This is a genomic window from Aliivibrio fischeri ATCC 7744 = JCM 18803 = DSM 507, assembly GCF_023983475.1.
Taxonomy (GTDB): Bacteria; Pseudomonadota; Gammaproteobacteria; order Enterobacterales; family Vibrionaceae; genus Aliivibrio; species Aliivibrio fischeri.
In genome coordinates this window covers 1,439,893-1,497,563 of record NZ_CP092713.1, presented here as the reverse complement: position 1 = coordinate 1,497,563, position 57,671 = coordinate 1,439,893, and the positions used below count along the sequence as shown (strand labels likewise).

Sequence of the window (57,671 nt, the reverse complement as noted above, 5' to 3'; positions counted from 1 at the left end):
GGGTAAAACAGTTCTTTGATGACAGTTTAGAAGACGAGTCTCCTCGCAATATTCGCTTAGTAAAAGGCTCGCATATTGTGGTACCTAAAATTCACAATGAAGAACAAGCGTATATTTTACAAAATAAAGATAATCGCATTGTGTTTGTTATTCCTTATATGGAAGATTTTTCAATTATTGGTACTACCGATGTTGAATATAAAGGTGACCCAAGAAAAGTAGAAATTTCTGAAGAAGAAGTTAATTATCTTATTGATGTTGTTAACCAGCACTTTGTTGATCAAATAAAACGTGATGATGTTGTTTGGACTTATAGTGGTGTACGACCACTGTGTGATGATGAATCCGATTCACCTCAAGCGATTACCCGAGATTATACGTTAGAATTAGAGCAAGAGTTAGATCAAGCTCCATTACTCTCCATTTTTGGTGGAAAATTAACGACCTATCGTAAGTTAGGTGAAACGGCGATGAAAATGTTGAACCCATATTTTACTAAAATGGGGACGCCATGGACCAGAAATGTTGCATTACCTGGTGGTGATTTTGATTATCCTCGACATCAACTGCTCGATAATATCTGTAGTAAACACCAATGGTTAGCTAAAGAAACAGTGACACGTTATGTTAATCAATTTGGAACATTAACCTGGACTTTATTAGAGGGCATTGAGTGTCAATCTGATATGGGAGAGTTGTTTGCTCAAGGTGTTTATCAAGCTGAAATTGACTATTTAATTAAACATGAATTTGCTAAGAACGCAGAAGATGTTCTATGGAGAAGAACTAAACTTGGCCTATATTTGACAGAAGAAGAAGAGAAACAAATAGCGTTATATATCGAAAGTTATTTAAGCCATAGACATAAAGTAAAACTTCAGAATGTGATATAAACGAAAGCAGCCATGATTGGCTGCTTTTTTTATGTATGCGTATAAGCAATGTATGAAATGTTCATCTCATCATTAAAATAATAATTTATGTTTTTAGATATAGGGTATGAATAACTATAAGATTGTTTTTCTCTAGGGCCTGATAGCAGATTGTATGCATAAGTCATTTTGCTATTCTTTACCATACCAAATTGAAATCGTAGTGAAAGCAGATTATCGTCATCAATTTTTTTTATTAAATATTTATGATGATTTTTATTCTTTATTGGGGTTATTTTATTGACTGAGGCATAGCCAAACCCTCCAGAATAGCCAGACTCTTTGATATAAGTTGTCTTTTTTGAAAAATAATCATTGTTGTTTGTTTTTTCTAAGTCAAAGTTTATAAATAACTCTCCATTATATTTTTTGTTATTTAACGATCTTAATTGTATTTCTGCTGATAACGAAGTTAATTTATCTTTTCTCATTAATAATAAATCCATATCATCATCAAATTTAACATTAGATATTAAATCTGCCATCTTAATTGGTGTTGATTCTTTTTTAAAATAAATGGCATTATAAACGTTAGTACATATATTTTTTTTAATCTTACATGCTGAAATTGAGATGAAATTATTTTGATTATTTATAAAATATTTAACATTATCTTCTAATTTCAACTTGCTAGTATCGAATTTATTTGATGCAGATGTAGTTACTATATTATTGTTTATTTTTTTGAATTTAAATGATGTCAGTTTCTCATTTCCTAAGTTAGAAACTGGGTATTCTAATATTAATATAGATATTATGCTTAAAAATAAAACCAAAGCAGAATACATTCCCATACTTTGATCTTGAACAAGATGCGCCGCTTTGTACCCTTTACCTTTTACGGTTTCAATTGGTTCTAAGTCATGCATACTTAACTTCTTGCGTAGTAAGGAGATAGCTTGCGGAACGACTGATGAATGACATTTAATTTCTTTACACCATGAGTGGTTATGAATCTCCTCTTTAGTAAAGATAACGGTAGGATTTTGTATCAGTAAAGATAGAATATTTCGTTCTACTGAGTTTAATTTTATTTCCTTATTATTTTTTGTGATGATCTTTTTTTCATTTATCAGTAATGTGAAATTATGAAATTTAATTTTATTAGACATTGTAATCCCTATATTCTAAATGACCTATGATTCTCAAATATGATATTTAAAATGTCTATGATTATTGGTGATTATTTTTAGATTAATTTGATTATATAGGATTCTATTTAAGTAATTTATTTGTTTTTATTTTTTTTGCTTTTTTTATTTCTAACGATGTCGCAGTTATGAGAGGATTGAATTCTATTTCTTATTTAATCGATATATATTATAAGGATATTTATATGGAAAGAATCACTCTTATATGTAACTCAATGCAATCATTTATGGATCTTTGTGAAAATAATTTAGTTACCTCATGTTTTGTTCACTGTACCTTTATCGTCGAGTTAAGTGATTTTAAATGGATGGAAAAACGGTTAAAAGATAAAAGTGGTAATGGTTTGTCCGTGACCAAATTAGTCAAAGATGGTTACTTCTAAGATAAATTTACACACTAACTAATAAATACTTGGAAACTGATTTGATAGGAGTAATATCAAGCAACCATTAACAGTGAGATCTCAAAATGAAAATAAAAATTCTCTCTATGCTTGTTGCTTCTTGTGTTGCCTATTCAGCCAGTGCTTGTACTGGTATCTCTCTTTCAACAACTGAGCATGATTATATTCAAGCGAGGACGATTGAGTGGGGACAAAATGATCTTAATAGTAAGCTTATTATCTCTCCGCGTAACCATGCTTACGTCTCAACGATGCCAGATCAAAAAAAAGGATTAAACTGGAATTCTAAATATGGATTTGTCGGTATTTCAGTAAGTGATGACCGATTTATTGCAGATGGTGTTAACGAAGAAGGGTTAACAGCTGGACTGTTTTATTTTAAGAATTATGGTTCGCTAGAGAAGTATGACCCAAGTGATACGACAAGAACCATTACAGATATGGATTTTAACCGTTGGATGTTATCGCAATTTAAAACGGTAGTTGAAGTAGAGCAAGCGATTAATAAAATTAAAATTGTTCCAGTGTATATTGACGCGAAAGGTATTCCATCACCGACGGCACACTGGCGAGTTGCTGATAAACAAGGGAATAATATCGTTATTGAAATAATGAACAATGGTGAAGTGAATGTTCATAAGAATACGGCGAAGGTATTAACTAATGCACCTGACTACCAATGGCAAGTGACTAATCTTAATAATTATATTCATTTATCTCCAGGCTCAAGCCAAGGGCAGAAAATCAATGAGGTAAATGCCTTTTCATTTGGTGTCGGTTCAAGTTTCTTAGGTCTTCCTGGGGATATTACGCCTCCATCTCGATTTGTGCGAGCTGCATTTTATGTGAATTCAGCACCTGTTATGAAAACAGAAGGGCAAGCGGTATCACAAGCATTCCATATTTTGAATAACTTTGATATTCCAATTGGTAGTGAGTTTAGTGCTAAAGAACATATTCCTGATTTACCTAGCGCAACTCAGTGGACCTCGGTAATTGATCAAACTAATGGCGCATTTTTTTATAAAACAATGCGAGATAGTACGATTAAGAAAGTAGATTTAACTAAAATAGACTTTAATCAAAAAGAAGAGGTGAAACGCCCACTCGATTCAGGGCGTTTTCATGTGATTGATGTGACTGGTGGATTGTAATTTATTAAATAAAAATAAGCTTCATGCTGGGTGAAGCTTATTTTTCTTCGACTTCTTGCGTTTCCGCTTGTTAATGTACATCGCTTTATCAGCTTGCTCTAACGCACTTTTTACGTCGTGTTCTATTGAAGAGACACCAAAAGAGAAGGATAAATCTAAACCTTTTTGTTGAAAATGTTCTTCAAAACTCGTTCGTATAGCGGCTAATTTTTTACTTATGTTTGTTGTGGAGGTTGAATCAAAGCATAAAATAAACTCATCTCCACCAAAACGAATTAATAAATCTTCTTTTCTTAAGTATTTATTAATTAAGCGCGCACCTTCTTTGAGTTGTAGATCACCACATTGATGTCCGAGCTCGTCATTAATACTTTTAAAACCGTCCAAATCAATAAACGCCATGGTGTTATACAAATTTGTATCTATGTGATTTAACTTTATCTTTGTAAAACAGCCTGTTAATGGGTCTATCGTAGCATTTCCTTCTTGAACATCTTCGTAGACGAAGGTCATAATGAAAGTTTTATCAAAGTATTTAATTTTCTGTCTATAAGTATGAAAGTATTGCGTACAACTTCCGACTTCTACCGTCTCATTGGAAATCAGAATATCTGAGCTTTTGTTTAATAATTGTTGATCAAGTTGCAAGCAGGTCTGATAGTCAGGATATCTGGCCAACACTTCGTCAACTGGCATCCCAACCAAACTACATCCCAGATAGTCGATATGTTTTTGATTATTATAGATTACAACGCCGTGTTCATCCCGCAAAATGAAAAGGCAATTACAGTGCTTCATTAAATTTGTAGTAAAAAGAATTGATGGGCTTTTAATACCATCAAGTAGTTCTTGATACTTTAAATTTAATGCACTTAAATTAAAATTATTATAATCAATACCAAGTAAATTAAATGGATCTTGACGTTTTAGGTTGCTAAGGGCGACAGTGAGTTCAGTTTACATTATAAATAAAACGATCAATGGGTTCATTGTATTTATTATCATTGTCTAATGAAGGATTACTTTTTTCTTTATGTCGTGAATTTAATTCATTTAGTTCTAACGGATACGATAAATGATAACCTTGTGATATGACAGAGCCAAAGGAATTAATTAAGTTTAACTGATTTATATTTTCAATTCCTTTTATCGCGACTTTATAACCGAGGAATTTATGCAATTTATGATATAAAGAGCGTAAAAAGCAAAATGATAAATAGTCATCACTAATCGTACTAATAAGAGAACGGTCAATTTTTATATAATCAAAATTGAGTTCTAGTAATGGATCAGAGTGCTTACACTCAGTTCCATAATCATCAAGAGTAAAAAGTATACCTAATGCCCTTAATCGTTTCATATTATGATTTATTTTATCTAAATCATAATTTTGATTTTTGAAGTTAAGTTCTAGAGTAAATCCTTGGTGTTGAGCAAATGTTTTTTCGCAGTGCTCAATAAATTCATTTGATTCTAGACTTTTCGCGAATACGTTTATTGACATGTGAATGCTTTCGTTGTTTTTTAAAGTTAATTTGTCTGCAACAACATGTGAAATAACTTCTTTATCAAAAGACATTTTATCTTTAAGTGATTCAATGAACTCGTGTGGAAGTACGGTATAGCCTTTAAATCTAATTAATGCTTCGTAAGAAACAACAGAACCTTCAAAAAAGTTAGGCTGATAAATGAAGTATTTATTCTTAATCATCGTTATTATTTTACTAGAAAGATTGTCGCTAATGTATCACGCTTTATTTATATTGACTTTGAGTATTTATAGTATAAATCAAGATCTTGATCACATTTACAAATTGATTATTTATGTATTTGAGAATCCATATTTTAATTACCCATCTAAGATGGTGGTTATGAATATAACGTTATGAGTAAATTAATCTAAAATATTTTAAATTAAAGAGCATTAAGTAATTGATATGTAGCTATTTACCTCTTTTTTTATGTTGCGGCCTACTCCTTACTAACAATTTAGTCATGTAGACTTAACTTTTAAAAATATAAATGGAAATGGTAGTTAACAAAAATATGTATGAACAAAACGTCATAGTCAAAAAACAAACTTTAAAAGGCAAAGAACAAGTTGAATGTGATGTATCAATGCGTTCTGTTTTGAGCTCTGAAGAGATTTTTTTTATTGAAACTTTGCTGGACGTAAAAATTATTTTTGTTCACTCATTTCCAAGTCAAATGGACAATCGTCGTTAACAAAGGATAAACCGTGGAATATTTTCAACGCATTTTTATGAATCTTAAAGTTAGGTACCAAGTACTGTTACCTGTAACAATAACAATCACTATCATGTTGATATCGTCAGCTATTGTTTTAAATAGTTACAAAGATTTATCTGAGAATTCATTGGCGATGGATTATAACTCATTAGATAGTTCTAATTTATCAAAAGCTCAAGAAGAATTTCTTCATTTAAGAATCGCAACTAGCCGATCTATTGGGATTCCAAGTGAATTAAATTTAGCTGTAAAAAATTTTCAATCGACAAATTCAGATGTTATTAAGCTCTTTAATGAGATAAAACAGTCAAATAGTCAAATCACATCTTCACAAGAGTTTCAAAAAAGTTTGGATGAAGTTACTAAATTATTGGCAGAATATGGAATTTTTTTAAATAATAATTCTGAGTCTTATGAATTCATGAGTAAATCTTGGTCTTCTCTTCCATGGATATCTGATTATATTAATAATGCGAATGATATTATTCTTGAGTCGAATTTAAGTCCGGAAAATAATCAAGAATGGAGACAGATTAGGAAAAATTTATATTCTTCGGCTAGTATTATTGTGGTTAGAATGTCATCTGTATACTCACTAGATTTATCAGATAAGATACAAAGTGATTTAGTTAAACAATTTAAATTTATATTTGCAGAAGTAAATAAAATTGAGAATAAGAAAGCGAAAGAAATTCTCCTTGCTGGTTTTTCTGATTATAAAGAAGTCAATGAACTTTTATGGTCAAAGGCTAGAATAATAAATGAAAATAATAATAATATCGTTTTGTATGGTTCTAAGACTGATAGCATAATTAGTGAGTTATTAGAAATAATAATAGCTCGAACTCATGAGTTAAGCTTGGATAGTACCGTGTTAATTGAAGACAGCGAAAGTGTCATCATTGGATCTTTAATCGGAGGATTACTTTTATCTATGATTATTGGATGGGTTACTGCTCAAGTAATTGCGTCACCTATTCTTGAAATACAAGGGCAAATGAAGCTTGTAGCATCAGGGGATTTGACTTATTTAACTAAATTAGAAGGAGCTAACGAAATAGGTCAATTGTGTATCAATACAGACGATACGGTTACTCACTTAAAAAGTTTGATTAATGATTTAAGGAACGTTGGAGATGAGGTGTCATCCGCTTCAACAGAATTAGCGGCAGTAATGGTGCAGAGTGAAGCTAATGCAAGTGATCAAAAATCACAGGTAGAGCTCATTGCGGCAGCAGTAACTGAATTATCCGCGTCTTCTGCGCAAGTTGATGCTTCGGCTTCGCAAGCAGATGAACGAGCACGACATGTTTTATCGTTGACGGTAGAAGGGTCCAAAAGTGCGAATGAAAGTGCTAACTTGAGTAGTTCTCTTGTGCAGCAAATGGATCTGACCTCAGAAGAAGTGACTAATTTAAAAGTTCAAACCGATAAAATCAGTGAAGTGATTACTGTTATTGAATCTATTTCGGAGCAAACGAATTTATTAGCGCTAAATGCAGCAATTGAAGCTGCTAGAGCAGGGGAAAGTGGTCGAGGGTTTGCTGTAGTTGCAGACGAAGTTCGAGTCTTAGCAGCAAAAACTCAACAATCAACACAAAATATTCAAGAAATTATTGATAATTTACAGCAAAAATCTGTTGATGTAGTCCAGTCTGTTGATGAGTCAATTCAGATCATTCATGAAACAACACGAATGAGTGAAGAGACTAATCAGAAGCTAGGTGATATCTCTGATGCAATAGAAGAAATAACATTAACGAATTCGGAAATGGCTGCAGCTGCGAATGAGCAGAACAGAGCTATTTCTTCGATAAGCGAAAATGTAAATGTGATTAGTGAGAGCATAAATCAAAATGTGGAAGGAATAAAAGAAAGCTCTCAGGCCAGCAATCATTTATCAGAGCTGTCTGAAGGTCAAAAATCCAAGTTAGCTTTTTTTAATGTGTAATGAATAAACTCAATAGGCTGTATCAATTTGATACAGCCTATTGTTATTTATAGAAAAAGGTTAAGTAGCCGATGTTTGCACTTTCCATATAAATATACTTCACTCCATTCCCCATTGGGTAAATATGATTAAAGTAAGTGGAATGAGTTCCATTTTTCATAAGAGGAAAAGCATACAGTTGACTTTGATCTTTTATGGTTCCAAATTGTTGTCGACCTGACTTAATGCCACTGTATTTCATATCTCTACTTATTTTAGAAATATAATGTTTATTTGATTGATTTGTGATTTCTTTTGTTTCTGCATTAAGGTTAACAGAGTATCCAAAGCTACCAATATAACCAGATTCTTTTACATAGGCAGATAATTCTGCTTTGTAATGAGTTTTATCTATTTGACTTACATCATAATTAACAAATACATGTCCTATATAAGATTCATTATTTAAAGCTCTTAAGTTTATGCTACTTGAAACTTTGTAGTTACTGTGTTTATTTGAATGATAAAAAACAGGTTCTCCCTTTGGTTTATCGAATTTAAAAGACACGTCACTGATCAGTTTATTCATATCGATTTTGCTATTTTCATCATCAATGAAGAGTATTTTGTTATATATACTTGTGCATTTTTGATTGGTTATTTTACAAGCAGATAAACTTATCGCTTTTCTTTGTACATGTATAAAGTACTTAATATTTTCATTAAGTATTTCAGGGTTTACTATGATAGGGGCTGAGTTTGCAGTTTGATAAATATTATCATCGACTTTAAGCAGTGATTGAGCAATCTTTGGTTGTTCATCTGGCTTTTGAATATAAAAACCATATGTGGTTATGCTACACGTAAGTATTGCGATTGTAATACAACATTTTTTCTTTCGTTTAGATAAGCAACGTTTTCTGCTTGGTGTTGCTTTATATCCTTTTCCTTTCACTGTTTCTATAGCATCAATACCATAACGGTATAATTTTTTTCGTAACACAGAGATAGCTTGTGGAACAACACTAATATAGTTATTTAATTCTTGATCCCAAGCGTAGCGTAAAATTTCTTCTTTACTGAATACTTGTTTTGGCGCTAAGAGAAGTAACGTGAGAATTTTACATTCTGTTTCGGTTAATTTAATTATTTTATTTTTTTTGGAAATCGAGTTATCCGCGATGTTCAATATGAAATCGCGGTGCTCAATTTTGATTCGTTTAAGCATAGAGTGAATAGACTGTATTTTATATATTCGATGTATTAATTGTTATTATATATAAGATTGTCAATACAGATGTCAAGTTTGTATCAAAAACGAACACTATATTTCTAAGTATTTGATTTTGATCACTTATTGTTACTCTTTGTATTTTAAGGGTAAATATTTTTTCTTGCTATTATGGGCTTTGGTAATGTTTTGGTATTTTTCTGGTGAATTTATATCTTGGGTGTGATTGCTTGAAGTGATACTTGTGGGCGTTATACCCACAAATATACAAAGGTTAGATTAGAGCTTCACAAAGCAGTGAAATCGGATGGATGGTTGTAGTGTTAGTGTTTTCTTCGATTTGCCATTTACAAGTTTCACAATCAGTAATTGCGTAATCAGGTTTGGCAGCTTTAATTTTGTCGAATATATTCTTACCTATAGCAACTGATGTTTCGTAGTTTTCAGTTTTAAATCCATAAGTGCCCGCTAAACCACAGCATTCACTATCTAATACCTGCACCTCTAAGCCAGGAATAGATCGGAGTAACTCAATAGTATAAATATTGCCGCCACTGCGTTCTAAATGACAAGGAGTGTGATAAACAATTTTCTTATTTAGAGGCTTCATTTTAGGTCCTCGACCATTCATGATTTCTTTTAATAAGAAACGAGTAACGTATTCAATCTTTTTGGCTACTTTGGTGTTATCTACATCTAAAACATGAGGATACTCTTGTTGCAAAGTAAATGAACATGTTGAAGAGGTGGATAGAATCGGAACATCTTGACGTTCAATCGCAGCTTCTAAGTTAGCCACATTAAATTCTGCATTCTTCTGTGCTTTTTTATGAAAACCATTAGCAATAAGAGGGACACCACAACATTTTTCTTTATCTAACAATTGAACCCCGATGTTCATATTGTTCATTACTTTAATGAAGTCTTTACCTAGTTGTGGGTGGTTGTAGTTGACAAAACAGCCATGAAAATAATGCACTTGTCGCTCAAATACACTCTGATCATTCACTTCTTTTTTATACCACTTTCTAAATGTCCCATGAGAGTATTTAGGAAGCGATTTATGGTCATGTACACCAATGGTTTTATGCATTACTTTTTTTACTAAGGGAACGCTGGTTACTGCGTTTACAACGGGTGCTACAGGAGTGGCAATTGAACCAAATAGATCGGTATGACTTAATACAAAATCACGAAGACCTTTCATGTTGTATGCTGGCTTGCCGTATTTTCCACGAGCAACGGCAATCATGTCACCAATTTTTACTCCAGATGGGCAAGCGGTTTCACAACGTTTGCAGTTTGTGCAGAGTTTAAGGGTTTCATCATAATATTCAGGACTTTTAAAGCGTAGGCGTTCGCCATCTGGACCGCATTGTTTTGGCCCCGGATAATCAGGGTTTTCTTTTGCTACAGGGCAATAAACGGTACAAACGGTGCATTTTAAACATTGATCAAAACTGGTATTCGCCGGCGCTCTAAAAATAAGATTGTCTTTTAATACGCTGTCTTTCAGAAATGACGATTTAAATAATGGGCTGCTCATAATGCGACCTCTGCTTTGATGTTATTATTTGTAGAAGAATAGCTAGGGTTCAATTGATCTATAATGGACTCTGCAGCATGAAATCCTGAACTAATTGCAACACCGCTGCCGCTGCCTTCTAATATAGGATTATAACCAGATAGAATTGCGCCAGCGCAGTATAAGTTATCTATCACATGTCCTGATTTTATCGCTTGAAATTTAGCTGTAGTTTCTATGCCCATATTTAGAAAAGGGTGAGATTGAGCGCTAAAAAAATCGTGATTATACCAATCTGTTCTTTTATCACTTTGTGCTATATCTAAACCAAAAATAGGTTCAATCATTGAATCAACAGTGGCTTTTAATCCTTGGCTAAAGAAGCTGCCTGTGGCTAAGACGAAATGTTTCGCCTGAAGAGGGAAATCACCATGGTTTTTAGTGAAAATGCGGTTTAAACGATAATGAGAGTGCTCAGGATCGCTTTTATCAACATAAGAGAATTCACCTTGAACGACATGATCACCATTTAGCATAGTGCCGCCTAACTCAATAAATGCATGCTTCATGCTTTCTTCTAAACGTATACCTAATAAAGATGGCGGCATGGTAGGAACTTCACATAGAGTTAATTTGGTTAGCTGCTCAATTTCTCTGAGGTAGGTTAATCCAGTACCATTACCAAAAATAGAAGGTATTACTACTAAATCACCGGGTTGAGCATGTTGTTGTAAAGCGTAAGCGAGTTCTTGTCTGTGTGCTCGCTTGGATAATAATCTGGATAAGTCAATTGAGCGCAATTCACAATGGTTACGCTTAATCTCGTTAAATGCAGAAAGAGATATGTTTGCAGTTGTTATTTCAAGAGCAGATAATTGAGTGAGTTTCTTTAAATTATCTTGAGCTAATTTAGGTTGGAAATCACGAAACCCATCAATGGTAACCAACACCATTTTTTGTGTTTTGTTTTTATCTAAATCCATAGGGAATTGATGTACAAAAGGTTGTGATAGCCAGGTCGATTTCATTGTTCCTAATGGTGTTAATCGATAATGATTTAGTCCATTTGTTTGTGATGTTAATGGGACACCAATAGCTGATAATGTGTTTCTATACCAATCGATAGCGCGTTCAACTGTTTCTTTACCTAAGGTCGCGTAAGGATGGCTAGGATACTCTTTTGCAAAGGTTTCAATACAAGTCATTGGGTTAGAAACAGGTTCACCTGAAGGTGTTTTGGCAAGAACATCAATCGAACCTGATGAGAAATGCAGAGCGCTTTGACCTGAGGCAATAACCGCGGTTTTTAATCCGGCTTCTAAGCAACGTAAAGCACAGCTTAAACCAGCCATGCCACCGCCGATGATAATGGTGTCGAAATTCATAATATTGCCTCTTTTGATTCTTGTTCAGAGTGTTGTTTTGGAATGTCACTTGCTCCGAACAGACCTTCATAAATCCAATAGCTAAATTCTGCTTCTCGTAGTGCATCTCCCCAGAATACAGGTTTGATGCCTTTCCAGCGTTCTTCTAAAAAGTGAGTTAATAGTTGGCTTGATTGGTTACCACTAATTTGTCCACACTCTTCAAATAGTCCAGCGGCACGATAGGTACATAGTTCTCCTTGGCAGGGGCCCATACCTAAGCGAGTGCGGCGACGAAGATCAACCAGGTTGTGAACATCTAATTGGTTAATGGCGTAGTTAATTTCACCTTGGGTTACCATTTCGCATTCACAGATCACGGCTTGATCTTTAGCTTCATCGGTTAAAAACTGTTGAGCACGTTCACCGTGTCGATAAATGGCACTTTGGTAAACGGGTTTTGCAAGACTTGCGGTTTTTTTTGCGGTAATTGATGCGCCATTTGAGCCCGGTAGCGGACGAATATGAGTGGTGCATTCTTGGTTATTTCCGATCTTTTTAGCCACCAGATCTGTTGTCATTTCTGCCATTAAACGAGAGGTCATTAGTTTACCTCCAGTAATGGTTGTAAATCCGTCTAAACCATCTTTTTCACCGTGGTCGAGTAACACTATGCCTCGACTGATGTTTCGGCCTGTACCGTCGTCGTCAACCGCAACCAATGGGCGGACACCTGCATAGGCGCGTAAAACACGGGTGTTTACCATGATTGGTGCGAGTTTTGCACCTTCACGCATGAGAATATCAACTTCTTTAGCACTTACATGCAAATCATCAATCTTGTCATAATCAATGTGTTCTGATGTGGTTCCGATAAGTGAAATCGTATCCCCTGGCACTAAAATATCGGCATCAGATGGTTTACGACAACGGTTAATCACTAAGTTATTAATACGATAATCTAAGATCAGTAATGAACCTTTTGCTGGAAACATTTTGATGCTTAAATCGGCGTATTCACAAATGTTTTGGCCCCAAATACCTGCGGCATTAATGACTTGTTGCGCAAAGATTTCAATTTTCTGATTGGTTTTTATATCAATACAGTTCACTCCGAGCACCGTATCTTGGTGTCGGATAAGAGAAGTTACATGGGTATGTGTGAGCAAACGCGCACCATGTTCTTTCGCATCAAGGACATTCGCTGCACATAAACGAAAAGGATCGAGCGTTCCATCTGGGACTTGAACGGCTCCAATTAAGTTAGGATTTACATTTGGTTCAAGTAATAAGGCTTCTTTTGGTGTGAGTTGTTTTGCCTCAATACCCGCCAATTCACATGAATCAATAAACTGTTTTTGAAACTCTAAATCATCATCGGGAAGAGAGATAAATAAGCCTTGAGTATCTTCAACACAATGTTTAGCAATGTTTTTTAAGATCTTGTTTTCATGGATACATTCTTTCGCTGATTCGTTATCTGTCACGGCGTAGCGGGCACCAGAGTGAAGTAAACCATGATTTCGACCTGTGGTACCAGAAGCTAAATCGTCTTTCTCAATTAAAATACAATCGATACCTCGCAAAGCACAATCACGCATAATTCCGGTGCCTGTTGCTCCGCCACCAATAATGATAACGGAAGTTTCTAATCGAGAAGTTTTGTCCATAATTTAGTCTCTTTTTTTACCACTTTTGATGTATGAAATCATCATGATATTAATGTTCGACACATTCTTTGATCTAACGCAAGAATGTTCGTTCGCGCATTCGTCTCGTTTTCGTTTTGGTGGATATGTCACATGGAAATAAATGAACGAACAGAAAAAAGTTGAGAATTGAGAGGGGTAATGAGAATAAATGTCGTTTGTTTGGTTGGGATTTTGTAAAGATACGATCTGGTTCAAAACCAGACTAAAAGTGGTGATATAATCGAGAAAATTAATAGTCAATCTTAGGTATTGAATGATGAAAATAACTATAGATAAACAAACATTCACTATCGATGAAGAGATAACACTTTTAGCAGCTGCAAAGGAATGCAATGTCGAAATCCCTTCACTATGCGGAAACAATATCAATGGTGAGAAAGTACCATGTGATTTATGCGTAGTTGAAATTGAAGGTCAAGGAATTCAACGTGCTTGTGAAACTCAAGCGGTTGATGGTATGCAAGTGATCACTTCGTCTGAAGCGTTAGCAAAACGTCGTCAAAGTGCATTAAACAAAATTCTTTCAGATCATTACGCTGATTGTGAAGCGCCGTGCCAAACTGCGTGCCCAGCTGGCGTAGATATACAGTCATATCTGTACCACATTTCACAAGATGACCATCAAAAAGCCATTGAAGTCATTAAACGAACATTGCCAATGCCATTATCTATTGGTCGTGTTTGTCCTGCGTTCTGTGAAGCGGAATGTCGTCGTGGTTTGGTTGATGAGCCATTAGCTATTCGTCAATTAAAACGTCACGCGGCTGACGTGGATTTGCATGCTCAAGAATCTTATGTGCCACCAAAGAAAGCAGACAAAGGAAAATCCATTGCTGTGATTGGTAGTGGTCCGGGTGGATTAACCTGTGGTTATTATCTGACTAATGAGGGTTACAGTGTAACGGTGTTTGAGTCGATGCCTAAAGCAGGCGGTTGGCTACGTTATGGTATTCCTGAATATCGTTTACCAAAATCGATTTTAGATAAAGAAATCGAATTGATGTGTCGTAACGGTATGGAAGTTCAAACTTCTGTGAAATTAGGTGAGGATTTCTCATTAACACAGTTAAGTGATGAGTATGATGCTGTCTGTTTGGCAGTCGGTGCTTCAAAAGCCGTTGAAATGCATTATCAAGGCAGTGAGCTTGGTGGTTGCTACTTAGGTGTTGATTATTTAAAAGATTACGTAACAGAATCTAAATTAACGACAGGCAAAAAAGTAGCGGTTATTGGTGGTGGTAACACGGCGATTGACTGTGCTCGTACAGCGGTGCGTGATGGCGCTGATACTACACTTATTTATCGTCGTACTCGTGAAGAGATGCCCGCTGAAGATTACGAAGTAGTTGAGGCTGAGCATGAAGGCGTTAAATTCCATTTCTTAACCAACCCTGTTGAAAATATTGCCGATGAAAATGGGCGAGTAACTCAAGTTCGCTTGGAGAAAATGGCATTGGGTGAGCCAGATGCATCTGGTCGTCGTAGTCCTCAGGCAACCGGTGAATTTTTTATTGAAGAGTTTGATACTGTAATTTCTGCGGTATCACAAAAACCGGATTTAAGCTTTTTAGAGAACGATACGATTGATTTGCCACTGACTCGTTGGAATACCGCTGATGCAAACAGTTTGACAATGCACAGTGGTGTGAAAAATATTTTTAGCATCGGTGATTTTCGTCGTGGTCCTGCAACGGCAATTGAAGCGGTTGCTGATGGTCGTATTGCTGCAGAAGCGATTGATCGTTTCTTTAACGGTAACATGGAGAAAATTCCAACTAAACCGTTTAATTCTCAAAAAGAGAAGAAGACTAAGCAAGTTGATCCTAAGCATTTTGAACATATTCAAAAAGCAATGCGCGTCATCATGCCTGAGTTAACCGCTGAGCAGCGTGAGCAAAGCTTTGATGAAGTTGAAACGGGTTTTGATAATTTAGATGCGATTCGTGAAGCGGAGCGTTGCTTAGAGTGTGCATGTCAAGCTAACACCAATTGTGGGCTGCGTGATTATGCAACGGAATATAAGGCGGATGAAACGGATTTAAGCAACGAAAGTAAACAGAAGTTTGCTATCGATACCACTTCTGAATTCATCGTGTTTGATGCCAACCGTTGTATTAGTTGTGGTCAATGTGTTGAAGCGTGTAACGAAAAAGGCGTGCATGGCGTCTTAAGCTTCATGAAAAATGAAGACGGAACCAATGCCTCTCGTCCTGAATGTCGTGCAGGGTTTGAGCACGGTTATCAAATGGGTAACTCAAACTGTGTGCAATGTGGTGCGTGTGTTCAAGCGTGTCCTGTTGGCGCATTGGTTGATTCTCGTGATAAATCTCAAGGTCGAATCGAAGTTTTAAAACCGGTTGATACGATTTGTACCTATTGTGGTGTAGGTTGTAAGTTAACCATGATGGTTGATGAATCAACAAACAAAATTAAATACGTTCAAGGCGCTAAATCGTCTCCAGTGAACGAAGGCATGCTGTGTGTTAAAGGTCGCTTTGGTTTTGATTTTGTCAGCAGCGATGAGCGCTTAAAAACACCGTTAATTCGTAAAAATGGTAAGTTAGTTCCTGCAAGTTGGGAAGAGGCGATCACATTAGTAGCTGATAAGTTCAGCGCCATTAAATCTCAACATGGCGGTAATGCGCTAGCTGGATTCTCGTCGGCAAAAACCACCAATGAAGATAACTACGCATTCCAAAAATTGGTACGTCGTGAGTTTGAAACCAATAACCTTGATCACTGTGCACGTTTATGTCACTCAACGACAGTAACGGGCTTAGAAGCGTCTATTGGTAGTGGGGCAATGACCAATGATATTCCAAGTATCAAACATTCTGATCTGATCTTTATTATTGGTTCAGATACGACATCTGCTCACCCGATCATTGCTTCTCACATTAAACAAGCCATCCGTCATCACGGTGCTCGTTTGATTGTTGCGGATCCAAAGCAAGTAGATATCTCTGATCATGCAGAGCTGTATGTAGCACAACGTCCGGGTACGGATGTGATGTTACTTAACGGTATTATGCAGCAGATCATCAAAAATAACTGGCACGATCAGGCATACATCGCTGAACGTGTTGAAGGTTTTGATGAACTAAAAGCAGAAGTGATGTCAGAGGCGTACTCACCTGAGAAAATTGAGTTAATCACAGGCGTAAAAGCACAAGATGTGATTGAAATGGCACGTTACATTGGTACAGCCAAGCGTACTGCTATTTATTACTCAATGGGTATTACGCAGCATACGACGGGTCATGATAACGTTCGATCTATTGCTAACTTACAAATGCTGTGTGGCAACATTGGTATTGAAGGTGGTGGTATTAATCCACTTCGTGGTCAATCAAACGTACAAGGTGCGTGTGATATGGGAGCCTTGCCAACGGATTTCCCTGGTTACCAAAAAGTGGAGAATCCTGCAGTTTACGAGAAATTTGTAAAAGCGTGGAATAAACCAACATTGCCAAGTAAGAAAGGCTTAACATTAACAGAAATCATTGATGCCGCCTGCCATGAACAAGTAAAAGGTTTATTTGTTATGGGTGAGAACCCAGTGTTGAGTGACCCTGACCAAGCACACGTTATTCACGGTTTAGAGAAATTAGATTTCCTAGTTGTACAAGATATCTTTATGACAGAAACTGCAGCGTATGCTGATGTGATTTTACCATCGTGTTCGTTTGCAGAAAAAGCGGGTCATTTTACCAATACTGAGCGCCGTGTTCAGCGTATCTCACCTGCAGTAAATCCTCCGGGCGAAGCGAAAGAAGATTGGTGGATCATTCAAGAAATTGCCAATGCAATGGGTGGAGAGTGGAATTACCAATCTGTTGAAGACATTACTGAAGAGATCACTCAAGTGACGCCTCAATACCAAGGTATGCATTGGGATGCCATTGGTAAAAATGGACTTCAATGGCCATGTAATGATGCGAACCCACAAGGCACTCGCATTATGCATAATCAACAGTTCTTACGTGGTAAAGGTCAAATGGCAGCGGTTCCATTTAGATATGCGGCTGAACTGCCTGATGAAGAGTATCCATTAGTGCTCACAACGGGACGTTTATTAGAGCAGTACCACACAGGTACCATGACACGTAAAACCAAAGGGTTGAACAACCTTGCTGGTCCGCGCGCTATGATGAGTGTGGCAGATGCTGAGCGTTTAGGCATTTCAAACAGTGAGATGGTTCGAGTATCAACACGCCGTGGCACGATTGAAGCACCAGCGTTTGTGACTAAGCGTATGCAAGAAGGGGTGATATTTGTACCGTTCCATTTTGTGGAAGCGGCAGCGAATAAACTGACCACAACAGCACTCGATCCTCATGCGAAGATCCCCGAGTTTAAAGTCGCAGCTGTGAAGGTAGAAAAGGTATTACAACCAGAACCTGAAATGTGCTAAATAACGGTTAAGGTAAATAAAATGCCCGATGATTTGAGTAATCATCGGGCATTTTTTATATGGGTAAAAACGTAATTATTTATTGTTGATAGCGTTCAACTCTGCAATTTTCACAATCACATCAACCGCTTGTTTCATGCCATTAATCGTAATGAATTCATGAATACCGTGGAAGTTGTAACCACCCGTAAAGATATTAGGGCAAGGTAAACCCATAAAAGATAAACGAGCACCATCAGTCCCGCCTCGAATAGGCTTGATATCAGGTTGAATGTCGCATGCCGTCATTGCTTCTTTAGCCAGTTCAATCACGTGTGGGTAAGGTTCTACCATTTCACGCATATTAAAGTAGCTATCGGTTAAGATTAATTCAACACGACCTTTATCTAATTTTGCATTTAACTCATTCACTTTTTGTTGCATGAAGGTTTTACGTTTAGCCATGCCTTCACGGGTAAAGTCACGGACGATATAACCAAGCTCAGTTTTGGCTACACCTGCGTTCATTGATTTTAAATGATAGAAGCCTTCATAACCTTCAGTACCTTCTGGTGTTTCATTTACTGGCATCATCATTTGAAATTGAGCCGCGATATTCATGGAGTTAACCATCTTACCTTTAGCAGTACCCGGGTGGACGTTCACACCATGACAAATCACATCTGCACTAGTGGCATTAAAGTTTTCATATTCCAATTCACCAACTGGGCCGCCGTCGATAGTGTAGGCCCATTTCGCATTGAACTTCTCAACATCAAATAGGTTTGCACCACGACCAATCTCTTCATCAGGGGTGAAACCAACGCAAATATCACCGTGTTGGATCTCTGGATTTGCTTTTAATACAGCAATGGCTGTTAGGATTTCGGCAATGCCTGCTTTGTTATCTGCACCAAGTAAAGTCGTACCATCTGTGGTGATCAAATCATGGCCGATTAAGTTGAGTAAGTCAGGGAACTGGCTTGGTGTTAACTCTTCACCGCTAGTGCCAAGGGTTATTGTGTCGCCTTGATAATTATTGATGATTTGTGGTTTTACATTTTCACCAGACGCATCAGGGGCTGTGTCCATATGTGCAATGAAACCAATCGCTGGCACATCGTAGTCGACGTTTGAAGGTAACCGCCCCATGACATAACCATTTTCATCAATAGAGACATCAGAAAGTTCTAGTTCATTTAATTCAGAAACTAATTGGTTAGCTAAATTGAATTGTTTTTCAGTGCTTGGGCACTGCGGTGCAGAAGGGTTGGATTGAGTATCAATACTCACATAAGAAAGAAAGCGTTCTACAAGGTCTTTCATGATATTCACTCTATGTAACTGAAAACAAAATTGAGTGAAAGTATTGATCAAAAAGGTATTTTAAAGTTTGCGATGGGTCATAAAAAACAAAGTGGTTAGCGCATATTTAGATTATATGCGCTAAGTAAAAATAGTTATTTCTTATCTTTAGCTTTTAAGATGAAACCAAATTGTTCAATTAAATTGCTAATAGATTTAAACAACATAGTACGTTCTGATTTCGAGTATTTTGATAGTTCCTGATGAAATTCAATAACGTCAGACATTGTGACCCCTAGCCAGTCGGGAATATTATCACTACCTGAAATGATCCAACCAATCTCTTTTCTCAGAATAAAGCTTAAAGGAATTAATTTGGATATATGAGGGCTAGAAAGTCCGCTAGTCCAGTTAATTACCGTTCTTGTAGAGACGTCACATGCTGTAGCAATTTGAGAATTAGACAATCCTAGCTCTGTTTTTCTTGCCTCGATCCGTCGAGAAATGCTTTCCATAGAGGTGCTTTCATCTAACACAGTTATATACCTCGGAAATGTTAATTTTTAAAAACGGTTTCATTATTGAAAGAAATAATATTTCAAATTTTTATAGTTACATAAGAAATAAAGTTCATTTTGTGATTTTATTCTAAATAATAGAATGGTGTACTCTTTTATTTTAGGGTTTCTTTTTTCAATAACAAAACGTTTTAAATAGTTCGAATTCTAAAAGAGTTAACATAAATATATGGTAACTTGATGTTGCGCGTTAAGATAAAAGTAAATTATTAACCTCTATCCTATTGATTATTATCCAATAAGAGTGTATTGGATTGATTGTATGGCTGCATATTAATCATATTTAGATAGTATTGCAAATAGTTTATAGAATAAATATCTAATTAATTAATGTGAAAGTGTTTTATAGTGTTATTGTTATTTTAATATGTGTATGGAATAGGTTTTTAAATACATTCCATTCATTTTCTATTAATAACTTGTTCACTATGGTGAAATATGATTAGATATACTTTTATTAAGGTAATGTATTAATTTATGGTTAATTGTTTGTGTGTTTTTAGGGGGTGAAATGGCTATACCAAGACATATTCAAGCGTCGGTTACTTTTGATACTTTGCCATCGGACATTTATCTATTATTTGATGCATTTCGCTCTAACACAGAGACAAGATCTCATTCTCACTCTTGGGGGCAATTACAAATTATCAGTGGTGGGATTTTAGAGTTAGAAGCAGAAGGGCATCGTTTTTTAGCACCTTCTCATTTTGCTATATGGGTTCCTGCTGGTGTACAACACCAAAGTTATAATCGAAAACCGATAGCGTATTGTTCGGTGAATATTATTCCAGAACTTGCGAAACAATTACCTGATCACACTTGTTTATTAGAAGTAAGCCCTTTAGTTGAAGTTCTAATTGCGGAATTACGTGAGAATAAGATCCAGCAACCTCAGAATGAGCAGCAGGAAAGATTAATTCATGTTCTTTTTGATCAATTGTTAGTTGCTAAGCAGAGTGAGCGCTTTTTACCTACATCACAAGATAAGTTGCTTAAACCTATTTTAGAGGAGCTAGAAGCGAATCCTGCAGATGAAACATCTTTAGCTCAATGGGCTGCAAGAAATCATACAACAGAAAGAACATTGGCTCGCCATTGCCAAAATGAATTAGGTATGAGTTTTACTGAGTGGCGCTTACGGATCCGATACCTTTATTCTTTGGATTTATTACGAAAGAAGATGTCGATTAAAGAAATTGCGTTTAGTTTAGGCTATAACCAAACCAGTCCTTTTATTACTATGTTTAAACGATATGCAGATTGTACTCCTGAGCAGTACAAATTAAAGCATTCAATATAATGCATTAACGCTGGTCGTTTTTTTGAGCGAATTTAAAAGAAAAAAATACGATCAATAAAAAGCTTAAGGGGATGATGGCAGCTGTCATTTCGAGCCAATAAGCGCCTGAAAATAGGCTACTTAGAATAAAATGACCTACAATAGATAGAAGGGCACAGAGAATAGCAATTAGAATCAGTTTTAGTTCAGGTGACATAGGCTTTTTATTGATAATTAGTGTTGTTATTACTTTAACACGAGTGTATTGATGAGAAAGAGGTAGATGTGTGATAAGGAGAGCAAAGTGACACAAAATGAATATACTGATTATCTATTAGCGAAACCATGTTGCGAAGATTCCTTTCCGTTTGGCCCTGAGGCTCATGTTTTTAAGGTATTTAATAAAATGTTTGCTTTGATTGGATGTAGACATGGGCAATTGAGTCTTACTCTCAAAGCGACTCCTGATGATGTTACCTTCTTAACAGAAGAGTTTGCCTCAATTGAAAGGGGCTATCATATGAACAAAAAGCATTGGATTACTATCACACCTTCTCAAGAGATCACTGCAAGTATGATTGAGGCTTGGATTGATAACTCATACTCTCTTGTTACTTCAAAATTAACTAAAATAGAAAGAAGTCAGCTTAATAATTAGAAAAGATAATTTGAAGGTTGATTAAAGCTTCAACAAAATTGCACAAATGCTACCATTGATAATTCAATCATTTAAGTATTTATCGTTAGGGTACTAAAAGGAGAATTATGAAAGCAAAGTTATTTTTTACTAAAAGAATAAGTATCATTACGTTTATTTGTTGCTGTTTTTTTCTTGTCACCTGGGTGATAGAAGAATTGCATCAAAAACAAAATAACTTTCTTCATAATCAAATTAGTAATAAAGCAAAAGTGGAGCTAGCAAAAGTTCGCTCTGATCTTGAGAGTGCTATCTATTCTGATATTTACTATGCAAACAGTCTAGCTACACTGCTCACGGTTAATCCTGAATCAACGTTAGAACAATGGGATCCTATCGCTCAAGAACTTTATCGAGACTCTCAATATATACGTCATTTAGCGATCGCTCCAAATGATGTAGTTAAATATTTGTATCCTCTCAAAGGAAATGAGCGAGCGATTGATCTTGATTTAAGAAGCATACCAATACAGTGGATTACTGTTCAAAAAGCACGCAATAATGAGAGTATATTTATCGCAGGCCCTGTGGAGTTATTTCAAGGGGGAAAAGCGTTTATAGCTAGAATGCCTGTTTTTCTTGATCCTCCTTTTAATACACAATACTGGGGGTCTATTAGTATCGTTTTAAATATTGATGCTTTGTTTTATGGTACAGGTGTATATCAACTAAAGGTTAAATATCCTTTTGCGATGCGAGGTAAGGATAGCCAAGGAGAATTCGGCGAACTATTTCTTGGTAAAGAAAGTGTTTTTGATGACCCCATTGCGGTTGAAAAAGTAACTTTGCCTTATGGTAGTTGGCAATTAGCAATACAAAAACAATCTCTAGAAATGTGGTATCCATGGTATCGAATTCAAATTGTTAGATTGGTTGGTTATGCTTTTTTTGGTTTAGGTGTATTTGCGTTAGTGATCATTTTTAGATTGTATGTCATGGCCATTAATAGTTCGCTTGAAGATGAATTAACTCATTTACCTAATCGGCGTTATTTCATGTACACCTTAAATACGCTATTTATGAAAGCGAAAAAGAAAAATAAGTCATTTGTTTTGGTTAATTTGGATCTAAATAAATTTAAACGAATTAATGATACTTATGGTCATGCTGCAGGAGATGCAGTCTTGAAAGACGTTGCAACACGAATTGTTAGTTTATTAAGAAGTAATGATGTCGTTGCAAGAGTCGGGGGAGATGAGTTTTTAATATTGTTACCTAGAGTCCATAAAAAAGACGATATTGAGTTGATAATGGAAAAAATTGAAATGTGTATTTCATCATCACCAGTTAAGTTTAAAGAGTGGGAAATACGTGTGGAGACGAGTATTGGTTATGCTTTATATCTTGAAGAGATGAAAAGTCCTGATGAATTACTGCACCAAGCAGATCAAAATATGTATTTAAATAAACATAACGATCAATAAAGCAGCCATTTCCGATATGAAAATGGCTTTTAATTAGAGACTAAAGCAGCTGTTTAGTTGGTATTCATCTCCATTCTTGGCTGTATATTCTTTATCTACTTGATGAGCTTTAATATGTGAATTGCTATCACGCTTTATTAAACTAATCCAATGACGCATAGCAGCTAAGCTAAAGTCCTGACTAAACGTTGTGCATGTTTCTATTTCTACATCAGCTATAGTAACCAGTGAATCTTTACCTGGAGTATGCAGACCAAAAATAATTTCAACATGACTGCCACTGTTGTCTTTTAATAAAATAGTATCAGGTGATGATCTGTGTCCTGTGAAAGCAACGAATTTCCCTGGATTGCGTAATCCACTGCAACCTCCATCTTTAAAGAAAACCACTAAATGATGATAATCAAGTAAGTAGTTAGTAACATCTTGATGTGAGCCTTTTGTTAATGGGAATAACTGATCAAGAAGACCTTTGATTTGATGTTGCTTCTCTTCTTGTTTTGCTTCCATTTTTTCGACGGCATAAACAGCTTCAGCCATAAACGGAGTTTCATGTTGTGTGTTACTTTCATTGTTTATATTGGTAATCGCCATAATGGTACCCTCGAAAAAGTCTTTATCTAATACCGATTTGATTATCGGCATTGTTAGGTAAGTCACACTGGTCAGAGTTGTTTGCTTACTTAAATTGAAGCTTAGCTTAATTTTGGATACAATTTCACAACAAAAAATTAACAGTGTGAATTTTACAAGATGCGACAGTCAAAAAGTATTATTAGACAGAGCCATTTTCTTGGAACAAAAATTCGTAATCTGAGAAAACGTAATCACTTAACGATGGAAGATCTTTCCACTCGGTGTATTCGAGTGGATCCTGAAAACTCGCCATCAGTCTCATACCTTTCTATGATCGAAAGAGGAAAGCGTGTTCCGAGTGCTGATATGCTGGAAGTGATTGCAACCGTATTTCAAAAAGATAGTAGTTGGTTTTTAGATAATGAACCCGAGCCACAAGCGATAACACCTGATAAAGGAAGAAAAGGTGGGATTAGTGGAATGGTTCTTGAACCAAGTTTCCTTTTCTCTAATGATATTCTCCAAATTGCGATTCCAGAAATGCTTAATCAAACGGGGGTAACAGGAAGGCAATTTGCTCATCTTCTTATACGTGCACACCAAGAAAATAACCAAAATCATTTCCCAGATCTAGAACGAGCAGCAGAGGAGGTAGGTTTAAAGCAATTGCCTCTTAGTGTTGAGCAAATGATGGATATGGCATTAAAACATGGATTAGTTTTAAAGTGGGTGAAAGAAACACCAAAGGCCGTTGTGGATGAATTTGGCGTTAATGGAAAAGAACTGCTGACTTCTTTTTTTGAACCCCCTTGTACAGTTTATTTAAATGAGATGCTAAAACAGCATCCAACAAGACTGAAATATGATTTAGCCGTTTATATTGGTCATTGCGTTTTACACAATAAAGAAGGATTAAAAAGCTCGTTATCTGTAGGAAGTCACCGAGTGTTTGATGAAGAAGTCCATCACACTGACAGTGCTTTGAATGCACAAGATATACTGCATGCGTGGCGTGATTTTGAATCAAGCTTTTTTGCTGGAGCTCTATTATGCCCCAAAGTACCATTTAGACAATTACTTGACCGTTATGGGTATGAAGTTGACGCCCATCGTTTAGCTGGTGTTTCTCCTTCCGTTGCCATGCGAAGAATGACGGTTGTTTCGCCTTATCCTCATTGGCATTACTTTGATGCTTATGCTCCTGGAAAGCTTAAGGCTGTGTATAGAGGTAATGGGATCCCTCTGCCATGGGGTAACATGAAGCAGGTTAATGATCCATGCCAGCATTGGGCGGTATTCAGACGATTAACTGAACCTAAAGAGGGCAGTTCTGCTCAAATATCTATTTTAAATGTAGGTCAAGAACCACGAATATATTGCTGTGAATCCGTAAACATGACAGATCCTGCCGGGAATAATAGAGTGTTATGTGCTGGTGTAGATTTAAATCCAGCAATAGAAGCACAAGGTAAAGATGCGGTTGCCCTAGCTAGAGATTTACAAAAAGCATGTGTAAAAAATGGAGGAGAAAGTTCAATTTCTAAAAATATTAAGCGAGAACTTATTAGTGTAGCTAAAATTTTAAATATTAATTGGATTGAGCGTGGTGTAGAGAGTGATGCTAAAGTGATATGTTCTCGTGGTGCGGTTTGTCCTAGAAAACCTACCTGTTATAAATGATAGCCGTTAACTATTGATTTAACGGCTATTTTTTATTTTAGTTATACTGATAAACTAAGTAAGATAATCCTGATTCTGTATTGTAAAATAAGGATACATCTTCATCGATCGGAAACAGTAAAATATTCAACCCTGTTGATGGGTATTGAAATAAATTTTTATACGCAACCGCTTTTTTAGGATCAGATATAGATCCAACATAGCTTGTACAGTCACCTTCATTACATTCAAGGAAAGGCTTTTCTGGTTCCCTAGTGTATGAGCATTGTCCTGCAAATCCAGTTTCATCAATAACAATGGATACTTTGTTATAAACGTATTTATTATTTCTTTGCTTTAAGCTGTAATTGGCAATTATTTGTCCACTGTAATAATTATCATTTTCACTTTTAACGCCTATTCGGGCTGCATAATTAAATCGAATAGGATTTGTATTTAACTCATCTTTATACATTGTTTCTGTGAACTTAACATCTTGAATATATTGAGTAATAACTGTATTTGATTCATTGTTTTGTAAGAATATAATTCTATTGTATGTTAAATCACACTGTGTACCAATTTGTCGACAAGTAGATATGTTTAAGTTATTTGATTGTCGGTTAATGTAATAAGTTGTGTTACTTCTTAAAACGGTCGGATCAAAAATAAATGGTAACGAATCACTTGTTTGAAATACATTTGGCATTAACTCTTCTAATTTTATGTCATTATTGTTTTTTGCATTTGATATATGCTTCTCAAAAACGAGCAGAAATAAACAAAAAGAGATAATAATAGCAACCGATAAAAGCACATGATTCTTATTTATCTTTCTTTTTTCGAAAAAAGTACCATTTACATCTGCTTTGTATCCTTTTTTCTTAACTGTTTCAATTAGATAGATTTCATTATAATGTAATTTTTTGCGTAAAACTGAAATCGTCTGTGGTACAACACCTATATTGCTTGCTGTTCCTTCCCAAACATAAGTAAAAATATCATCTTTTGAGAAAACTTTATTTGGTGAGGTTAAAAGTAACTTTAAAATTTTTGATTCACTATGAGTCAGCTTTATCGTGCAATCGTTTTTATTTATTTGGTTTGTTTTTGGGTTAAACGTTATATCTTTAAATCGTATAAGATTGTTTTTGAGCATTATGTAACCTAAGAAAAGGAAACTGAAAAACTAAAGGGATTATTAATATTATTGTTTTTATAGTGGCAAGCATATCAAGAAAGAAACTTCATTATCAATAAATAAACCAAAATCAACCATGAATGTTTTTATTTATAACGATAAAAAAAATAAATCATCTATCTGTTTGAATAAAAAGAAATAAATAAGATGTTTTGAAAAATTAGCACTTATTTATAGGTTTTTTGTAGGGTTTTGTATACGCTAGAGTAAAAGAAAGAAATTGCATACCGAATATTAAGATTGGATATGAAAGTAAAATAATAATAATTAAGTTTTATATTTAATTGTTAACAATTGGTGTGTGGTTTATCGCTTATACTTTTAAGTATCCAGAAATAAAAGTATAAGCGTAGTTATCATTTAAGTTATTAATATTTCATATGTTATTCATCAATATAATCAGTGTAGCCTTTAGGTGGGGGAGTCCATGCTCGTTCTGATTGGTTGTGTTTATCTGAGCGATCTTTGCTCATTGCATGTTTGATTGTCCCTTCTAGTTCAATAAAAAGTTTACGATAGTTGTTATCAAAGCGTTCACCTTCAGAATCATCTAGCCACGCTTGATAGAGTTTATCTGAACTTTGATTCTCTACTTTTTTATATGCTATTTTTTGTTGTTCAACATGGAATGGATGTTGACCTAAATTACGCATAGCTTCTGCTCCCATTTCAAGTGCTGAGCGGGTTGTTTCTGATTCAATGAAATCAGCACCAGCACAACGGAGCATATATGAGTGACCTCTATCAAATGCACGAGCAAGAATTTTTACGTTAGGGTATGTGTGTTTTACGTATTTAACCAATTCTATGCTGCTTTCTTGGTTATCAATAGCTACAACGAGCATTGCGGCGTGTTCAATGCCGGCTGTATGAAGAAGATCGGGTCGTGTTGCATCTCCAAAATAACTTTTGGTATTTACTTTTCTTAAAGAATCGACTTGATCAGCTTGATGATCGAGTACAACGGTATTTACATGGTTAGATACTAAGAAACGGTTGACGACTTGGCCGAATCGACCACCACCAGCAATAATTACCGTCCCTTTTTCTTCAATCGTATCAGTTTCTCTTTCGTTGGATTGCTGCTCAAATTTTGGAAGAATCACTTTATCAAACAAGATAAACAAACCAGGAGTGAAGAACATTGAAAGTGCAACAACCAGTGATAACGGTTGAGCGACTTCTTGTGGTAAAACGTGATTCTGAACAGTAAAGCTTAATAAAACAAACCCAAATTCCCCAGCTTGCGCTAGGCTAAGTGTAAATAGCCAACGGTTACTGTTTTTGATTTTGAAGATCAAAGCCAATATATATAGAACAGCGGCCTTTAATACCATGACACCGATTGTTAAACCGATGATAAGGAAAAAATCATCAAATAGAATACCAAAATCGATCCCCGCACCTACGGTAATGAAGAACAATCCTAATAAAAGCCCTTTAAATGGGTCTATGTTAGATTCGAGCTCGTGTCTAAATTCTGAGTTTGCTAATACTACACCAGCTAGGAAGGTGCCTAGAGCAGGAGATAAGCCAACTAAACTCATTAAAGCAGCAATACCAATAACAAGCATTAAAGCTGTAGCGGTAAATATTTCTCTAAGGCCTGAGCTTGCGACAAAGCGAAATAGAGGGCGACTTAAATAATGGCCACCAACGACAACTAATGCAATGGATGCGGTAATCACTAGTCCATATGCCCAACCAGGAAGGCCTGCAACGAGGCTTAATTCTTCATGATGCTCAGACGCGGTTGCTGCTGCCAATTGCGCTTTTTCTACTAATTCAGGTAAAGCTAATAGTGGAATAAAAGCCAACATTGGGATCACTGCAATATCTTGAAAAAGTAATACAGAGAAAGCATTTTGTCCGCCTTCTGTTTTGGCTAACCCTTTTTCATTGAATGTTTGCAATACTATCGCAGTGGATGATAGGGCAAAGATTAGGCCAATGGTTAGCGCAATAGTCCATGATTGACCGAAGAACATAGCAAGACCCATTACAGCAGCAGTAGTGCCGACAACTTGCAGTCCTCCTAATCCCATTAGACGGTTACGCATATTCCATAGCATTTTAGGTTCAAGTTCTAAGCCGACAAGAAATAGCATCATAACAACGCCAAATTCAGCAAAGTGTTGAATGGTCGTTGTTTCTTCACCAACAAGACCAATGATAGGTCCTATAACCACCCCTGCAATTAAATAACCAAGAACAGAGCCTAGCCCTAGACGTTTAGCGATTGGAACCGCAATAACAGCAGCAACAAGGTAGATAAAAGCTTGTAAAAAATATCCAGTCATAATGCTTTTATTCCTTAATAAATTTATCAAATGAGTGATTTAGTTTAGGCAACGTTTTTGCTATTTCAGTATCGACGCGATCTTCAACTAAAGCGGATAGTAAAATTTTAAAACGCTCTGTGTGTCTCTCAATGCGATCATCTTCTAACGCGGTTCTAGCGCCAAATAAAACTAATGGAGCAATATATTCCATATTGGTTAGCGAGGCCATCTGCTCAAGTGGGTGTAAAAGCTCACGGATAGTAAATTGATTATATCCATTAGTTTGATAGGCTTCTTCTTTACCACCAGCGGTGATGGCGCATAGAAAGGTTTTTCCTTTTAGTGCGTTTCCGTCTGAACCATAAGCAAAGCCGTATTCTAAAACCATATCTTGCCATTCTTTTAAAATAGCAGGTGTTGAGTACCAATAAAGTGGGAATTGAAAGATAACAATATCATGATCTAAAAGCTGTTTTTGTTCTTTATCGATATCAATATTGAATTTTGGATAATCATGGTACAAATCGACAACAGTGACATGTTCAATTTTTTGAGCCTGCTTAATTAATGCAACATTAACTTCAGAGCGATGTTGAGAAGGATGAGCGAATAAAATGAGTACTTTTTTAGCCGGGCTTGTCATAAAACCTCTTTGTATTATTTAAGTTATTGTATTTATGTTTACATGATAGCAAGAAAATATAATAGAAATGTTTTTTGGCTTGGAAATTTTGCATAAATTATAACAATTAGGCTGTTTAGTGTACGTGAGGTGTAGATGACAGGTTAATTATTGCAATGCCAATGCTGATAAATCCAATACCTAGCCAAATTTTATTGTCTAAATGTTGGTGATAAAATGCACTTGAAATCAGTGTTACCGCTATGATAGCCAGTCCAGCCCATGATGCGTGAGCAATTCCTACCGGTAATGTCTTCATTGCTTGACTAAGAAAATAAAAAGCACCTAGATGACCAGTAATTACAATGACGTTTGGAACTAGGTGTGAAAGACCATCGGTTGCTTTAAGTGCAACGTGTGAAAGTGCTTCTGAAGCAACTGCAAGAAGAAGAAAAAGCCATCCCATTTTATGAATTCCTATTTAGCGGTGTTGGTAAGTAGGCGTAGTATAGTTATTTCAAATTCAATGATAATAGCTAAAAGAATGAATTACTTTTACGTGAGTGTAATAATGGGGATGAGGAAGAGGAGTCGGCTCAATATTAATGATATTGAGCCTAATTTTTAGAAGAAGTTAATTGAGCGACGACCACTCTCTGGATCAACCGTGGTTGGTTGTTCTGGTTTTTGTTTTTTCTTCTTAGCTTTTTTGGTCTTTGGTGCTGAATATTCAGGTTCGATTTGAGTTGGTTGAGGCTTTTCTTCAATTTCAGGTAACTCACCAACAGGAGTATCGCAAATTACAACGTAGTATTCTTCATTAAATTCAATGACATCTCCATCATACATTTTTCGACGTTTACGTTGCTCTAACTCACCATTTACACCAACATAGCCTTCGCCAATAACATGTTTAGCTTCACCACCACCACTAACAACGTTAGCAATTTTTAGGACTTTATATAGCTCGATAGGTTGAACGTTTACTTCAACACCAATGGCTTCAACTTCAAATTCTTCTTGATCTGACATGAGGATCTCTATGATTAGCAATTACACATATTGTAACTGAGAGCGTAAGTGTCGCCTAGGGCTATTTTCAGAAGAGTCAGGACTTAGTAAAGTAAAAACGGTGCTGTATTATTAGCACCGTTTTATTAAGAGTTAATCAACTATTTCAACATCTGTTTTAGGAACAGAGCAACAAGCCAGTATCATTCCTGCCTCTTTTAATTTTTGATTAAGAGCTGGGGAATCTTCTTGCTCAACCTCTCCTGATTCTAATGTTACTCGACAAGCACCACATAAACCGGCACGACAGCTATTATTTATGCTTAATCCTGCCTCTTCGACTTGCATAAGAAGCGGTTGCTCCGTATTACCCGTGAATAAGTGACCATTTAAGCTGATAGTGACTTCTTCTGGAGTATCAGATTTTTCATTTGTGTGTGGGGTTGCTTTTTTCTCTTGTGTTTCAGAGCTAGAATCAAGGTAAAACTCTTTTTCTTTACTTTCTAATACTTCAATCTTATCACCTAGCTTAATTGTACCTTCATTTTTGGCAATGAGGTTTTGCCCAAAATACACATTGCCACTCTCATCTGCTCGGAAAGTTGAGAACGTTTTTAACGGTTCTTTGTCTGGGTGATATTGTGCTGTTCTTGGATTTACTGTCGTTAAAATGCAACGTTGGCAAGGCTTTATGATTTCAAATTCTACTTCACCAATGCGAATACGCTTCCAAGAATCTTCAATAAAAGCATCATCACCAGAAATCACTAAATTTGTGCGAAATTGCGACATTGTATGGTGGCTAGTGCTGCGCTTATTTAGCTCTGCAAGAGAGGCTTCGCTAATGACAAGCAATGGATAACCATCGGCAAAGCTCACGTTTGTTTGGATTTTTTCACGGATACGATTTGATTGCTCACCAGTATAAAGTAATTGCGCATCTATTGATAAAATGGAAGAGAACCATTGATTAGCTTCTTGATTCGTTGAGTAGGCAGAAAAAGAGTCATTCCATACTTTTGCTTCTGTCTGCTTCATCTCTAATTCATTGAAAGTGAGATGCAGATCAATTAATCCTGGATAACAAAGAATTAGACCATCAGGTTCAATGATCGCACTAATTTTAACCATTTGAGGGTGAGTGCGAGCGGTGATCATTTTGCCATTAGGATCGGTAACCATAAAGCGACGGTCACACTGTAATCCTTGCTTTTCAACATAAGCGCTAGATTGAGATACACCAGCAATTGATTTAACAGGGAAAATATTAATTTGAGATAAAGTTGAAATTGTTTTGCTCACAATGATGTCCGTATTATATGTGTTATGGAAATAAGGAGTGTACCAAAAGTACTTGAGATACACTCTTTAATGATTAAGTCATTTGGAAAGAAGTAAAATTAACGGTAGTTATAAAGTCTTTTTCTGTTTGTTCAATGGTGAATGCCCAGTTCATTCTTTCACAAATACGTTCAACAATAACTAGGCCACAACCATATCCTGCATTATAGGTATCATTGCCATCGTGGCAGTTGGTAATGCAAAGTTGGTTGTTATTAAGCTCTATTTGAATATCTCCAACACTGTAACTGAAAGCATTCTTGATTAAGTTATTAATCACAACGGTAATAAAGCTACTAGGGGCAAGGCAAGGCTCTCCTTTAATGATTGAAAGTTGTGCCCCCATCTCTTGTTTGGCAAATAAAGGCTGTAAGTGATCGAGTTGAGTTTTTAGAATATCTTCAATTTTATAATGATGAAAATGATGCGCTTCAATTTCTTGTTTACCTAAAAGCAAAAAGGTTTCTGTAAGCAGTGTCATCTCTTCACTGGCTTGATGTAAGCGATTAATTGCTTTTAGAGCAACATTTGGTTGATTTGGCACTTTTGCTAATAAGTCAGCAGAGCCTTGGATTACCATTATTGGTGTTCTTAATTCATGAGAAGCAAAGCGACTGAACTCTTTCTCTCTCGTAAAGAATTGAGCAATATGATGTTTGCTTTCTAAAAGAGAACGTTCAATCTCTTGGGTTTCTTGATATTTAGTATCAATAGTAAAGTCTGGGTGCTCGGGTGACATTAATCCTACTTTGTGTTGGATATGACGAAGTGGCACCGAGATACTACGAACAAAGTAAATACCATATAAGATCATTAAAATGGTTGAAAAAGTGCCTAAAAATAAAGTTAATGTATGTAGATTGGCCTCATATTCATCTAAATAGTCATCCGCATCATCTTGAAAAAGTATATACAGTAGTCCCTTACCAGAAGGATGTGGACTAACGATAAAGTGCTTGTCTTCTGTGCCTAAAAGTTGCTCATATAGACCTGCTTTTTTATAGTTATTCAACCAAAGAGGGTGCTCTCTTTCACTCCAATACGTAGAAAACTCATCTTCATTAGGCAATGGTGTATCATCACCTAATTGAGCGTATTTTTTGATGTATTGGTTTGCTTCTGTGTCTAACCAGTGATGTAAGCTGATGATCTCTAATTGATCTTCTGCAATATAAATAACCGCCCAGAATAATCCGAACATCAAAAAAGTGAGGATGCCAAATGTCCAACGGATCTTTTTAAAAAAGCTTGGTTGTTGCGAGCCTTTATTTAAGTCGGTAGCCTTTTCCATGGATGGTCTCTAGTCTTGGAATATCAAAATCTTTATCAATGGCGTTTCTTATGGTGTACAAGTGACTTCTTAGGGCGTCACTTGATGGTGATTCATCACCCCAAACGTGTTCAATGACTTCATTTTTACTGACAATATCAGGTGCTTTTTTCATTAATAACCCAATAATCTTTAATTGTATTGGTGCTAGTTTTATGAGTTTTTGTTGGCGATATAATGTACCAGCTTTTATATCCATTTCCATATCTTCAAAGGTCAGTTTGCCTATGTCAGTTCTTCTGCCTCGTTTAGATAGTGCTAACAAGCGTACGTGCAATTCTTCCATGGCAAATGGTTTCACCAAATAATCATCACCGCCCACCTCAAAAGCATGAATTTTATCTTCTAGTGTATCTTTAGCGGTTAAAAAAAGAATTGGCGTGCTACAAGCATAATCATTACGCAGAACTTCTACGGTACTAATACCGTCGAGCTTGGGCATCATGATATCCATGACAATAACATCAAAGGTTTCTTCTTTTAATATTTCGATGGCAGCTGCACCGTGGTAAGCACAATCAATGTCAATGCCAACAAGCTCTAAATAATCAGCAATGGTTTCTGCTACATGGTGATTATCTTCAACAATTAATACTTTCATTTTCTTCTTCACGAATCCTTCACACTCTGTACGCTATTTTACCCCCATAAATTGCATTAAATATAATAATTAGGTTAAAAAATGAAGAAAGTTGCTGTTTTATTATTAGGAAGTATGGTTTTAACGGGTTGTGGTTCTGATGAATCAAGCGATAGCCACGCATCAAATACTTACATGGGAGAGATTGAGTCTGTTAATGCTCATGCAGATTCAATGACAGTTAATGCTATGGCGTTAAGTTTGTCTAATGCTCGAATTGAGTTGAATGGGCATTATGTTGATTCAACAGAGCTTGAGCCAGGTATGCAGGTTGATGTTGAGTATGACGATGGTATTGCATATGAAGTTGATATTGATCCTGAAATTGTAGGTATCGCAACTCTGGTTACTGAATCTGAAATTACTGTCAATGGTCAAGTTTTTGAACATGCAAATATCGCTAAAGACCTAGTTGGCACTAATGCGAATCGAGTGATGTTATTTGGTTACGTTGATCAAACAGGTAAATGGGTGATTAATGCAATTCATAAAGCGAATTTCCTACCTGCAGAAGATTTGTATGAAGGTAAAATTACTTCTATTGATAAAGCGAGTTCGCATTTTAATATTGGGACAATGAAAGTTGATTATTCAAACGCTGGTATGGATTATGAAGATTTAGCCGAGCTAAAAGTTAACGCTTGGGTTGAAGTTGAAGGGCACTTTAGTACTGATTTTAAAGCTTATGATGTCGATGTTGAAGATGATCTAGATTTAGCAAATGCGGAAGTAGAAGGTTACGTTACAGCCTTGAATAATGATAAAACATTAATGACGCTAAACGGAAGAGTTGACGTTGTGATTACGGAAAACACTCGTTTTGAAGATGGAATTAAAGATGAGTTGAAAGTTGGCTCTCGAGTTGATGTTGATTTGATAAATAATGCAGGCCAACTGCAAGCATCAGAAATTGAATTTGATTAATTTGTGAAAATATTAAAACCACTGACTTTCATGAGTCAGTGGTTTTTTTGTTTTTGTAGGTAATATAAAAAATAAGTCATCATGAATGGTTAATTAGCGTTACTATTTAGTTTAGATGTAATGAATACAAATAAGGAAACACAATGGCTGGGTTAAGTTTATTAACATTATTAGATGATATTGCTTCAGTTCTTGATGACGTGGCGTTGATGTCTAAAGTTGCCGCGAAGAAAACAGCAGGTGTTTTAGGTGATGATTTAGCGCTTAATGCACAGCAAGTTTCGGGAGTTAGAGCTGAACGTGAGATCCCTGTCGTATGGGGCGTAGCAAAAGGATCGTTCAGAAATAAATGTATTTTAGTTCCTGCTGCGTTATTAATTAGCTCTATTGCTCCTTGGTTAATTACACCATTATTATTAATTGGCGGTTTATTTTTGTGTTTTGAAGGTGCAGAAAAGGTTCATGAAAAATTCTTTGAACACCATGATGCCCAAAAGGAACATAAGAAAGAGAAAGAAACGAACCCAGAAGACATTGCCGATTATGAACAAAAGAAAATTAAGGGAGCGGTTCGTACTGACTTTATTCTTTCAGCTGAAATTATTGTGATTGCATTAGGTACAGTACAAGGCCATCCATTTTTAACACAAGTATTGGTCATGAGTTTAATTGCGGTATTAATGACGATTGGCGTTTATGGCTTAGTTGCAGGTATTGTCAAAATGGATGATCTTGGTTTTTACTTACAACGAAAAAGTGAAGGCAAAGGCGTCATTGGGTCTATTGGTAATGGGTTAGTAGCAATGGCACCTAAGCTTATGAAATTACTGACGGTTGTTGGTACCATTGCTATGTTTTTAGTCGGTGGTGGTATTGTGGTACATAGCCTTCCATTTGTTCATCATGCACTAGAAAGTGTGACGAATCTGCTTCCTTCTATTCCTTATGTGTCTGCAACATATCCAACGATTGGGAATGGATTTATTGGATTATTTAGTGGCTTTATTTTGCTCTTTATTATGGCTATGTATCAAAAAGTAAAATCAAAATAATACTATTGATCGTCTGTAAACTTAATAGCGATGGCTTCGGTGTTACCGCGTTCGAAGCCGAAAGAGATTAAGGCGCCTTAACTTAAGGAACCAACCAAGCTGTTGCTTTTGATTTAGATAGAAGCCAACTTAATAGTAATGCACCAGAACCACTAAGAATAATCCAAACAGGAATAACCCATAGTGGGTGACCTGTATACCAACCATAATTTTTCATTGGCCATAAGAAGATAGGGTGGAGTAAGTAAATACCTAAACTGTATTTGCTGATGAATCCAATAATAGTTTGAGATTTATCAGAGAGTGATTCTCCAAAGTATCGGCATACATAAAAGAGCATTGCAGCAGCGGCAACGGTATTAATGGTTTTGTAAGAAAGCCATCGTCCTACTGTGTATTCGTCTAGCGCCACACTTTGGCTTATTACCATGAAAACGGTTGTGATAAGAGCAAAGGCACCTAAGCTGATAGCAATAGTTAGATTTCTTTTGCTCAGGTTAATGCGTTGATAAAGTGTATAACCAAGCAGTAGATAACCACTATATAACCAAATTTCCAGACTCCAAATACCTTCAAATTTTATTAAATAGAAGCAGGTTGTCAGTAACCAAATACCTAATAAAGAAAAGAGAGCTTTATCATCTAGTTTTTGTACTAAAACTCGTAGAAAAGGAATAATAAAGTAGAGTGGAATAAAGTAGTAAAAGAAACCTAAATGGTAGTACGTATATTCAAAAGGTAAGTCAATAAGTACTGACCGAGCTGAGTCAAAGTCGTAACCTTGTGCTGTTAGTCCTGAAAATAACGCATAGAACACCGACCAAAAAAGAAAGGGTATTAATACTTTACCTAGGCGCTTTTTTATATAATAAGATGGATTAAATTCTCGCTGATCACTCAGCATTAAAGCCCCTGTGATCATGATAAAAACAGGAACAGCCCAACGACTTAGCCCGTTGATGGTAACAGCACTTGCCCATTGATCAAAAGGGATTACATTCAACTCATTACGATAAGGGGCTAAGACATGAATAGCAACAACAGCAATTGCAGCTATGCATCTTAGTAAATCAAAAAAGAAGACTCTTCCCATAATATTCCATCCTAATTTAGTGAATTTTTAGTGTAGCAAATAGATAATCAGTTTTATGTATTAGCTCAAGTATTGTCTTTTTATAACGCAATCTTCTTTAACTGATGTCCTAGAATTGTAAGTTACATAAAAAATGTTAACACAAACGTAAATTAACCAATGTAACTGGAATTACTTAATAAACAACAATTTTATGATGTATTATTAACATTAGCCATTAAATAATTATTTAAGGAGTGAATATGAAAATTGTTGCAGGAGCACTGGTTGCACTTTTTGCGTGTTCAATAAGCGCAGAAGAAGATTCTGATTATACTATCAGTCCATATATCGTTGGTGGTAGTGATGCAAACGTTGCTGATTATGCGTTTATGGCATCCTTAATGTACGAGTATGATAATCAACCAGGTACTATTTACCCGTTTTGTGGCGGCTCTGTCTTGGATAGTATGCATATTTTAACTGCAGCGCATTGTGTTTATGACGTTCCTAATTTTACTGTTGGGGATATGAAAGTGGTTATTGAAGCAAATGATGGCCAAGACATGCTTGCTGCCGACAAAGTTCCCGTTGAGAAAATTTATTATCCAAGTGATTATGATGATGATTCATTACTAAATGATGTTGCCGTTTTAAAATTAAGCCGACCACTATCTAATTACACGTCAGGACATGTTGCAGAATTAGGGGATTTAGCTGAGCAAGGATATCGTACTGCTGATACAGATTTTACTATTGTCGGCTATGGGCGCTTAGGCTCTAATCAAGCAAATTCAAACGTAGATTTCTTATCAGCTACAGTGAAATATGTTGATCCAGTTGCGTGTAATATTTGGTCTAATTTTACTACTTCAGACAAACAAGTATGTACAACCGGAAGTTCGCTTGGGAATGGATTAGTAACGGCTACCTGCCAAGGAGACTCTGGCGGACCATTGGTTTGGGACAATAACGGAGTTAAAACTCAAATAGGTATCGTTAGTTTTGGTCCTGGTGTGTGCGGTGATGAAGCTTTAGCAGCACAGTCGGTGTTTACTGATGTAAGTCAATATAAATCATGGATACGACAAGCACAAAATGGAGAAATACCTCCAACGATTACAGCAAGCAGCGGTGGTGGATCTGGTGGTTCAATCTCTTTTGCTAGCTTTGTTAGTCTCGTTGCATTTGGTTTGTATCGACGAAGAAAAACGAGCTTTTAATGTTGTGTCTCGTCCTAAAATACGTTGACGATTTTTAATTGAAAGCTAAGTGCGTACGCACTTGGCTTTTTTGTGTACTTGATTTGGTGTACTCATTCCCAAGCTTAAATGTGGCCGCATTTCATTATAAATAAAAATAGATTCTTCAACTAAATGCCTTAACTCCTCTAAATCTTTACAGTCATACAAAAGAAACTCTTGTTTAAGTATCCCATTTATTCGCTCTGCTAATGCATTTTGATAGCAATCATAACCATCCGTCATTGATGGCTTAATATCATTTTTATTCAATTTTTCCTGATAAACCTTTGAACAATACTGTAATCCTCGGTCTGAATGATGAATCGTACTCCTTTGATATTGACGGCTATCTATCGCCATATCAAGAGCTTTGACTACATCAGTAGCTTTCATTTCATCACTTAATTCATATCCCATTATCTTTCGACTATAAGCATCTGTTACTAAAGATAAATAATGAATACCTTTTTGTGATTGAACGTAAGTGATATCACTAACAAAAACCTCTTCAGATGCTTGAGGTGTTACTTCTTTAAGTAAATTAGGATGTTTTTTCATCCAATGCTTACTATAGGTAGTTTTTGTATAACTTCGTTTAGGTTTTACTAATAAGCACTCATTTCTTAAATAGGAAAAAAAGTTATCTCTGCCTAACTTTATGCCATGAGTGATGAATTTGGGCTTAAGTAAAAAATATAATTTTTTACCTCCAATACGAGGCATATATCGACGAATTTCTTGCACCATATTTTTAACCGGTGAAAGTTCAACGGCACGTTTCAGAGCTCTACGTTCTTGTTGGTATATACATTGTCTTGTAATGCCAAGTAGCTGACTAGCTCGCTCTAAGCTGATCATTTTCTGCTTTTGAAGACTTCTTGCTCCTTGGCAATATACTTTTTTCTAAGGCCTGCACCATGTTCTGCGTCCATGATATTCACTACTTCATTAAGTAATAAATTACGCATTCTTTCATCATCAAGCTCTCGCTCTAAACGTTTAATTTTTTGTGCAGGCGATTCTTTCGCTTTCGGGGATTTAGGCATAATAATCTTAGGTGATTGAGACCAGTCCATCTTACCGTGTTTTCTTAACCAAGTAAGTACGGTAGATCGACCTTGAATGCCATAAATGTTTTGAGCTTGCTTATAGGTCATATCGCCTTTTTCTATAGCGGCAACAAGCTGCAATTTAAAGCCTAATGAATAATCGCGTTGAGTTCGCTTATTCTTTGTTTTTTCTTGATTTGTCATATAAAAGTCCTAAATGTGTAAACACATTTCAGGACGAGACATTGAAATAAATAGAAAAGGCATAGTATTCGACTATGCCTTTTTAGTATTAAGAATGCTTATACGTATTGAAGAACAAGACGATTCCAAACTCTCTTTTGATGTTCAAATTGCATTTTTATTTGTTTATGTTGGACATTTAAAAGTGCTAATTCGTATTTTTTCGATAACGTGTCTTTTTTATTCTCGATTAACTGTTTTTTTGAATCGTAGTATTCAGCCATTCTTTCAATCAATGCATCATACTCAGCTTCTAAATGCTCTTTAATTGCATGGTAATTATGTAATGTAGCAATTTTACTTTCTGCTTTTTTACGTAACATGAGCGCTTTGGCTTTTTCTATTTTTGCTTGCGGACTCACACGAAGTTTATGAGCTAGACCTAGCCATGAGCAGGTTTTAATAAACCATTTTGTTGGATCATATTGCCACCAGTAAATTCCATTTCGGTAGTCATTTTCAAAAATGTGGTGGTAATTATGATAGCCTTCACCAAAAGTGAAAATAGCTAAAAATCCGTTATCTCGAGCTGTATTTTTTTCTGTATAAGGTTGAGAGCCCCAGATGTGAGCTAATGAGTTAATAAAGAACGTTGTGTGATGACTTAATGTTAAACGAACAGCTCCTACCATTAATAGCATACCTATGATATCGCTATAGATAACGCCTAATAATAGAGGTACGCCAATATTCATTATGAGCGCTAAGGCAATATAGTGTTTGTGTTGCCACATGAGGATATTGTCTTTTTGTAAATCTCGACAGTTGCCATAATCGTCATAGGTAGCAGGTTTATAATGACGTAGCATCCAACCAATATGAGAGAACCAAAAACCACGCTTAGCTGAGTAGGGGTCTTTGTCATTATCATCAACATGACGATGATGAATACGATGATCAGATGACCAATGCAGCGCACTATTTTGTAATGCAAAAGCCCCACCTAGAGCAAAAATGAAACGTAATGCTGGATGGGCATTATATGCTTTGTGCGACCATAAACGGTGATAACCAGCAGTTATGGATAGGTTACAGAAGCTAAAAGTTAAAAGTAACCAGATCCAATGCTCACTGCCTAGTGGATTGTAATAAGCATAAATCGGGGTCGCAACAAATGCGAGTAGGAAGCTAGATGTAAAAATAAATACATTTAGCCAAATAATCGATGGTTTGGTTCCTTGATTCATTTTGTAATATCCATTTAAGCGTACAGTTGTGCGCTAGAATAGTTTGAGATTAAATTATAGTCAAGAACAGACATTTAAGAATATGTAACAAATGCGATATAATTCAAGTTGAATTAAGTTTAGGGAAACAACATGAAAATCTCATTTTCTGAAGGGGACATTATTGCTAATCAACGTGAGATAGTTATTCGATTAAGCAATAAATCAAGAACGACTCTGCAAGCCGAGGTGGATGCGATTACTTTAATTGGTGGAGTGAATGTAATTAATGCAGTAGGCAGTGGTGCAAAATGGTCAGTTAAGCTAGATGATGAAGAACAACTGCAACAATTGGCCGAAGAGATCGGGATTGCAATTGAATACTATTAATTGACAATATTAATCCTCAGGTGAAACAATTCGGTTTTTCCCTTGTTGTTTCGCTTGATACATATTTTTGTCCGCCGTTTGAATCAAGGATTCAATGTTACAACTGGTAACTTGACACTGGCTTATACCAATACTGGCAGTTATGATGTGGCGATGATCAGAAAATTGATATACTTCTAATTCGCACTTTTTTAAAATGGTTGTGGCAATAGCTTTTGCTTGTTGCAAATTATGGTTTGAAAGAAAAACAATAAATTCTTCTCCCCCCCAGCGACCAACAATGCCAGATTCTCCAACGACTTTTTTACATAAATTGGCAAAACGAACGATAACTTCATCACCAGAAGCGTGTCCAAATTGGTCATTAATCCATTTAAAATTATCAATATCAATCAGTAAGCAGATTTCAGAACAACAATCATGACTGTTTATATTATGGTTGAGCTTTTCTGTTATTGCCCGACGGTTAAATAATCCTGTAAGGTAATCATGTGAGGCTTGATACTCTATTTGACGTTCAAGGTGGTATTTTTCAGTTACATCAATAATTGAGGTCTGTATTGCCGGTAGGCCTCCCCAATCAATGACACTTTCAAATAGTTGAAAATAACGAGTTTGACCGTCAAAGCAGATGTTTTCAACAACATCATTGGTTGAGGTTAATTCTTTTGAGATCAGTTGTTGATATAGATTACGGGCATTTGTTTGATTGTACTCAGGTATAAGGCACATAAAACTATCTAATGCCATTACTTCTGCCACAGAGTTTGCTTTTACTAGATCAACAAAAGCAGGATTTACCATGAGTGGTTTGAAATCTCTATGAACCAGAATCCCCTGTAATGAATGCCAAATAAGATCTTTATATTTCTGCTCTTGATCAAGGATTTGTTGGTTAGCCTGATCAATTGTCGACATATCAATTACCGTAATTTGAAGCGCAGGTGACCCTTGCCATTCAACAACATGATCGACAGTTAATACTGAAAAAATTCGGCCTTGAGTATTTTGGTTAACATATGAACGGACTTTAGGAGTTTCTTTACCTTGCATAACATCATTATATGCTTGTTGAGCTATTTGATGGTATTTGGGATCGATAATATCGAATAACGAACTAAGGTTCATCACTTCTTGAGCTGATTCGAAACCAAACAGTTGTGCGTATTTTTCATCAACAAATAGCGGAGTGAAATCTCGATGAATAACGACGCCATACATTGAGTCTATATGGATTGGTTTCATGGGGTACCTTAGAACGTAAATCTGTAATGTGTATGGTATACCTTTATGACAAATAAGGGAAATTTATGAGCTACATTAGTGAGATAGATAATGATACTACTGTCATTACTCTGTTTTTATGTGATCAAAAAGGAGTTTTAAGAGGTTTTTGAAACCCTGACATTATCTAGATCTCGGAAGTATTTTCATTTTCGACAGATACAACAAAGGCATCGTCTTTCGACAATGCCTTCGTTGTATTGGCGGAGCGGACGGGACTTTCTATCTCACCTTGAGAGCAGCACGACCCTCGGCGTGTCAGGCCGCTAAGCTCTCCAATAAAAAGCCTAACCAACTGAACTACCGCTCTAATTTTTGCAACCCAGACTTTATCTGGAACTTGGAAGTATTTTCATTTTCGACAGATACAACAAAGGCATCGTCTTTCGACAATGCCTTTGTTGTGTTGGCGGAGCGGACGGGACTTTCTATCAACCTTGAGAGCAGCACGACCCTCTGCGTGACAGACCGCTAAGCTCTCCAGTAGAAAGTTTAATCAACTGAACTACCGCTCTAATTTATTGAAATCCAGACTTTATCTGGAATTCAGAAGCTTTTTCATTTTCGACAGATACAAAAAAGGCATCGTCTTTCGACAATGCCTTCGTTGTAGTGGCGGAGCGGACGGGACTCGAACCCGCGACCCCCGGCGTGACAGGCCGGTATTCTAACCAACTGAACTACCGCTCCAATTTTTTGAAACCCAGACTCTATCTGAATCTCGAAAGTGGCGGAGGGATAGGGATTTGAACCCTAGAAGGGCTATTAACCCTTGCCGGTTTTCAAGACCGGTGCTTTCGACCACTCAGCCATCCCTCCAACGCGGTGAATAATAGTAATCTTTAGTTTTTAAGTAAAGTACTTTTTTGAAAAAAGAGTTTAAGCGTTTAAAAAATAAACGTTATTCTGCATTTTTTTCGACATCGACTAAATAATCGCCTTCTAACCAGTTGCGACCAATAAGTAATTTATAGTCGAGCTTACTGCGATCACGTAAGTTAACGGCTACTTTCTTTTCTTCACCATTGAATCGTAAATGCATGCGTACTGCGTATCGACGTTCTACACCTTGTGCATTTCGGATTTTGCTTACTTTAATGATTCGTCCAGTATGTTCTGTTGCAACGTTGTCTTCGTTATAAGTTGTGAACTTAACCGTATCACCAAGATGATCACGCATATCATCACTTTCATCTTCTTGGTTTATTATTTGGATATTGGTTGCGTGAATTGACGTTGTTGCTGCACCAGTATCGATACGGGCTTCATAATCGGTATTAAGTTCATCAATGTGAATCGTTTCAATTTGTCCAACAATCGTTTTATTTGAACAACTTTCATGAGCAAAAACAGAAGATGACAGTAACAATAGGCTAATAGATAAAATGGCTTTGTTCATAACAACCTTTATGTAAGTAAAAATAAAGTTCAATAAGGATGAAGTGTAGACGCTTATTTTGGAAAGGAGTTCAGGTTTGTGTAAAAAGTTTGAATAGCAAATATAAAAAAGGCGATAACTATCGCTATCGCCTTAAGAGTTTTTTTAATCTTGTACTTCTTGTTGCTGAGAGCGGTTTTTATAAATAGAACCGATAATCGCCAGCGTAATGATTGCAACGATCGTTAATAATGAAATAACCGTTGGTACTTCGTATTTTGTGCCAACCAGGAACATTTTTATACCGATAAAGCTCAGTATAAATGCTAATGCAGGTTGTAGGTAACAGAACTTATCAAGCATACCTTGAAGAACAAAATACAATGAACGTAGACCTAATAGTGCAAACACATTTGCAGCAAACACCAAGAATGGTTCTTGTGTAATTGCAAAAATTGCAGGAATTGAATCTAAAGCGAACATAATATCGGTAAACATAATTACAATAACCACTAGTAATAGAGGCGTTGCAATTGTTTTTCCGCTTACTTTAGCAAACAGTTGATTGCCATGGTATTTGTCATCAAATGGAATGTGCTTTTTAAAGAACATAACCAATTTTGATGACGCAAAATCACTGTTTTCTTCCGTATCTGCAAACCATAATTTCACACCAGTAATGATTAGGAATACAGCAAAGATGTATAGGATCCAGTGGTACTGAGCTAATAATTCTGCGCCAACAAAAATCATTACTGCACGTAAAGCAAGGGCACCAATAATACCCCATAACAGAATACGTGGACGACTTGACTCTGGAACGGCGAATTGACTAAAAATTAATGCGAAAACAAAAAGGTTATCGACACTTAGCATTTTTTCAAGCAAATAGCCGGTAAGGAAAGCAACACTAGCATCGGTGCGTGTATAACTACTTTCTGGAGCCATTAATGGCCAGTAAAGATAAATGACAGCACAAAAAACAAATGCAAGAACAAACCAGAATAAAGACCAAACTAATGCTTTTTTAAGGCTTGGTGTATCTTTTCTTGTTTGAAATAGATCAAGAGCGAACATAGCGAGAACAACGAAACCAAAGAGTTCCCAAGTTAACGGTGACATAAGTATTCCTTAAATAGAGGTGAAAGGAATAGGCATGAATAAAGAGCATAGACCTTCCACCACAAACAATAAAAATTAATGTTATGGTTTTGGTCTTGTCAAAGCGATTGGCAACCTTTGCCTACTTACAGATACCGGAAGCGAAGCTTCGGGATGACGATATCTGAACAAGATTAAGTATTAAATCTTGTGACTACTCCCCAATGATCTGGATAGTAATCCCGATCTTTAAATAATTCAAACAAAAAATAGTCGTAGGAAATTTATTTATCGAGAAAATTGATAATAAGCTGAAAATTAGGAGGAAATCACAAACTTTTTTTTATGTTTTTAACATTTATGTCGATAATAAAAAAGGTAACTAAATTTAATAGAATATGGTGTCGGATGAATTGGATTCAAATAGCAGTCGTAGGATTGTTAATTTTACTCGCAATTGTATGTATCAACTTTTTCTTTGCGAATCAAAAACAGAAGAAAATAGAAAAAAGAAAAGAGCTTGAAGAGAGCTCTTATCGTCGTGCGCTTGCAGAAGCTCGAGCAGCAGAAAGACAAGAACGAGTATATAAAGCACAAACAGGTCATATTTCAACTCAACTCTTTTTAGCTAAAGAAGCAGAAATGAGTAATTTTGAAGAAGCGCTACATTGGTATGAAATGGCAGCCAATTTAAACAACAGTATTGCTATTCGTTCTGTTATTCGTTTATGTGATAGTCGCCGTGATAACCCTGAACTAAAAGAGAAATCGACATTTTGGGGGAAAGTGGTAGCGGCTGAAGAAGGTGGACCTGAGGATAAATTAGCGCTTGGTATTGCTTTTTTACAAGGTAAAGGCGTTGAAGCTAATATTGAAAAAGGCATTGCGTTAATAACTGAAGCCGCAGAAGCTAATCATATCCCTGCACAATTGTTTATTGCCGATTGGTATGTTGCAGAAGCTAACCCGCAACCGAATGCAAAATTAGCAGCGGAATGGAATTTACGAGCAGCGATGCTTGATAATGTTGAAGCGCAGATCCGTATCGGTAAGCAATATGCTGAAGGGCGAGGTGTCGCTGTAGATCCGAAGAAAGCAACGTATTGGTTAGAAGTTGCAGCTGAATCTGGTGATGCTAAAGCGCAATATTTCGCTGGTGAAATGGGGGCTGATACTAATGAAAAAGGTAATTCAATAGCTTATATTTGGTTATGGCTTGCTGCTAAAAATGGTATTGAAGCTGCTGTTTCTCGACGAGATCATGTCGGACATTTGGTTGGGGTGGATGCGGTAATTGGATTGCAAAGCATGGCAAAACCACTTTATGAAAAAATGAGTAAAGGTAAGCTTAAAAAACACGCCATCATTAAATCTTTGGATAAGCTGTATCAACGAGAAAGTTATTTTCCTGATGAAAATGAATTTATGGTTGGAGAAGAGCCAAATACTTCAGCTACTGAAAATGAGATTACAGCAGACAATGTAGAAGATGTGGTTTCAGTAACAGAGAAAAAAGAAGAAACAAAAGAGCCGATGAATTTTAGTCAAACTAAAATGGATAGTGGGGCTAAGTTTTAATTCTCCATATGTAAAAGGAGCGCAAGGTGCGTTCCTTTTTTATATGTTTAATAAAAGAGAGTTAATTATTCATTTCAAATAAAATAGGGCAATGATCACTCAGTTGATATTTTTTGACATCGGCTTCCGTAAATTGTTGCTGAGTCACTTGGAAAGAACGATTCGAGATATTTGTAATGCCATGATCGATCAAACGAGTGAATGTCGTGTACTTAGGCCAGTCTCGTTTCCATTGCTTAACTGTGCAACGAGCTTTTGTATCTTCAGTTAGTAATAATGGTGTATCAGAAGTATTACTCTTTATATTCTTCCATAACCAGCTTCTCGGATGCGCAAGAGTATGATTGAAATCCCCCAAAATTAGATACTCTTCATTATTGGCTTCACGAGAGTTAATCCATTCTATTACTTCATCAGTTTGTTGCTTTAACGTCGAACACGAATAATTTTTCTTTTTTTGTCCTAGACATCCAGATTTTAGATGCACAGATAAGAGGTGTACTGGACGTGATGGATTGCCTATATCAGCCACAATATAAGTGGCATAACGCAACTTGCTGGTTTTTTTCTTTGGTAATAATGAAAAATCATTAGGATCTATAACAGGGATTGACTGATGAACGGCGAAACCTGTGTATTGATTTATGTCGGTAAACTGAAGTTTTGAGTTTAAAGAACGATCAGAGAGGTAAATTTTATAATCATTTCCCACTATTCTTTGGATTGCTTCTTTTGAATCGACTTCTTGAAAAGCTAAAATTTTGCTATTGGATTGCGAAAAGTAAAAATTTAGCTGCTCAAAATCTTGTTGACTTCGATCTGATGAGCGAAATTTTTCAGAAGGCGAGAGCGTTAACCATTCCATATTCCATGTCGATAATGTGATCGCATAGCTTGAAAATGAACTAAAAGTAAGCATTAAAAAAATCAGTGTTCGAGTAATTCGTTGATTCATAAGTCCTCCAGAAATCGCAAGCAGTTTAATTAAAAATTTACCACTTAGCACACAAAAAAATGTTTCATTTTCATACATTGCAACGAAAGTGAGAACAATCTTAAAGCAGTGGTGAAAGTAGAATCACCCATAAAATTAGATTGATCTAGATCAAAGTATTTTATTCTCAGATCGAGCCTAATACACCACATCTTGTGTTGGCTAGTTCAACACCCCCACTATTTAGTATTTGGAGTCACTGTGAATATAACTGTAATCAAGCGAGATGGAAGTCGCGCAGCATATAAAAGTTCTCGTATAATTGACGCTGTAAAAGGTGCTTCAGAGCAGGTGACTCCTGAGATAGAGAGTTACGCTAAATTAGTTGCTCATGCTGTTGAGATTGCATTACAGGGACAACAAGAAGTGGGCATTCGCCAGATTCAAGAACTGGTTGAAAACGAATTAATGCAAGGACCACATAAAGTGCTTGCTCGTGCTTATATTGAATATCGTCATGATAGAGATATTGCTCGTGAAAAAATCAGCGTACTAAATAAGGAAATTAGTGGTCTGATTGAACAAAGTAATGCTGAGCTACTGAATGAAAACGCAAATAAAGACGGTAAAGTGATTCCAACTCAACGTGATTTATTAGCGGGTATTGTTGCTAAGCACTACGCAACTCGTCATATTTTACCTCGTGATATTGTACAAGCTCACGAGCGTGGTGAGATCCACTACCACGATTTAGATTACGCACCATTTTTCCCAATGTTTAACTGTATGCTAATTGATTTAAAAGGCATGTTAACTGGTGGCTTTAAAATGGGTAATGCGGAAATTGATACACCAAAATCAATCGCAACCGCAACTGCCGTAACTGCACAAATTATTGCACAAGTAGCAAGTCACATTTATGGCGGAACTACGATTAACCGTATTGATGAAATTTTAGCGCCTTACGTAACTGTGAGTTATGAAAAAGCGTTAAAGCTTGCTGAAAAATGGGGCATTCCTGATGCTGAAGCTTTTGCTCAAGCTCAAACAGAAAAAGAATGTTATGACGCATTCCAATCGCTTGAATACGAAGTAAACACATTACATACAGCAAACGGACAAACACCATTTGTAACATTCGGCTTTGGTTTAGGTACGAGCTGGGAATCAAAACTGATCCAACGCTCTATTTTAGAAAACCGTATTGCAGGTCTAGGTAAAAACCGTAAAACAGCGGTATTCCCTAAATTAGTATTTGCTATTCGTGATGGTCTAAACCATAAAAAAGCAGATCCAAACTACGATATTAAACAATTAGCATTAGAATGTGCGTCAAAACGCATGTACCCAGATATCCTTAACTATGACAAAGTCGTTGAAGTAACGGGTTCATTTAAAACACCAATGGGTTGTCGTAGCTTCCTAGATTTATATGAAGAGAACGGTGAGCAAATTCACGATGGTCGTAATAACTTAGGTGTGGTGAGCTTAAACCTACCTCGTGTTGCGATTGAAGCAAAAGGTGACGTAGATACATTCTATAAACTGCTTGATGAGCGCTTAGTGCTATGTCGTCGTGCGCTAGAATCACGTATTTCTCGTTTAGAAGGCGTTAAAGCTCGTGTTGCTCCAATCCTTTACATGGAAGGGGCGTGTGGTGTTCGTCTAAAACCAGATGATGACATCATTAATATCTTTAAAAACGGTCGTGCATCTGTATCGCTTGGCTACATTGGTGTACATGAAACAATCGAAGCACTATTTGGTAGTGATGATCACCTATATGACAATGCAGAGCTTCAAGTTAAAGCATTAGAGATTATTCAGTACCTAAAAGACGCTGTTCAAGTATGGACAAAAGAAACTGGTTTTGGCTTTAGCTTGTATGGTACTCCAAGTGAAAACTTATGTTCTCGTTTCTGTAAGCTTGATAACACACAATTTGGTGTGATTGATAAAGTGACAGATAAAGGCTACTACACAAACAGTTTCCACTTAGATGTACAGAAGAAAGTGAATCCATACGATAAGATTGACTTTGAAATGCCATACCCAGAAATCTCAAGTGGTGGCTTCATTTGTTATGGTGAATTCCCTAACATGCAACGTAACATTGAAGCATTAGAAAACGTATGGGATTACAGCTATACGCGTGTTCCTTATTACGGCACAAATACACCGATTGATGAGTGCTACGAATGTGGTTATAACGGTGAATTTGAATGTACAAGTAAAGGCTTCACTTGTCCTAAATGTGGCAATCATGATTCAACGAAAGTATCCGTAACACGTCGTGTGTGTGGTTATTTAGGTAGCCCCGATGCACGTCCATTTAACTTCGGTAAACAAGAAGAAGTTCAACGTCGAGTGAAACATTTATAATGAACTATCACGTATATCATTCAATTGATGTGGTTAATGGACCGGGTACGCGCTGTACCCTGTTCGTTTCAGGTTGTGAGCACAACTGTAAAGGGTGCTATAACAAATCCACACTTAATCCAAATTCAGGACATCTTTTTACGAAAGAGCTAGAAGATAAGATTATTACTGATCTGAATGATACACGTATTCCACGTAGAGGATTGTCATTGTCGGGCGGCGATCCTCTTCATCCAATGAATTGTGAATCTGTTCTTAAGCTAGTAAAACGTGTTAAATCTGAATGTGAAAGTAAAGACATTTGGATGTGGACGGGCTACACCCTAAGTGAGCTAAATCCAACACAAAAAGAGATTGTTGACTTAATTGATACGTTAATTGATGGTCGTTTTGAACAAGACAAAGCGGATCCATCATTGGATTGGCGTGGTAGTAGCAATCAGATTATTCATACATTCAATGTATTGTAAGAAAATTGTAAAAATCTAAACAATAAAACGTGATATTTTCCTATCTGAATGGTAACTTAAATACATTACAGATCATAAGGATATGAAAATATGCTGCAAAATATAGCGACTCCTGCTAAAGATCCCATTCTTTCTCTTTCTATCGAATATCGAGCCGATGATCGCGATAATAAAGTCGATCTCGGTATCGGTGTTTATCGTAACGATCAAGGTTTAACACCAATCATGAAAGCCGTAAGCGATTCGGCGAAATCTATTGCAGCAGAGCAAACCACAAAAGCTTATGTTGGTCTTGCTGGTTGTGAAGTTTTTAATCAAAGCATGGTTGATTTATTGTTACGTGATACCTCAGCTTATGAGCGTGTTTCTGCCATTCAAACTCCTGGAGCGAGTGGTGCTTTACGTATGCTTGCTGATTTAATTAAATCAACAGAACCTGATGCAACAGTTTGGATAAGTAATCCAAGTTACGTTAATCATCAACCAGTAATGGAAGCGGCTGGTCTTAAAGTTCGTCATTACACATATTTCAATCCTCTGACAAAACAGGTGGATAGCGAAGCTATGCTTGCTGACTTAGCAAAAGCGGGTCCTAAAGATATCATTTTACTGCACGGTTGTTGTCATAACCCAACTGGTGCAGATATTCGTCTTTCGGATTGGATTGCTATTACAGAGTTAGCATTAAAAAATGGTTTTATTCCTTTTGTTGATATTGCATACCAAGGATTTGGTGACGGATTAGAAGCTGATGCGGCTGGTTTGCGGTTTATGGCAGACCGTGTACCTCAAATGTTTATAGCAACATCATGCTCGAAAAATTTTGGTTTGTATCGTGAACGAACAGGTGCGGCTATGGTGATCGCTGGCAATATTGAGATAGCAATGAATGCTAAAGCGAAACTGCTGCAAATGGCTCGTGCGACTTACACTATGCCACCAGATCATGGTGCTGCGATTGTTGGTCGAATTTTAAATGATGATCAATTAACGTTATCGTGGCGCACTGAATTGGATGAGATGCAAAAACGCTTAGTTGGTTTACGAACTAACTTATGTGAAGCACTGCGTAATGAAACACAATCAGAGACATTTGATTTTATTGAACAACATAAAGGTATGTTCTCAGTAATTGGTTTTACGCCAGAGCAAATGGCATCTTTAAAATCAGAGCATGGTATTTACGCCGTTGGAGATGGGCGAATCAATATTGCAGGAATGCAAGAAAAACACATTGATTATATTGCTAAATCTGTTGCCTCTGTTGCAAATAAGTAACAGAAAAATTAGAGATATTAACTATACTAATGAAATATAACAGATAAACCGTAAAGGAAAACGAATGAAGATAACTAAAAAATGGTCAACGTTACTTTTACCTATACTACTTGCTGGTTGTATGTCGACGGCTACAACAACGTCGGAAACTGATGGAGCAACGAATCCATCGGTAGAGCAACCTGTTACTCCAGAAACAAAGCCTGAAGTAAAACCAGAGCAAAAACCGCAAGTAGATCCTAAACCTCCAGTTAAACCAGAAGCAAATGAGTTAAAAACGGCGGATGGAAAATTGCTGTTAGGTGAAGAAGAATGGATTTACATTAAAGCCATTAATCACAATGCTAAAGCTCGTATAGATACAGGGGCAACAACGTCTTCTATTTCAGCTGTAGATATTGAAATGTTTGAGCGTGATGGTAAGGATTGGGTTAAATTTAAATTAGCTCATAATGAAAAAGAAACCAAAGAGTTTGAGTCTCCTGTATCTCGTATCGTGACTATTCGACAATCAAGTACAGAAAAACGAACTGATCGTCCTGTAATTGAAGCTTGGGTTCAAATTGGTGATTTAAAAACCAAAACTGAATTCACTCTGAATGATCGTACGCATATGACATTCCCTGTGTTACTTGGTCGAACTTTCTTTCGTGATGTAGCTGTTGTTGATGTCAGTAAAAAGTTTATTCAACCTAAAGTGAAAGTAGAGAAATAACGTATTTTTCTACTGATACATTATTAATAAAAACGCCCACAATTATGTGGGCGTTTTTATTTTGCCATATCTAAAAGAGTTTATAAGTAGCAGCGTTTCGTTGCTCTCTGTGGATTTGAAGCTGAGCTATTTGCTTATAAATAACGTAATAGCGACTGATATTTGCAACATAGTGAACAGGCTCTTTACTTACGTATTTTCTTGCCATTATCTCGACGTTATTGAACCAAATATTAGGGTCATATCCATGTTTTATTGCCATTCTACGCATTTTACGAACATTTGCCGGACCTGCATTATAAGCAGCTAAAGAAAAGTACATTTGGTTCTCTTCTGTTATCTCTGGTTTTAAAAAGTAACGTTTATGTACAAAACTCATATACTTAACACCGGCATGGATGTTGTTTTCTAGCTCTCTAAAATTTTTGATATTTATGTAAGGTTCTTTGGCTGTTTTAGGCAACACCTGCATGATCCCAACAGCACCCATGTGTGAGACAAGACGGTTATTGAATTTGGACTCTTGATAAGCTTGAGCTGAAATCATTAACCAATCAAATTCATATTTATCCGCATATTGTTCAAAGAGCACGGCCAAATTTTTAAATTGTTTTACTGTTTCAGGGTCTACTGCTTTTTTTAGCCACTTGGTGTTAGCAAGGTATTTCTTATAAATAACATTACCCAAAAAAGAGCCTTGTCGAATGGTTCTAATGTATTTGTTTACTGCTGTTTTTAATTGAGGGCTGTTTTTCCTCATTGCCCAACCAATATTGGCGTTTTCTCTAATCGGAAGAGTTTCATATATGGTGATATTCTTCATGACTTGAGACCAAAGACGAGATTTATGACTATCGATAACCGTAATTGGTAAAATATCTTGGTTGAGCATTTCCATTAATTCATAGTCTTGTAAATTTTCTTCTAAGAATTGAACATTGATAGGGGAGATCCCTTGGGAAGATAACTGTTTATTAATTCGTTGTAAGCTCTCAAAATAGCTTGAGCTTGGTCTAACCCATACTTCTTTACCTGATAAATCTTCTAGAGATTCTAAAGGAGGTGTAGATGGCGAGCTAACGAGCCACTCTTGGCTGTTACTGATCACAGGATCACTAAAATCGACAAATTGCAGTCGTTGTGGGGTAATCGTTAGGTTAGCAACGGCAAGATCACCAAAGCCTCGTTCTAAAGCGGTAAATAAGTCATCCCGTGGGATAGGGATGACTTGAACATTAACGCGAATTTTATTTTTGCGTAAATGTAATTCGAAATGATGAAGAAATTCGGCAATGATCCCCTTCGGTTGCCCTTTTTCTATGTAGTAAAAGCCAAGATCAGCAGATACTAATACTCGTATCGTTCCTTTTTTCTCTAGTGCTTTCAAATCGCCAACATAAGGCGTTTGAGTTAACGGTGAAAGCTCTATTGCAAGAGCGAGCTGAGGAAGCAGTAATAATACCCAGAAAACGTGACGTAAACGATCCATGTTATGAGTCCTTGTTTAACAGCGTATTAACAATTTATGTTGAAATTAGATGAAATTCAAGTCCTCTTCATTCTATGCTCTCGATTTATATTAGATATTATCAAAGTCGAATGTGGCTTTATTTAACGCATTACGTTGCTCTTTTTGTTCTTTTAACTGAACTATTTGTTTATAAATCACATAGTAACGACTTATGTTTGATACATAATGAACGGGTTCTTTACTGATATACTTCAGCGCCATTAATTCCACATTATTGAACCAGACATTAGGGTCATAGCCTTGTTCCTGCGCTTTTTTTCGAATGCGTCTTATTTTAGCTGGTCCTGCATTATAAGCCGCCAATGAGAAGTAGAGTTGATTATCTGCTGATATTTCTGGTTTATCAAAATATCGTTTATGCACAAAGCTTAAATATTTAATACCTGCATGTATGTTGTTTTCTAAGGTATAAATATTCTCTATTTGTACATGCTTATCTTTTGCTGTGCTCGGTAAGACTTGCATTATTCCAACAGCGCCTTTATGAGATACGGCCTTATTATCCAACCTCGACTCTTGATAAGCTAAGGCTGAGGTTAGCTGCCAATCTAAGTTATACATACTAGAGTAGTGTTTAAATATATCAGACAGCTCGTAAAGCTTATCGATATTATCGGTTTGTAGAATTTTCGCTAACCACTTTTCGTCATTAAGGTATTTTTTATAAATCAAATTGCCTAGAAATGACCCTTTTTTTATTTTAGTAATGTACTGATTTATGACATTAGTTAGCTGAGGACTATTTTTTCGTACTGCCCAAGCGATATTAATATCTTGTTTTAATGGGAATTCTTCATGATATTGAATGTTAGGAATGATCTTTTTCCATAGTATTGCTCGATAGTTTTCTATTACGGTTGCTGGCAATAATTTATTTTCAACCATCTCAAGAACTTCATTATCACCTAATGATTCTTCCAAAAAATGAACATCCATAGGAGCCATATTATTTGATGTCAGTTGTTCATTAATGTTTTGAAGTGTCTCAAAGTAACTGGAGCTGCCTTTTACCCATATCTCTTTACCTGAAAGATCGGCTAGTTCAGTGATAGGGGCGTGCCCTTTAGCTGTGATTAACCACTCCTCACTGTCTTTTATTGTGGGAGTACTAAAGTCGATATGGCGTAATCGAGCTTTGGTGATCGCTAAGTGACCAACGGCAATGTCTCCAAACCCTGCTTTTAATGACCATAGTAAATCATCATCAGAGACGGGAATAATTCGAATATGAGTGTGATCATTTTTTTTTGCTAAATGTCGCTCAAAGTGTGAGAGAAATTCTGAAATTATTCCGATGGGTTTACCATTACTTACTTGATAAAAACCTACTTCCATTGAAACAAGAACACGAATTACCCCTTTTTTTGATATCTCATTGTAATCACCTTTATAGGATTTATTACTTAGAGGGGCTAGCTCAAGTGCTTCAGCGTTTATCGGTAATATAAGTAGAGTAAAAAATAACTTATGGAATAGATTCATAGTTTGTCATCCATGATACAACATGATTACAACTTATGTTTCCATACTGTTAAAGACAAGGCGTTATTTTACTGTTTTTCTGTCGTTTTATTTTTGAGACGACAACGATGAGTTAAGCTACAATTAAGTGTTTAATTTATGATTATTTAAGTTTTTTTTGAAGGGAATAGTAATAGTGAAAGTATTTCATATTCACATGGTGAATATGAAGTCAGCAATTTTTTGCTGACTTATATAGATGGTTATGTTCGTTAAAGAGGGAGTTAGAATGTGAAACGAGCAGTCATCATCATTTGTCCGCCATATACACCATTAAATTTGGCTTCTGCACCCACAGATAATTGTTCTGTTGAATGGAATCGGAAATGAACACTACCAATATTCTTACTGTCGTTACTATCAAACAATTGACCGTATTGTGCACCTACTTCAATTTGCTGCATTAACCACACTCGGAAACCGATATTAATCTCGGTAAGCATTTCATCGCCAAATTTATCGCTTCCTTTATCTTTCACGTTGTGTAGTAATAATTGGCCGTAAATATCAGAAAATTCGTTAACTGGACCGTTAAAACCAATACCACCGCTAATATCCCAATCGCCAGAAAATTTAGTATCTGCCTTTGCTATCAAATGAGAGTTTTCAGTGAATTGTTGGTTAACTTGAACCCCATAAGTACCAGGACTGGTTCCAATTCGTGCTTCAAAAAAGCTATAAGGAAAGTTATTTGCCATTGCTGTCGAAGAAGATAGCGCTGTTGCTAATAAAAACGCTTTTTTGATGAATTTTGTAGATGCCATAACCTTATAACCTGATATTCATGAATTTTATCTATAAAAAAGCCTGCAAAAAGCAGGCCAGTTTATAAGGAGAGGGGGTTTTATAGTAATTGAATTCGTTCTACTTCGATTTCTGGTGTACTACCACCTTCATATTCCCCGAAGATACGAACTTTGGTTGTTTCATTGATTGCCGTGGGCTGTGAAATATCATCATCTAATTCAATTTGAATTTCTTTTGTCCCATCAGTAAATACATATTTGTCTTTACGAATGTGACGGATGATTCTTCCATCAATAATAGCGTCTTGCTCTGCAAACATACTTGTATCAGTTAATAGTTCGGCAACCGTTGTAGTTTCAACCGGTCCTGTATAATTAAAAGTGCGAGAGTTATGATCTTTATTATGTCCACCATCAGCAAGAGCGATAGTAGGAGATAGGATTAGAGCTGCTGTGATTGCGATAATTGTCTTTTTCATAATGGCTTCCTTTTTTAAAATAATTTCTAGTACCTAGTACCTAGTACCCAGTACTTGTCTCGTTTAGATGCCTCTATTAAAGCAAATACAGTTTGAATCTAGCGTGAGGGATATGTTCATATTCCATTCATTTTTAAACAAGAAGCGATAATCGATTGATGTTATTATTCTTGTTCTTAAAAATTTTATGAATTTAGATGGAATTATGCGTAAATATTCTCCTTTGATGGTTCAAGGAACCACATCAGATGCTGGAAAAACAGTTCTAGTGGCAGGCTTATGCCGATTACTTGCCAATAAAGGGATCCAAGTTGCCCCTTTTAAACCACAAAATATGGCGCTAAATAGCGCGGTAACAGAAGATGGTGGAGAGATCGGCCGAGCTCAAGCTCTTCAAGCTGATGCAGCAAGGGTTAAACCGCATGTTCATATGAATCCTATCTTACTCAAGCCAAATACAGATATTGGCGCGCAAGTCATTGTTCAAGGAAAGGCGATTGAAACCATGGATGCGTGGGGGTTTCATGATTATAAAAAATTGGCAATGCCGTATGTATTAGAATCATTTTCTTATTTATCTAATAACTATGAATGCGTCGTTATTGAAGGAGCAGGGAGCCCCGCTGAGATAAATTTACGTGAAAATGATATTGCGAATATGGGATTTGCGGAAGCGGCTGATGTTCCTGTAATCATTGTCGCCGATATTGATCGTGGTGGAGTATTTGCTCATCTTTATGGCACATTAGCTTTATTGTCTGAATCAGAGCAAGCTCGGGTAAAAGGTTTCGTTATTAACCGTTTTCGAGGTGATATTTCGCTTCTCGTTCCGGGACTTGAATGGTTGGAAGAAAAAACGGGTAAGCCTGTATTGGGTGTCATTCCCTATTTGCATGGCTTAAATTTAGAAGCTGAAGATGCGATAAAAAGCGAACAACTGGATAAAGGTAAGTTTGTAGTTAAAGTACCAGTCGTTACTCGTATCAGTAATCATACGGATTTTGACCCATTACGTTTACATCCAGATATTGATTTGCAATTTATTGGGAAAGGGGAGTCTTTATCTGGCGCTGACTTTATTATTTTGCCAGGCAGTAAATCGGTTCAGGCCGACTTAGATTACGTAAAGGCACAGGGGTGGGA

The 57,671-nt window shown here is 36.3% G+C and carries 49 protein-coding genes and 2 tRNA genes (2 of these 51 only partly in view); 20 read left to right on the top strand and 31 right to left on the bottom strand.

The window, feature by feature from the left end; translation table 11 throughout:
- Window positions 1-893, top strand: the 3' portion of a protein-coding gene (gene glpD / locus AVFI_RS20245) for a glycerol-3-phosphate dehydrogenase (RefSeq protein ID WP_054775489.1). Its footprint begins 655 nt before the window's first position; only the last 893 of its 1,548 coding nucleotides appear in the window; its start codon lies beyond the left edge, outside the window; it ends in the stop codon at window positions 891-893.
- A 29-nt stretch (window positions 894-922) separates the two neighbouring features.
- On the opposite strand, the gene AVFI_RS20240 is transcribed toward glpD, so the two are convergent.
- Window positions 923-2,044, bottom strand: coding sequence for a winged helix-turn-helix domain-containing protein (locus AVFI_RS20240; RefSeq protein ID WP_188863510.1), 1,122 nt, complete (start codon window positions 2,042-2,044; stop codon window positions 923-925).
- A gap of 224 nt (window positions 2,045-2,268) precedes the next feature.
- Between AVFI_RS20240 and AVFI_RS20235 the strand changes: the two genes are divergently transcribed.
- Together AVFI_RS20235 and AVFI_RS20230 are read left to right on the top strand one after the other, a co-directional pair.
- Window positions 2,269-2,466 carry a hypothetical protein gene (locus tag AVFI_RS20235; protein WP_005422129.1) on the top strand — a complete coding sequence of 66 codons (198 nt, stop codon included), beginning with the start codon at window positions 2,269-2,271 and terminating at the stop codon, window positions 2,464-2,466.
- Window positions 2,467-2,552: 86 nt separating this feature from the next.
- Entirely contained in the window at window positions 2,553-3,641 is a 1,089-nt protein-coding gene (locus AVFI_RS20230) for a linear amide C-N hydrolase (RefSeq protein ID WP_188863509.1), read from the top strand.
- Window positions 3,642-3,662: 21 nt separating this feature from the next.
- Here AVFI_RS20230 and AVFI_RS20225 read toward each other — a convergent pair whose 3' ends face one another.
- Window positions 3,663-4,337: a GGDEF domain-containing protein gene (locus AVFI_RS20225; protein ID WP_236782075.1), complete on the bottom strand. Its 675-nt coding sequence runs from the start codon at window positions 4,335-4,337 to the stop codon at window positions 3,663-3,665.
- A 256-nt stretch (window positions 4,338-4,593) separates the two neighbouring features.
- The gene (locus tag AVFI_RS20220) at window positions 4,594-5,352 is read right to left on the bottom strand and encodes an EAL domain-containing protein (protein ID WP_236782072.1); all 759 of its coding nucleotides are present in this window, start codon (window positions 5,350-5,352) and stop codon (window positions 4,594-4,596) included.
- Between the two features lie 311 nt (window positions 5,353-5,663).
- Here AVFI_RS20220 and AVFI_RS20215 point away from each other — a divergent pair, with 311 nt between their 5' ends.
- Window positions 5,664-5,867, top strand: a complete 204-nt coding sequence (locus AVFI_RS20215) for a hypothetical protein (RefSeq protein ID WP_041941178.1) — start codon at window positions 5,664-5,666, stop codon at window positions 5,865-5,867.
- Window positions 5,868-6,024: 157 nt separating this feature from the next.
- Window positions 6,025-7,842: a methyl-accepting chemotaxis protein gene (locus AVFI_RS20210; RefSeq protein ID WP_188863529.1), complete on the top strand. Its 1,818-nt coding sequence runs from the start codon at window positions 6,025-6,027 to the stop codon at window positions 7,840-7,842.
- Between the two features lie 43 nt (window positions 7,843-7,885).
- Here the strand turns inward: AVFI_RS20210 and AVFI_RS20205 are convergent, their stop codons facing one another.
- From AVFI_RS20205 to glpA, 4 genes are all read right to left on the bottom strand, one after another.
- Complete coding sequence (locus tag AVFI_RS20205) at window positions 7,886-9,010, bottom strand: winged helix-turn-helix domain-containing protein (RefSeq protein ID WP_235630812.1); 1,125 nt, start codon at window positions 9,008-9,010, stop codon at window positions 7,886-7,888.
- A gap of 316 nt (window positions 9,011-9,326) precedes the next feature.
- Entirely contained in the window at window positions 9,327-10,598 is a 1,272-nt protein-coding gene (glpC, locus tag AVFI_RS20200) for an anaerobic glycerol-3-phosphate dehydrogenase subunit GlpC (protein ID WP_236782073.1), read from the bottom strand.
- Window positions 10,595-11,962: a glycerol-3-phosphate dehydrogenase subunit GlpB gene (gene glpB / locus AVFI_RS20195; RefSeq protein ID WP_054775490.1), complete on the bottom strand. Its 1,368-nt coding sequence runs from the start codon at window positions 11,960-11,962 to the stop codon at window positions 10,595-10,597. The genes glpC and glpB overlap by 4 nt, the downstream gene beginning before the upstream one ends.
- The gene (gene glpA / locus AVFI_RS20190; RefSeq protein ID WP_188863508.1) at window positions 11,959-13,611 is read right to left on the bottom strand and encodes an anaerobic glycerol-3-phosphate dehydrogenase subunit A; all 1,653 of its coding nucleotides are present in this window, start codon (window positions 13,609-13,611) and stop codon (window positions 11,959-11,961) included. Before glpA ends, glpB begins: the two co-directional genes overlap by 4 nt.
- 295 nt (window positions 13,612-13,906) lie before the next feature.
- On the opposite strand from glpA, the gene fdhF reads away from it, so the two are divergent.
- Window positions 13,907-18,067 carry a formate dehydrogenase subunit alpha gene (gene fdhF, locus AVFI_RS20185; RefSeq protein ID WP_188863507.1) on the top strand — a complete coding sequence of 1,387 codons (4,161 nt, stop codon included), beginning with the start codon at window positions 13,907-13,909 and terminating at the stop codon, window positions 18,065-18,067.
- 75 nt (window positions 18,068-18,142) lie between these two features.
- On the opposite strand, the gene pepT is transcribed toward fdhF, so the two are convergent.
- Both pepT and AVFI_RS20175 read right to left on the bottom strand, forming a co-directional pair.
- Window positions 18,143-19,372, bottom strand: coding sequence for a peptidase T (gene pepT / locus AVFI_RS20180; protein WP_054775491.1), 1,230 nt, complete (start codon window positions 19,370-19,372; stop codon window positions 18,143-18,145).
- Window positions 19,373-19,506: 134 nt separating this feature from the next.
- Window positions 19,507-19,887: a helix-turn-helix domain-containing protein gene (locus AVFI_RS20175; RefSeq protein WP_005422154.1), complete on the bottom strand. Its 381-nt coding sequence runs from the start codon at window positions 19,885-19,887 to the stop codon at window positions 19,507-19,509.
- A gap of 553 nt (window positions 19,888-20,440) precedes the next feature.
- On the opposite strand from AVFI_RS20175, the gene AVFI_RS20170 reads away from it, so the two are divergent.
- From AVFI_RS20170 to AVFI_RS20160, 3 genes are all read left to right on the top strand, one after another.
- Window positions 20,441-21,229 carry an AraC family transcriptional regulator gene (locus AVFI_RS20170; protein ID WP_188863506.1) on the top strand — a complete coding sequence of 263 codons (789 nt, stop codon included), beginning with the start codon at window positions 20,441-20,443 and terminating at the stop codon, window positions 21,227-21,229.
- 262 nt (window positions 21,230-21,491) lie between these two features.
- Window positions 21,492-21,866 (top strand): MmcQ/YjbR family DNA-binding protein, encoded by a 375-nt coding sequence (locus AVFI_RS20165; RefSeq protein WP_017019787.1) that lies wholly within the window; start codon window positions 21,492-21,494, stop codon window positions 21,864-21,866.
- A 107-nt stretch (window positions 21,867-21,973) separates the two neighbouring features.
- Window positions 21,974-23,329, top strand: a complete 1,356-nt coding sequence (locus AVFI_RS20160; RefSeq protein ID WP_188863505.1) for a diguanylate cyclase domain-containing protein — start codon at window positions 21,974-21,976, stop codon at window positions 23,327-23,329.
- Window positions 23,330-23,362: 33 nt separating this feature from the next.
- On the opposite strand, the gene AVFI_RS20155 is transcribed toward AVFI_RS20160, so the two are convergent.
- Complete coding sequence (locus tag AVFI_RS20155; RefSeq protein ID WP_005422162.1) at window positions 23,363-23,923, bottom strand: aldolase/citrate lyase/malate synthase family protein; 561 nt, start codon at window positions 23,921-23,923, stop codon at window positions 23,363-23,365.
- A 159-nt stretch (window positions 23,924-24,082) separates the two neighbouring features.
- Between AVFI_RS20155 and AVFI_RS20150 the strand changes: the two genes are divergently transcribed.
- Window positions 24,083-25,585: a DUF3612 domain-containing protein gene (locus AVFI_RS20150; RefSeq protein ID WP_054775492.1), complete on the top strand. Its 1,503-nt coding sequence runs from the start codon at window positions 24,083-24,085 to the stop codon at window positions 25,583-25,585.
- 37 nt (window positions 25,586-25,622) lie between these two features.
- Here the strand turns inward: AVFI_RS20150 and AVFI_RS20145 are convergent, their stop codons facing one another.
- From AVFI_RS20145 to AVFI_RS20110, 8 genes are all read right to left on the bottom strand, one after another.
- On the bottom strand, window positions 25,623-26,723 hold the full coding sequence (locus AVFI_RS20145) for a winged helix-turn-helix domain-containing protein (RefSeq protein WP_188863504.1): 1,101 nt from the start codon (window positions 26,721-26,723) through the stop codon (window positions 25,623-25,625).
- Window positions 26,724-27,148: 425 nt separating this feature from the next.
- Entirely contained in the window at window positions 27,149-29,065 is a 1,917-nt protein-coding gene (locus tag AVFI_RS20140) for a monovalent cation:proton antiporter-2 (CPA2) family protein (RefSeq protein WP_069580784.1), read from the bottom strand.
- Between the two features lie 7 nt (window positions 29,066-29,072).
- Entirely contained in the window at window positions 29,073-29,690 is a 618-nt protein-coding gene (locus AVFI_RS20135) for an NAD(P)H-dependent oxidoreductase (RefSeq protein WP_188863503.1), read from the bottom strand.
- Window positions 29,691-29,805: 115 nt separating this feature from the next.
- Entirely contained in the window at window positions 29,806-30,135 is a 330-nt protein-coding gene (locus AVFI_RS20130) for a DMT family transporter (protein ID WP_054775494.1), read from the bottom strand.
- Window positions 30,136-30,293: 158 nt separating this feature from the next.
- Entirely contained in the window at window positions 30,294-30,701 is a 408-nt protein-coding gene (locus AVFI_RS20125) for an RNA-binding S4 domain-containing protein (RefSeq protein ID WP_012535042.1), read from the bottom strand.
- A gap of 132 nt (window positions 30,702-30,833) precedes the next feature.
- The gene (locus AVFI_RS20120; RefSeq protein WP_188863502.1) at window positions 30,834-31,982 is read right to left on the bottom strand and encodes a YcbX family protein; all 1,149 of its coding nucleotides are present in this window, start codon (window positions 31,980-31,982) and stop codon (window positions 30,834-30,836) included.
- Between the two features lie 73 nt (window positions 31,983-32,055).
- Window positions 32,056-33,312 carry a sensor histidine kinase gene (locus AVFI_RS20115; protein ID WP_065597864.1) on the bottom strand — a complete coding sequence of 419 codons (1,257 nt, stop codon included), beginning with the start codon at window positions 33,310-33,312 and terminating at the stop codon, window positions 32,056-32,058.
- Window positions 33,287-33,952, bottom strand: coding sequence for a response regulator transcription factor (locus AVFI_RS20110; protein ID WP_069580788.1), 666 nt, complete (start codon window positions 33,950-33,952; stop codon window positions 33,287-33,289). Before AVFI_RS20110 ends, AVFI_RS20115 begins: the two co-directional genes overlap by 26 nt.
- Before the next feature lie 81 nt (window positions 33,953-34,033).
- Between AVFI_RS20110 and AVFI_RS20105 the strand changes: the two genes are divergently transcribed.
- Both AVFI_RS20105 and AVFI_RS20100 read left to right on the top strand, forming a co-directional pair.
- Window positions 34,034-34,915 carry a DUF5666 domain-containing protein gene (locus tag AVFI_RS20105; RefSeq protein ID WP_054775495.1) on the top strand — a complete coding sequence of 294 codons (882 nt, stop codon included), beginning with the start codon at window positions 34,034-34,036 and terminating at the stop codon, window positions 34,913-34,915.
- 143 nt (window positions 34,916-35,058) lie between these two features.
- Window positions 35,059-35,967 carry a DUF808 domain-containing protein gene (locus tag AVFI_RS20100; RefSeq protein WP_017019774.1) on the top strand — a complete coding sequence of 303 codons (909 nt, stop codon included), beginning with the start codon at window positions 35,059-35,061 and terminating at the stop codon, window positions 35,965-35,967.
- An 82-nt stretch (window positions 35,968-36,049) separates the two neighbouring features.
- Here AVFI_RS20100 and AVFI_RS20095 read toward each other — a convergent pair whose 3' ends face one another.
- The gene (locus tag AVFI_RS20095) at window positions 36,050-37,063 is read right to left on the bottom strand and encodes an acyltransferase (RefSeq protein ID WP_170620534.1); all 1,014 of its coding nucleotides are present in this window, start codon (window positions 37,061-37,063) and stop codon (window positions 36,050-36,052) included.
- A 239-nt stretch (window positions 37,064-37,302) separates the two neighbouring features.
- Between AVFI_RS20095 and AVFI_RS20090 the strand changes: the two genes are divergently transcribed.
- Window positions 37,303-38,262 carry a S1 family peptidase gene (locus AVFI_RS20090; protein ID WP_017019770.1) on the top strand — a complete coding sequence of 320 codons (960 nt, stop codon included), beginning with the start codon at window positions 37,303-37,305 and terminating at the stop codon, window positions 38,260-38,262.
- A gap of 45 nt (window positions 38,263-38,307) precedes the next feature.
- Here the strand turns inward: AVFI_RS20090 and AVFI_RS20085 are convergent.
- Window positions 38,308-39,536, bottom strand: a protein-coding gene (locus AVFI_RS20085) for an IS3 family transposase (RefSeq protein ID WP_408580437.1) whose coding sequence is annotated in 2 segments (ribosomal slippage) — window positions 38,308-39,173 and window positions 39,173-39,536 — 1,230 coding nt in all. Because the reading frame shifts where the segments join, the coding sequence is not laid out codon by codon here.
- Between the two features lie 98 nt (window positions 39,537-39,634).
- Window positions 39,635-40,762: an acyl-CoA desaturase gene (locus tag AVFI_RS20080; protein ID WP_188863499.1), complete on the bottom strand. Its 1,128-nt coding sequence runs from the start codon at window positions 40,760-40,762 to the stop codon at window positions 39,635-39,637.
- A gap of 132 nt (window positions 40,763-40,894) precedes the next feature.
- Here AVFI_RS20080 and AVFI_RS20075 point away from each other — a divergent pair, with 132 nt between their 5' ends.
- Window positions 40,895-41,131 (top strand): DUF3389 domain-containing protein, encoded by a 237-nt coding sequence (locus tag AVFI_RS20075; protein WP_054776308.1) that lies wholly within the window; start codon window positions 40,895-40,897, stop codon window positions 41,129-41,131.
- Between the two features lie 9 nt (window positions 41,132-41,140).
- On the opposite strand, the gene AVFI_RS20070 is transcribed toward AVFI_RS20075, so the two are convergent.
- The 5 genes from AVFI_RS20070 to AVFI_RS20050 all read right to left on the bottom strand — a co-directional run bounded on the left by AVFI_RS20070 (window position 41,141) and on the right by AVFI_RS20050 (window position 44,915).
- Window positions 41,141-42,376 (bottom strand): sensor domain-containing diguanylate cyclase, encoded by a 1,236-nt coding sequence (locus AVFI_RS20070; protein WP_188863498.1) that lies wholly within the window; start codon window positions 42,374-42,376, stop codon window positions 41,141-41,143.
- 652 nt (window positions 42,377-43,028) lie between these two features.
- Window positions 43,029-43,105: transfer RNA gene (locus tag AVFI_RS20065), tRNA-Asp, on the bottom strand.
- Between the two features lie 38 nt (window positions 43,106-43,143).
- Window positions 43,144-43,234: transfer RNA gene (locus AVFI_RS20060), tRNA-Ser, on the bottom strand.
- Between the two features lie 82 nt (window positions 43,235-43,316).
- Entirely contained in the window at window positions 43,317-43,814 is a 498-nt protein-coding gene (locus AVFI_RS20055) for an ATP-dependent zinc protease family protein (RefSeq protein ID WP_012535097.1), read from the bottom strand.
- A 144-nt stretch (window positions 43,815-43,958) separates the two neighbouring features.
- Window positions 43,959-44,915 carry a TerC/Alx family metal homeostasis membrane protein gene (locus AVFI_RS20050; RefSeq protein ID WP_005422206.1) on the bottom strand — a complete coding sequence of 319 codons (957 nt, stop codon included), beginning with the start codon at window positions 44,913-44,915 and terminating at the stop codon, window positions 43,959-43,961.
- Window positions 44,916-45,302: 387 nt separating this feature from the next.
- On the opposite strand from AVFI_RS20050, the gene AVFI_RS20045 reads away from it, so the two are divergent.
- On the top strand, window positions 45,303-46,472 hold the full coding sequence (locus AVFI_RS20045) for a tetratricopeptide repeat protein (RefSeq protein ID WP_012534634.1): 1,170 nt from the start codon (window positions 45,303-45,305) through the stop codon (window positions 46,470-46,472).
- A gap of 61 nt (window positions 46,473-46,533) precedes the next feature.
- Here AVFI_RS20045 and AVFI_RS20040 read toward each other — a convergent pair whose 3' ends face one another.
- A complete protein-coding gene (locus AVFI_RS20040) occupies window positions 46,534-47,427 on the bottom strand; it encodes an exonuclease/endonuclease/phosphatase family protein (RefSeq protein ID WP_236781482.1) in 894 nt (297 codons plus the stop codon).
- A gap of 240 nt (window positions 47,428-47,667) precedes the next feature.
- Here AVFI_RS20040 and nrdD point away from each other — a divergent pair, with 240 nt between their 5' ends.
- From nrdD to AVFI_RS20020, 4 genes are all read left to right on the top strand, one after another.
- Window positions 47,668-49,788 (top strand): anaerobic ribonucleoside-triphosphate reductase, encoded by a 2,121-nt coding sequence (gene nrdD / locus AVFI_RS20035; protein WP_011263171.1) that lies wholly within the window; start codon window positions 47,668-47,670, stop codon window positions 49,786-49,788.
- Window positions 49,788-50,258 (top strand): anaerobic ribonucleoside-triphosphate reductase-activating protein, encoded by a 471-nt coding sequence (gene nrdG, locus AVFI_RS20030; RefSeq protein WP_054775496.1) that lies wholly within the window; start codon window positions 49,788-49,790, stop codon window positions 50,256-50,258. The genes nrdD and nrdG overlap by 1 nt, the downstream gene beginning before the upstream one ends.
- Before the next feature lie 90 nt (window positions 50,259-50,348).
- Window positions 50,349-51,536 (top strand): amino acid aminotransferase, encoded by a 1,188-nt coding sequence (locus AVFI_RS20025; protein ID WP_065623846.1) that lies wholly within the window; start codon window positions 50,349-50,351, stop codon window positions 51,534-51,536.
- A 64-nt stretch (window positions 51,537-51,600) separates the two neighbouring features.
- Window positions 51,601-52,251, top strand: a complete 651-nt coding sequence (locus AVFI_RS20020) for an ATP-dependent zinc protease family protein (protein WP_005422227.1) — start codon at window positions 51,601-51,603, stop codon at window positions 52,249-52,251.
- 70 nt (window positions 52,252-52,321) lie between these two features.
- Here AVFI_RS20020 and AVFI_RS20015 read toward each other — a convergent pair whose 3' ends face one another.
- The 4 genes from AVFI_RS20015 to AVFI_RS20000 all read right to left on the bottom strand — a co-directional run bounded on the left by AVFI_RS20015 (window position 52,322) and on the right by AVFI_RS20000 (window position 56,528).
- Window positions 52,322-53,740 (bottom strand): MltF family protein, encoded by a 1,419-nt coding sequence (locus AVFI_RS20015; RefSeq protein ID WP_054775498.1) that lies wholly within the window; start codon window positions 53,738-53,740, stop codon window positions 52,322-52,324.
- Between the two features lie 90 nt (window positions 53,741-53,830).
- Window positions 53,831-55,264, bottom strand: a complete 1,434-nt coding sequence (locus AVFI_RS20010; protein WP_188863497.1) for an MltF family protein — start codon at window positions 55,262-55,264, stop codon at window positions 53,831-53,833.
- A gap of 263 nt (window positions 55,265-55,527) precedes the next feature.
- Window positions 55,528-56,067 (bottom strand): hypothetical protein, encoded by a 540-nt coding sequence (locus AVFI_RS20005; RefSeq protein WP_011263176.1) that lies wholly within the window; start codon window positions 56,065-56,067, stop codon window positions 55,528-55,530.
- 80 nt (window positions 56,068-56,147) lie between these two features.
- Window positions 56,148-56,528 carry a YgiW/YdeI family stress tolerance OB fold protein gene (locus AVFI_RS20000; protein WP_012535384.1) on the bottom strand — a complete coding sequence of 127 codons (381 nt, stop codon included), beginning with the start codon at window positions 56,526-56,528 and terminating at the stop codon, window positions 56,148-56,150.
- 205 nt (window positions 56,529-56,733) lie between these two features.
- On the opposite strand from AVFI_RS20000, the gene AVFI_RS19995 reads away from it, so the two are divergent.
- A protein-coding gene (locus AVFI_RS19995; protein WP_065597401.1) for a cobyric acid synthase crosses the window boundary here: on the top strand, window positions 56,734-57,671 show its 5' portion. The gene runs 550 nt beyond the window's last position; 938 of the gene's 1,488 nt are visible here — the first part of the coding sequence; it begins with the start codon at window positions 56,734-56,736; its stop codon lies beyond the right edge, outside the window.

Bases quoted from the DNA above. Each gene is read 5' to 3' on its own strand.
- AVFI_RS20100 (WP_017019774.1), top strand. From the start codon at position 35,059: ATGGCTGGGTTAAGTTTATTAACATTATTAGATGATATTGCTTCAGTT.
- fdhF (WP_188863507.1), top strand. From the start codon at position 13,907: ATGATGAAAATAACTATAGATAAACAAACATTCACTATCGATGAAGAG.
- AVFI_RS20075 (WP_054776308.1), top strand. From the start codon at position 40,895: ATGAAAATCTCATTTTCTGAAGGGGACATTATTGCTAATCAACGTGAG.
- AVFI_RS20020 (WP_005422227.1), top strand. From the start codon at position 51,601: ATGAAGATAACTAAAAAATGGTCAACGTTACTTTTACCTATACTACTT.
- AVFI_RS20040 (WP_236781482.1), bottom strand. From the start codon at position 47,427: ATGAATCAACGAATTACTCGAACACTGATTTTTTTAATGCTTACTTTT.
- AVFI_RS20150 (WP_054775492.1), top strand. From the start codon at position 24,083: ATGCGACAGTCAAAAAGTATTATTAGACAGAGCCATTTTCTTGGAACA.
- AVFI_RS20090 (WP_017019770.1), top strand. From the start codon at position 37,303: ATGAAAATTGTTGCAGGAGCACTGGTTGCACTTTTTGCGTGTTCAATA.
- AVFI_RS20125 (WP_012535042.1), bottom strand. From the start codon at position 30,701: ATGTCAGATCAAGAAGAATTTGAAGTTGAAGCCATTGGTGTTGAAGTA.
- AVFI_RS20140 (WP_069580784.1), bottom strand. From the start codon at position 29,065: ATGACTGGATATTTTTTACAAGCTTTTATCTACCTTGTTGCTGCTGTT.
- glpC (WP_236782073.1), bottom strand. From the start codon at position 10,598: ATGAGCAGCCCATTATTTAAATCGTCATTTCTGAAAGACAGCGTATTA.
- AVFI_RS20235 (WP_005422129.1), top strand. From the start codon at position 2,269: ATGGAAAGAATCACTCTTATATGTAACTCAATGCAATCATTTATGGAT.
- AVFI_RS20130 (WP_054775494.1), bottom strand. From the start codon at position 30,135: ATGGGATGGCTTTTTCTTCTTCTTGCAGTTGCTTCAGAAGCACTTTCA.
- AVFI_RS20210 (WP_188863529.1), top strand. From the start codon at position 6,025: ATGGATTATAACTCATTAGATAGTTCTAATTTATCAAAAGCTCAAGAA.
- AVFI_RS20115 (WP_065597864.1), bottom strand. From the start codon at position 33,312: ATGGAAAAGGCTACCGACTTAAATAAAGGCTCGCAACAACCAAGCTTT.
- AVFI_RS20145 (WP_188863504.1), bottom strand. From the start codon at position 26,723: ATGCTCAAAAACAATCTTATACGATTTAAAGATATAACGTTTAACCCA.
- AVFI_RS20225 (WP_236782075.1), bottom strand. From the start codon at position 4,337: ATGCCAGTTGACGAAGTGTTGGCCAGATATCCTGACTATCAGACCTGC.
- pepT (WP_054775491.1), bottom strand. From the start codon at position 19,372: ATGAAAGACCTTGTAGAACGCTTTCTTTCTTATGTGAGTATTGATACT.
- AVFI_RS20105 (WP_054775495.1), top strand. From the start codon at position 34,034: ATGAAGAAAGTTGCTGTTTTATTATTAGGAAGTATGGTTTTAACGGGT.
- AVFI_RS20110 (WP_069580788.1), bottom strand. From the start codon at position 33,952: ATGAAAGTATTAATTGTTGAAGATAATCACCATGTAGCAGAAACCATT.
- AVFI_RS20070 (WP_188863498.1), bottom strand. From the start codon at position 42,376: ATGAAACCAATCCATATAGACTCAATGTATGGCGTCGTTATTCATCGA.
- AVFI_RS20080 (WP_188863499.1), bottom strand. From the start codon at position 40,762: ATGAATCAAGGAACCAAACCATCGATTATTTGGCTAAATGTATTTATT.
- AVFI_RS20215 (WP_041941178.1), top strand. From the start codon at position 5,664: ATGGAAATGGTAGTTAACAAAAATATGTATGAACAAAACGTCATAGTC.
- AVFI_RS20220 (WP_236782072.1), bottom strand. From the start codon at position 5,352: ATGATTAAGAATAAATACTTCATTTATCAGCCTAACTTTTTTGAAGGT.
- AVFI_RS20135 (WP_188863503.1), bottom strand. From the start codon at position 29,690: ATGACAAGCCCGGCTAAAAAAGTACTCATTTTATTCGCTCATCCTTCT.
- AVFI_RS20025 (WP_065623846.1), top strand. From the start codon at position 50,349: ATGCTGCAAAATATAGCGACTCCTGCTAAAGATCCCATTCTTTCTCTT.
- AVFI_RS20170 (WP_188863506.1), top strand. From the start codon at position 20,441: ATGGCTATACCAAGACATATTCAAGCGTCGGTTACTTTTGATACTTTG.
- AVFI_RS20050 (WP_005422206.1), bottom strand. From the start codon at position 44,915: ATGTCACCGTTAACTTGGGAACTCTTTGGTTTCGTTGTTCTCGCTATG.
- AVFI_RS20015 (WP_054775498.1), bottom strand. From the start codon at position 53,740: ATGGATCGTTTACGTCACGTTTTCTGGGTATTATTACTGCTTCCTCAG.
- glpB (WP_054775490.1), bottom strand. From the start codon at position 11,962: ATGAATTTCGACACCATTATCATCGGCGGTGGCATGGCTGGTTTAAGC.
- glpA (WP_188863508.1), bottom strand. From the start codon at position 13,611: ATGGACAAAACTTCTCGATTAGAAACTTCCGTTATCATTATTGGTGGC.
- AVFI_RS20240 (WP_188863510.1), bottom strand. From the start codon at position 2,044: ATGTCTAATAAAATTAAATTTCATAATTTCACATTACTGATAAATGAA.
- AVFI_RS20155 (WP_005422162.1), bottom strand. From the start codon at position 23,923: ATGGCGATTACCAATATAAACAATGAAAGTAACACACAACATGAAACT.
- AVFI_RS20160 (WP_188863505.1), top strand. From the start codon at position 21,974: ATGAAAGCAAAGTTATTTTTTACTAAAAGAATAAGTATCATTACGTTT.
- AVFI_RS20055 (WP_012535097.1), bottom strand. From the start codon at position 43,814: ATGAACAAAGCCATTTTATCTATTAGCCTATTGTTACTGTCATCTTCT.
- AVFI_RS20005 (WP_011263176.1), bottom strand. From the start codon at position 56,067: ATGGCATCTACAAAATTCATCAAAAAAGCGTTTTTATTAGCAACAGCG.
- AVFI_RS20000 (WP_012535384.1), bottom strand. From the start codon at position 56,528: ATGAAAAAGACAATTATCGCAATCACAGCAGCTCTAATCCTATCTCCT.
- AVFI_RS20165 (WP_017019787.1), top strand. From the start codon at position 21,492: ATGTGTGATAAGGAGAGCAAAGTGACACAAAATGAATATACTGATTAT.
- AVFI_RS20045 (WP_012534634.1), top strand. From the start codon at position 45,303: ATGAATTGGATTCAAATAGCAGTCGTAGGATTGTTAATTTTACTCGCA.
- nrdG (WP_054775496.1), top strand. From the start codon at position 49,788: ATGAACTATCACGTATATCATTCAATTGATGTGGTTAATGGACCGGGT.
- AVFI_RS20010 (WP_188863497.1), bottom strand. From the start codon at position 55,264: ATGAATCTATTCCATAAGTTATTTTTTACTCTACTTATATTACCGATA.
- AVFI_RS20230 (WP_188863509.1), top strand. From the start codon at position 2,553: ATGAAAATAAAAATTCTCTCTATGCTTGTTGCTTCTTGTGTTGCCTAT.